Annotated in this window: 35 protein-coding genes (1 of these 35 cut by a window edge); 23 read left to right on the forward strand and 12 right to left on the reverse strand. The window is 57.0% G+C overall.

What is annotated here, in order from left to right; translation table 11 throughout:
* The 7 genes from G544_RS0115075 to tssE form a co-directional block, all read left to right on the forward strand.
* Nucleotides 1–474, forward strand: the 3' portion of a protein-coding gene (locus tag G544_RS0115075) for a hypothetical protein (protein ID WP_036024245.1). 246 nt of this gene lie to the left of the window's left edge; only the last 474 of its 720 coding nucleotides appear in the window; the start codon falls outside the window, past its left edge; it ends in the stop codon at nucleotides 472–474.
* Between the two features lie 379 nt (nucleotides 475–853).
* Complete coding sequence (locus G544_RS20745) at nucleotides 854–4,243, forward strand: ImcF-related family protein (RefSeq protein ID WP_051155787.1); 3,390 nt, start codon at nucleotides 854–856, stop codon at nucleotides 4,241–4,243.
* Complete coding sequence (tssA, locus tag G544_RS0115085) at nucleotides 4,233–5,819, forward strand: type VI secretion system protein TssA (RefSeq protein WP_027275375.1); 1,587 nt, start codon at nucleotides 4,233–4,235, stop codon at nucleotides 5,817–5,819. The genes G544_RS20745 and tssA overlap by 11 nt, the downstream gene beginning before the upstream one ends.
* A 217-nt stretch (nucleotides 5,820–6,036) precedes the next feature.
* Complete coding sequence (gene tssF, locus G544_RS0115090; protein ID WP_027275376.1) at nucleotides 6,037–7,803, forward strand: type VI secretion system baseplate subunit TssF; 1,767 nt, start codon at nucleotides 6,037–6,039, stop codon at nucleotides 7,801–7,803.
* Nucleotides 7,767–8,804, forward strand: a complete 1,038-nt coding sequence (gene tssG, locus G544_RS20750) for a type VI secretion system baseplate subunit TssG (RefSeq protein WP_051155788.1) — start codon at nucleotides 7,767–7,769, stop codon at nucleotides 8,802–8,804. Before tssF ends, tssG begins: the two co-directional genes overlap by 37 nt.
* 21 nt (nucleotides 8,805–8,825) lie before the next feature.
* A complete protein-coding gene (tssJ, locus tag G544_RS0115100; protein ID WP_081650812.1) occupies nucleotides 8,826–9,389 on the forward strand; it encodes a type VI secretion system lipoprotein TssJ in 564 nt (187 codons plus the stop codon).
* A gap of 10 nt (nucleotides 9,390–9,399) precedes the next feature.
* Nucleotides 9,400–9,813 (forward strand): type VI secretion system baseplate subunit TssE, encoded by a 414-nt coding sequence (gene tssE, locus G544_RS0115105; RefSeq protein ID WP_027275378.1) that lies wholly within the window; start codon nucleotides 9,400–9,402, stop codon nucleotides 9,811–9,813.
* Between the two features lie 113 nt (nucleotides 9,814–9,926).
* Here tssE and tatA read toward each other — a convergent pair whose 3' ends face one another.
* Entirely contained in the window at nucleotides 9,927–10,145 is a 219-nt protein-coding gene (gene tatA / locus G544_RS20755; protein WP_036024248.1) for a twin-arginine translocase TatA/TatE family subunit, read from the reverse strand.
* A 489-nt stretch (nucleotides 10,146–10,634) separates the two neighbouring features.
* Here tatA and G544_RS0115115 point away from each other — a divergent pair, with 489 nt between their 5' ends.
* Together G544_RS0115115 and G544_RS0115120 are read left to right on the forward strand one after the other, a co-directional pair.
* Complete coding sequence (locus G544_RS0115115; protein WP_027275379.1) at nucleotides 10,635–11,573, forward strand: fatty acid desaturase family protein; 939 nt, start codon at nucleotides 10,635–10,637, stop codon at nucleotides 11,571–11,573.
* Complete coding sequence (locus G544_RS0115120) at nucleotides 11,570–12,883, forward strand: B12-binding domain-containing radical SAM protein (RefSeq protein WP_027275380.1); 1,314 nt, start codon at nucleotides 11,570–11,572, stop codon at nucleotides 12,881–12,883. Before G544_RS0115115 ends, G544_RS0115120 begins: the two co-directional genes overlap by 4 nt.
* Here G544_RS0115120 and G544_RS0115125 read toward each other — a convergent pair.
* Complete coding sequence (locus G544_RS0115125) at nucleotides 12,873–13,463, reverse strand: YybH family protein (protein WP_027275381.1); 591 nt, start codon at nucleotides 13,461–13,463, stop codon at nucleotides 12,873–12,875. The genes G544_RS0115120 and G544_RS0115125 overlap by 11 nt on opposite strands.
* Nucleotides 13,420–14,061 carry a phosphatase PAP2 family protein gene (locus tag G544_RS0115130; RefSeq protein ID WP_027275382.1) on the reverse strand — a complete coding sequence of 214 codons (642 nt, stop codon included), beginning with the start codon at nucleotides 14,059–14,061 and terminating at the stop codon, nucleotides 13,420–13,422. Before G544_RS0115130 ends, G544_RS0115125 begins: the two co-directional genes overlap by 44 nt.
* Nucleotides 14,062–14,247: 186 nt before the next feature.
* Here G544_RS0115130 and G544_RS0115135 point away from each other — a divergent pair, with 186 nt between their 5' ends.
* Nucleotides 14,248–15,276, forward strand: coding sequence for a Fic family protein (locus tag G544_RS0115135; RefSeq protein WP_027275383.1), 1,029 nt, complete (start codon nucleotides 14,248–14,250; stop codon nucleotides 15,274–15,276).
* A gap of 25 nt (nucleotides 15,277–15,301) precedes the next feature.
* On the opposite strand, the gene G544_RS0115140 is transcribed toward G544_RS0115135, so the two are convergent.
* The 7 genes from G544_RS0115140 to G544_RS0115170 all read right to left on the reverse strand — a co-directional run bounded on the left by G544_RS0115140 (nucleotide 15,302) and on the right by G544_RS0115170 (nucleotide 24,679).
* The gene (locus G544_RS0115140) at nucleotides 15,302–16,645 is read right to left on the reverse strand and encodes a B12-binding domain-containing radical SAM protein (RefSeq protein ID WP_027275384.1); all 1,344 of its coding nucleotides are present in this window, start codon (nucleotides 16,643–16,645) and stop codon (nucleotides 15,302–15,304) included.
* A complete protein-coding gene (locus G544_RS0115145) occupies nucleotides 16,642–17,952 on the reverse strand; it encodes a B12-binding domain-containing radical SAM protein (RefSeq protein ID WP_027275385.1) in 1,311 nt (436 codons plus the stop codon). Before G544_RS0115145 ends, G544_RS0115140 begins: the two co-directional genes overlap by 4 nt.
* A 720-nt stretch (nucleotides 17,953–18,672) precedes the next feature.
* On the reverse strand, nucleotides 18,673–19,698 hold the full coding sequence (locus tag G544_RS0115150) for an N-acetyltransferase (RefSeq protein WP_027275386.1): 1,026 nt from the start codon (nucleotides 19,696–19,698) through the stop codon (nucleotides 18,673–18,675).
* Entirely contained in the window at nucleotides 19,698–21,044 is a 1,347-nt protein-coding gene (locus G544_RS0115155) for a B12-binding domain-containing radical SAM protein (protein ID WP_027275387.1), read from the reverse strand. The genes G544_RS0115150 and G544_RS0115155 overlap by 1 nt, the downstream gene beginning before the upstream one ends.
* A gap of 3 nt (nucleotides 21,045–21,047) precedes the next feature.
* Nucleotides 21,048–22,436 (reverse strand): B12-binding domain-containing radical SAM protein, encoded by a 1,389-nt coding sequence (locus tag G544_RS0115160; protein WP_027275388.1) that lies wholly within the window; start codon nucleotides 22,434–22,436, stop codon nucleotides 21,048–21,050.
* Nucleotides 22,437–22,443: 7 nt separating this feature from the next.
* Nucleotides 22,444–23,970 (reverse strand): GH3 family acyl-acid amido synthetase, encoded by a 1,527-nt coding sequence (locus G544_RS0115165; RefSeq protein ID WP_027275389.1) that lies wholly within the window; start codon nucleotides 23,968–23,970, stop codon nucleotides 22,444–22,446.
* Nucleotides 23,963–24,679, reverse strand: coding sequence for a hypothetical protein (locus G544_RS0115170; RefSeq protein WP_036024253.1), 717 nt, complete (start codon nucleotides 24,677–24,679; stop codon nucleotides 23,963–23,965). Before G544_RS0115170 ends, G544_RS0115165 begins: the two co-directional genes overlap by 8 nt.
* A gap of 380 nt (nucleotides 24,680–25,059) precedes the next feature.
* Here G544_RS0115170 and G544_RS0115175 point away from each other — a divergent pair, with 380 nt between their 5' ends.
* The 11 genes from G544_RS0115175 (at nucleotide 25,060) to G544_RS0115225 (ending at nucleotide 37,411) form a co-directional block, all read left to right on the forward strand.
* The gene (locus tag G544_RS0115175; RefSeq protein ID WP_027275391.1) at nucleotides 25,060–26,697 is read left to right on the forward strand and encodes an AMP-binding protein; all 1,638 of its coding nucleotides are present in this window, start codon (nucleotides 25,060–25,062) and stop codon (nucleotides 26,695–26,697) included.
* 64 nt (nucleotides 26,698–26,761) lie between these two features.
* Nucleotides 26,762–27,997, forward strand: coding sequence for a CaiB/BaiF CoA transferase family protein (locus tag G544_RS0115180; RefSeq protein WP_027275392.1), 1,236 nt, complete (start codon nucleotides 26,762–26,764; stop codon nucleotides 27,995–27,997).
* 35 nt (nucleotides 27,998–28,032) lie between these two features.
* Entirely contained in the window at nucleotides 28,033–28,860 is an 828-nt protein-coding gene (locus G544_RS0115185) for an acyl-CoA dehydratase activase (RefSeq protein ID WP_027275393.1), read from the forward strand.
* Nucleotides 28,857–30,098 (forward strand): 2-hydroxyacyl-CoA dehydratase subunit D, encoded by a 1,242-nt coding sequence (locus G544_RS0115190; RefSeq protein WP_027275394.1) that lies wholly within the window; start codon nucleotides 28,857–28,859, stop codon nucleotides 30,096–30,098. The genes G544_RS0115185 and G544_RS0115190 overlap by 4 nt, the downstream gene beginning before the upstream one ends.
* Nucleotides 30,098–31,231, forward strand: a complete 1,134-nt coding sequence (locus tag G544_RS0115195) for a 2-hydroxyacyl-CoA dehydratase subunit D (RefSeq protein ID WP_027275395.1) — start codon at nucleotides 30,098–30,100, stop codon at nucleotides 31,229–31,231. Before G544_RS0115190 ends, G544_RS0115195 begins: the two co-directional genes overlap by 1 nt.
* A 121-nt stretch (nucleotides 31,232–31,352) precedes the next feature.
* Nucleotides 31,353–32,678, forward strand: a complete 1,326-nt coding sequence (locus G544_RS0115200; protein ID WP_027275396.1) for a GntP family permease — start codon at nucleotides 31,353–31,355, stop codon at nucleotides 32,676–32,678.
* Nucleotides 32,679–32,765: 87 nt separating this feature from the next.
* Nucleotides 32,766–33,905, forward strand: coding sequence for an acyl-CoA dehydrogenase family protein (locus tag G544_RS0115205; protein WP_027275397.1), 1,140 nt, complete (start codon nucleotides 32,766–32,768; stop codon nucleotides 33,903–33,905).
* A gap of 55 nt (nucleotides 33,906–33,960) precedes the next feature.
* Nucleotides 33,961–34,737, forward strand: coding sequence for an electron transfer flavoprotein (locus tag G544_RS0115210; protein WP_027275398.1), 777 nt, complete (start codon nucleotides 33,961–33,963; stop codon nucleotides 34,735–34,737).
* Nucleotides 34,738–34,759: 22 nt separating this feature from the next.
* The gene (locus G544_RS0115215; protein ID WP_027275399.1) at nucleotides 34,760–35,701 is read left to right on the forward strand and encodes an FAD-binding protein; all 942 of its coding nucleotides are present in this window, start codon (nucleotides 34,760–34,762) and stop codon (nucleotides 35,699–35,701) included.
* Between the two features lie 142 nt (nucleotides 35,702–35,843).
* The gene (locus tag G544_RS0115220; RefSeq protein WP_027275400.1) at nucleotides 35,844–37,130 is read left to right on the forward strand and encodes an FAD-dependent oxidoreductase; all 1,287 of its coding nucleotides are present in this window, start codon (nucleotides 35,844–35,846) and stop codon (nucleotides 37,128–37,130) included.
* Nucleotides 37,127–37,411 carry a ferredoxin family protein gene (locus G544_RS0115225; protein WP_027275401.1) on the forward strand — a complete coding sequence of 95 codons (285 nt, stop codon included), beginning with the start codon at nucleotides 37,127–37,129 and terminating at the stop codon, nucleotides 37,409–37,411. Before G544_RS0115220 ends, G544_RS0115225 begins: the two co-directional genes overlap by 4 nt.
* Nucleotides 37,412–37,482: 71 nt before the next feature.
* Here G544_RS0115225 and G544_RS0115230 read toward each other — a convergent pair whose 3' ends face one another.
* Nucleotides 37,483–38,448: a helix-turn-helix domain-containing protein gene (locus G544_RS0115230; RefSeq protein ID WP_027275402.1), complete on the reverse strand. Its 966-nt coding sequence runs from the start codon at nucleotides 38,446–38,448 to the stop codon at nucleotides 37,483–37,485.
* A 289-nt stretch (nucleotides 38,449–38,737) separates the two neighbouring features.
* Entirely contained in the window at nucleotides 38,738–39,877 is a 1,140-nt protein-coding gene (locus G544_RS0115235; protein ID WP_027275403.1) for a 4Fe-4S binding protein, read from the reverse strand.
* Between the two features lie 373 nt (nucleotides 39,878–40,250).
* Here G544_RS0115235 and gss point away from each other — a divergent pair, with 373 nt between their 5' ends.
* Together gss and G544_RS0115245 are read left to right on the forward strand one after the other, a co-directional pair.
* The gene (gene gss / locus G544_RS0115240) at nucleotides 40,251–42,125 is read left to right on the forward strand and encodes a bifunctional glutathionylspermidine amidase/synthase (protein ID WP_027275404.1); all 1,875 of its coding nucleotides are present in this window, start codon (nucleotides 40,251–40,253) and stop codon (nucleotides 42,123–42,125) included.
* Between the two features lie 812 nt (nucleotides 42,126–42,937).
* On the forward strand, nucleotides 42,938–45,117 hold a 2,180-nt coding region (locus G544_RS0115245; protein ID WP_027275405.1), incomplete at its 3' end, for an ESPR domain-containing protein.

Below are 45,117 nucleotides of genomic sequence, written 5' to 3' on the forward strand. Positions count from 1 at the left end.
TATGTTTCATTATTTAAGAAAAGTCGTTTGGCCTCACAGCTGATTTTTACCGGAGGAATATTTATTTCACTAAGCGTATTCTCAGCATTGTTTGCTCCGCCAACGGCGAATTTTGAGATGAAAGTATACCATAATGATTTAACCTATTCAGAATACGTATGGGCTTGGCCTAGAGAAGGCGGAGAGGTCACCGTTTTACCAATGAGCAATTTTAAAGGGTATCAGGAAGAGCAAAGCCTCTACGTTAGAGGTGAGACAGAGTTTTTAACATGTATAAGTCATTATTATGAGTGGTATGGTTCTATTCAAGTCAAGAAAGAACTGTGGCCTTTGTATATATATGCAATTCCGTCTAAAGCGGATGGTCTTCGGTTCTGTCATGTTTTGAGTAAAGATGAAGTCAATAAATTGAGTGAGTCAGACAAAAAAGAAGCATTGAGATATTGGGTTGAATCAGATGATATCTGGCGCTGATTATATATTTTGTTATATATTTTAGAATTATTCATTACATTAAAATAACGGCTGGCGAATTCTATATATTTAAGTCTCTTATCATTAATCTAGATAATGCATTAGCTATTAACTGCTTCATCTTAACTAAACAGATGTAATCTAAGAAAGGAATATTTAAATGGAAGCCAAAAGAAAACCATGGGGTACCATGCTTTTCATCTTTTTCTTTTCTATCCTGATAGCCATATTACTCTATTTTTATGGAGATTATTTTAATTGGGTAACCTATGGGCAAAAGATAAAAATTTGGCTTTTGTGTGTGGCTGGAGTCATTGGGCTATTTTTTATTCCTGGTTTTCTATTAAGAACACAAGAGCTCCTATCTAAACGTCGGGCAGTGAAAAGAAACCTTAAACCGCAGGCAGAAGAGCACCAAGAAAATGCCAGCCAACATCTGAATTTGCTGGTTTCCCAACTCCACCACCGCTACGGCCCCTTCTGGCGCCGAAAACTCCGCTGGATCCTGGTTGTAGGCGAGGAAGCCGACGTCGATCTCGTCGCCCCCGGCCTGCGAACCGACAAATGGCAAATCGGCAACGACGCCCTGCTCATCTGGGGTGGAACCACCAAAGCGGCGTTAGACGACGCCTGGCTCAAGCAGTTAAAACGCCTTCGTCGCGTGCGGCCCGTCGATGCGCAGGTGTGGGTGGTGAAGGCCGACGACTACGCGCCCAGCAAGGACAAAAAGGCCCAGCAGGACAAAGCGCTGTGGCAGATGCACGCCCGTAACCAGCAGCTTGGTTACGCCGCGCCGCTTTATCTGCTCGATCTGCGGACTACCGCGTGGGACCAGTCCGACAGGGAAGAGCAGGCGGTCGGCACGCTCTTCCCCGCCAGAACCACGCCGGACGAGCTGGCCAAGCGCCTGGCGTCAGTCTCCCAAAGCGCCACCGATGAAGGCATGGCGCAGGTGATGGTAAACAACCGTCACGCCTTTCTTCTTCAGCTGGCGCAGGACTTGGAGCAGCGCGACGTTCCGCGCCTGAAGGGCTGGCTGCCCCAGCTTTTGACCGCGCAGGGCGCTAACCCGCTGCGCGGATTGATGTTTACCTGCGCCGTAGCGCGCCCGGATACCGTTGCCGATCGCGCTTTCGTCCCTACGCCCGCCTGGCAGGCGATTGTCGACGACAGCCGTATAGCGAAGGGCAGGGGCGTCGGCGTGCCGTGGATGCGCGGGCTCAACGTCGCGGTGCTGACGGCGATTGCCCTGTTCGGCGCGGGCAGCGTCGTGTCCTACATCGGCAACGTAGGGCTGATTTCTTCCGCAAAGGACTTAGCCGCCGACGCGAACGACTTCAGCGCCGATATGACCACCCGCCTGACTCGCCAGCAGGCGCTCAAGCAGCAGATGACCCAGCTTCAGCACCGCATGCAGCACGGCAGCCCGTGGTACCTGCGCTTCGGTTTAAACGCCAACGACGCGCTACTGGCGGCGCTGTGGCCTTCCTACCGCACCGCCAACGAGCAGAACGTGCAGTCCGTCGTGGTTGCCAGCCTGAGCGGCAGCCTGGAGCGGCTGGTGCAGATGCCCCCCAACAGCCCCGAACGCGCCCAACTGGCCAAAGACGGCTACGACCGGCTGAAGGCCTATCTGATGCTGTCGCGGCCCGACCGGGTCGACGCGCCGCTGCTGGGCAAGACGCTTATCGCCAACGCGGGCCCGGCCCCTGCGGCGGTGACCGAAGGCGTCTGGCAGAGCGTGGGCGCAGAGCTGATGCAGTTCTACGCCGATAACCTCTCTCGCCACCCCGACTGGGCGATTAAGCCCGACCGCCGCCTGATTAACGACGTTCGCCAGGTGCTGATTAACCAAATCGGCATGCAGAACGCCGAAACCGCCATCTATCAGGGCATTCTCAAACGAGTGGCGCAGAACTACGGCAACCTGACCCTCAACCAGGTGCTAAACGGCCTCGACGGCCGCGCGCTGTTCCACACAGAAGAAGAGGTGCCCGGCATGTTCACCCGCGAAGCGTGGGAAGGCATGGTGGAGAAAGAGATAGAAAAGGCGGTGAAAAACCGCCGTGAAGAGATCGACTGGGTGCTGACCGACAGCGGCAAGAGCCTCGGCGGAGAAATCGCGCCGGAGGCGCTGAAGGCCAGGCTGACCGACCGCTACTTTACCGACTACGGCGCCGCCTGGCTCAACTTCCTCAACGGCATCAGCTGGGAGCGGGCGGAGTCCATCTCCGACGTTATCGACCAGCTTACCCTGATGGCGGACGCCCGCCAGTCGCCGCTGATTGCGCTAATGAACACCGTCAAGTACCAGGGGCAGACGGCGCAGAAGGGGCGCGGCCTGTCCGAAACGCTGGTGCAGTCCGCGCAGGAGGTCTTCGGCGCCAAGGCCAAAAGGCTTGACGCCATCCCGATGGACACCGACGAACCGACCGGCCCGCTGGACGGCACCTTCGGCCCGCTGCTGCGCATCGTACAGAGCGGCGCTAAGGGCGAAGGCGACAACCTCAGCCTGCAAACCTACCTGACCCGCGTTACCCGCGTTCGACTTAAGCTACAGCAGATCACCACCGCGCCGGACCCGCAGGCCATGACCCAGGCGCTGGCGAAGACGGTGTTTGAAGGCAAAGCGATTGACCTGACGGACACCCGCGACTACGGCAGCCTGATTGCCGCCAGCCTCGGCGAAGAGTGGGCCGGGTTCGGCAACAGCCTGTTCGTACAGCCGCTGGAACAGGCGTGGCAGGGCGTGTTAGAGCCGGCAGCGATGAGCTTTAACAGCGCTTGGCGCGAAAGCATCGCCGACCCGTGGTACCGCACCTTTAACGGCCGCTATCCGTTCAAGGCCACCGGCAACGACGCCTCCCTGCCGGAGCTGGGCCGCTTCCTGCGCCCCGACAGCGGCATGATCGAGCGCTTCGTCACCACGCAGCTTGGCGGCATCCTGCACAAGCAGGGAGACCTTTGGGTGGCTGACGCGCTGAACTCGCAGGGATTGACCTTTAATCCGCAGTTTATCGCTGCGCTCAACCAGCTTAGCCGGGTCTCCGGCATCCTGTACGCCAGCGGCGACGCGAAGATGTCCTTTGAGCTGATGGCCCGGCCAAGCAAGGACGTGGTGAAAACTGAACTGCTGCTGGACGGCGAAAGCCTGGTCTACTTCAACCAGATGGAAGCGTGGAAAACCATGACCTGGCCGGGAGACACCTACTCTCCGGGCGCACAGCTCAGCTGGAGCACCGCCGATGCCGGCCAGCGCCTGCTGGACAGCCCGAAAGGCAGCTGGGGCTGGATCCGCCTGCTGGAGCAGGCCAAGGTGACGCAGATAGACAGCAGCCGCTATCGGGTAACGTGGCGAGCGGAAGATGGAAAGAATCTGACCTATATCCTGCGCGCCCAGAGCTACAGCGGGCCGCTGGAGCTGCTTAAGCTTCGAAACTTCCGCCTGCCTGCCAGCGTGTTCGTCACCGCCAGCAGCCCGGCCTCGCCGCCGCCGGCTGAACCCTATGCCGCTGATGATTCGACGGCAGGCGTCGGTTCGAAAAAGCCGGAAAAGCAGGGCGAACCGAAGATTATCGGCAATCCGGTTTCGACGGCGGACGCCTCTACCGTAAGGCCGCCGCAAAAGGCAAAGCCGGCCGCTGAAACCGAGTCGGCGCAGGCCCAAGAGGGCGAAGCGACGCAGGAGGCCGCTCAGGAAACGGCGGTAGCGGCAGGCACATCGACTCCCATTTCAGGAATGATAAGAATAGAAAACGATGCTCACTAAACTACTTCAAACGCTGTTTGGCGCTAATAATCCGCAGGAAGCCACCGGTCGCCGCATCAAGCAGCACTGGCAGGCATGGCTGGAGCCCATCGACGGCGACAGCCCGGTCGGCGTCGATCCAGGCTATGACGACGACTTTCAGTTCATCAAAGAGGAAATCGCCAAGCTGTCCGGCATCGACGCCGCACAGATTGTGGCGCTGAGCGAAGGGCTTTTGTACGCGCGCACCAAGGATCTGCGCGTCGCAACCTACTACGCCTGGGCGCGCCTGCGGCTGGACGGCGTCAAGGGCCTGGCCGACGGCCTTGAGCTGCTGGCCGGGCTTATTGCCCGCTATGACACCATGCTGTTCCCCGCCCGCGGAGAAAGCAAAAAAGCGGCGGTCGAGTGGCTGGCAAGCCACAAGTTTATCGACCTGCTGGAAAATCAGCCGGGTCTGGATCAGGACGACCTCGAACGCGCCATTGCCGCCCTGTCGCTGATGATGAAGTACACCCAGCTGTGGGAAGAGCCGCTGCGGCCCGATCTCGGTGCGCTTATCCGCTTTTTTGAAAACCGGCTGGAGGGCCCAGAGCCCGCGCCGCTGCCGTCGCCCGCGACGCCTTCCACATCGCCTTCGTCGACGCCGCCAGCGGCAAGCGGCGCGGTGCGTCAGGAGGGCGTAGGGTCGCTTCGCGACGTGCTGGATCAGGCCCGGCGCATGTCCGCCTTCCTGCGGGAGAAGCCCGACGGCTATCTGGCGGCGGTGCGGCTTATTCGCAGCGTCCGCTGGGACACGGTGACTTCGCTCCCTCCCCACGACGACCGCTACGCCACCCGGCTGATTGCGCCTCGCGTAGAGCTAAAGCAGCACCTTAATCGCCTGTGGCTTCAGCAAAACTGGCTGGAGCTGCTGGAACAGGTCGAACGGGCGTTCTCAGAGGCGGCCAACCACTTCTGGTTTGACCTGCAGCGCTACGCCTGCGACGCCATGCTGAACGCCGGTGCACCCTACAGCGCCTGGCAGGAAATCTGCCTGACCGACGTCGCCCTGATGCTCGACCGCCTAAGGGGCATCGAACGCCTGACCTACAGCGACGGCACGCCGTTCGCCGACGGCGAAACGCTGGCGTGGATCGCCACCTCCGCCACCCTACGCCATCTGGACGAAGGCGAAGCGCTGGCGCCGGTCGCATTGGACGGCGGCGACAACTGGGCGGAAATCGAATATCAGGCAACCGAAATCGCCCACCGCGACGGGCTGGAGGCCGCCTTCGGCTTCTTAAACAGCCTGCCGGACATCGTCACCGACCGACAGGACTACCTTAAACGCATGCTGCTGGCCCGCCTGGCCGAACAGAGCGGCAAACCGGACGTCGCCCTGCGCCTGCTCAAAGCGCTGGACGAACGCTGCGACCGCTACCGCCTGATGAACTGGGAACCCGACCTGGTGTTCGAGCTCAAGGCCAGGCTGCTAAAGCTCATCCAGTACAAAAGCATGCTAAAAGACGCCGACCGCGCCACCCTAGGCCAGGAAGCCGAACGCCTGCTCGCCGAACTGACGGTGCTAAATCCTGCCAGAGCGCTGACATATTGATCTCTTAGTTGTTAGCGGAGTCAAACGGCGGGAGAGCGTTCCGTTGGGGTCGACTTGGCGCAAGCCAACGAAGCGCCCCTAGGAAGGCTAGGCCCGACGCACTCCCAAGGTTAATAAAGGCGCCCTACCGACCGAGCACAATGATTATATAGGCACATCGTATTTACGGTCGGAATATCCACAGAAGATTATTAGAACAAAACATAAGAAACCAAAAATGGACGATTTAATCAAACGCTACTACGAAGCCGAAATGCGCTACCTGCGCGAAGCGGGGAAAGAGTTCGCACAGGTCCACCCCGACAGAGCGGGCATGCTCAACCTCGACCGCGTGGGGGACCGCGACCCCTACGTCGAGCGCCTGTTTGAAGGCTTCGCCTTCCTGATGGGGCGACTGCGCCAAAAGCTGGACGACGATCTGCCGGAGCTGACCGAAGGGATAGTCAGCCTGCTTTGGCCGCACTACCTGCGCATTATCCCGTCGCTCTCCATCGTCGAGCTAATGCCGGACTACGGCGTGCTGGCGCGCAAAGAGGTGGTTGAAGCGGGCTTCGGCGTACAGACCGCGCCGGTCGGCCCGGCCCGCACCCGCTGCAAATATCGCACTACGCAGGCGGTTGAGCTACAGCCTTTGAGCGTGACGAAAGCGGGCGTGCGCAGCCATCACGACGGGCGTTCGGTGATTTATATCCGCTTTGAGTTCGGCCCGATGGCCGACCTGACGCAGATGGACCTTTCCAGCCTGCGCCTGTACCTGAATGCCGACACGCCGGTAGCCTCCGCGCTTTACCGGGCGCTGGTCGGGCAGGTAGCGGCCATGCAGGTGCGCTACTTCGGCTACCGTGACGGCGCGCCTTTGCCCATCAACGGGCGCATCACCCCCGCCGGCTTCTCGCCGGACGAGCGGCTGTGGCTCAAGCCGGACAACGCCTTTAGCGGCTATCAGCTGCTGCTGGAATACTTCACCTTCCGCGAGAAGTTTATGTTCGTCGATCTGGCCGGGCTGGACGTAGGGCGCATGCCGGAAGGCGTTAGCTCGTTTGAGGTCGAGCTGGTGCTTAACGAAACCTGGCCCGACGACCTGCCGTTTAACGGCCAGAACATTCGCCTGCACTGTTCGCCGGTCATCAACCTGTTTCCGATGGAAGCGGATCCGGTGCGCATTAACCAGCTGGAAAGCGAGTACCTGCTGCGCCCGCTGCTGATGCAGGACGGCCACGTTGAGATCTACTCCGTTGACGCCGTGCAGTCGATCAGCCGGCGCGGGAGAGCGGTTTACGTGCCGTTCACCAGCTTCCGCCATCGCGGCGGCATGCTGCGGCACGACGCGCCGGAGCGCTACTATCACACCCGCGTGCGCCTGGGGGCGTCCGGCCTGCACGATACCTGGCTTATTCTCGGCGGGCAGGTGTGGGAGCGCGAGGAGGAAGTGTATGACGAAACCCTTTCCCTGCGCGTCACCGGCACCAACGGCATGCTGCCGCGCAAGGCGCTGCGCAACGCTTCCATCAACCAGATAACCCACGCCCAGACCGGCGTGATGGGCGTGCGCAACCTGTGCGCGCCGACGCTGCCCTGCTACCCGCCGATGAACGACCGCTTCCACTGGCGCGTGCTGTCCCATCTGGCGCCCAACTACCTGTCGCTGATGAACGCCGAAGTGCTGCGGGGCACGCTGGCGCTGTACGACTGGACCGACAACGAGCTGAACCGTCGTCGGCTGGAGGGCATTACCGATGTGACTCATCGCCCGATTAACCGAATGGTGCGGGGCATGCTGCAACGCGGAGTGGAAATCGAAATCACCCTTAGCGCCCACCAGTTCCCGGGCGAAGGGGACGTTCAGCTGTTCGGCGAACTGCTGCATCAGTTTTTCGCCCTGTACGCCGACCTTAACCTGTTCACCCGCCTGACGCTGGTGCTCTTACCCACTGGGAAACGCTTAACATGGACCGACAGCAAGACAGCGCGCTCACCCCTTTGATGGAGGGGCTGTTCCGGCAGGCGCCGCGCATGAACTTTTACCGGTTCTGCCAGTATCTGGAACAGCAAAATCCGTCGTCTTCAGGGCTGGGGACCGGCGAATCTCCGGCGACCGATCCGGTGCGTTTTCGCCCTCTGCCCGAGATGGGGTTCCCCTCAAGCGAAATGAAGCGCGTCGAGTGGGACAAAGACTATCCCGAACGCCCGCCGACGGTGCGGACCACCTTCCTCGGCCTGTACGGCGTGGACGCCGTGCTGCCCTACGCCTGGCTGGACGACATCGTTCAGCGTCAGGAAGGGCACGAGGCGCTGGAGGCGTTCCTCGACATCTTCAACCACCGCGTGATGACGCAGTACTACCGCATCTGGCGCAAGTATTACTACCCGGCGGGGTTCCGCTCGGGGGGCGCAGATCCCGTATCGCAGTGCCTGCTGGGGCTGGCCGGGTTCGGCATTAAGGGCTCAAGCGAGCAGATTGCGACGCCGCCGTCCCGCTTTCTGGCCCTGATGGGGCTGATTACCCAGCGAACCCGCACCGGCGACGGCCTTGAGGGCGTTATACACCTGCTTTTGCCGGGTGCAGAGGTGAGTATCGACGAGTTTTATCCTCAGTGGGTAAGCATCGATGAGCCCGCTAGGCTGGGCTTTGGGGAACCGGTTGACCTACGGCGCTCGGCCGTTTTGGGCCGACGCTTTAAGGACAGCAACAGCACGGTGCGCGTCACCATTACGCCTGCCTCCCGCGAACAGATAGAAGGGCTACTGCCGGGAGAAACCCTCCATACCGACCTGATGGCGCTGCTGCGCGCCTATCTGGGCTACCGTTTCGATGCCTGTATGGCGATGAAAGTAAAGCGCGAGCTGCTGCCCCGGGCGCAGCTTGGCGAGTCGCGCATTCGGCTGGGCCTAACGTCGGTGCTGCCGGTGGGTACGGCGCAAAGGCGGCAGCAGGAAATCTGCGTCAACCTTGGCCGCTACGTTGGGCTAGACGGACAGGGATAAGAAAGTTTTAAAGGAAATACTATGAATCAACGTAAAACGCGCTTAACCGCAACGCTTTCAATAAACACTGTTTCAACCCTTGCCAAGGCGAGTGTTCTGCTCTTCTCCGGGCTGCTGTTTGGCTGCGGCGCGCTTCAGTCCGCCTCTGAGGGGGCGACCGACGTCGCCAGAGCCATTTTTATTAAAAACATCAATACGCTGCATCTTGACTTCGCCGCCCGCGCCCAGCTGAATCCGGGGGACGAAGATGCGCCTTCATCGCTGATGATCCGCGTTTATCAGCTCGACAAGTTGGACAACTTCGAGCAGGCGACCTACCCACAGCTGGTGGAAGACGACGTGAAAATGCTCTCTACCGACCTGCTGGCGCGTAACGAGGTGGTGCTGCATCCCGCTTCCGCCGTCTCTCTCGACGTGCCGATGAACAAAGACGCCAAGTTTGTCGGCATCGTGGCGCTGTTTCGTACCCCCAATCTGGAAGAGGGCACCTGGAAAGTGGTCATCAAGCGCGACGAGTTGGACGCCGACAAGCCGCGGCTGCTGATTGCCAACTACGGCGCTATCGGCCTGGCGCCGCTGAAATAGGAGCAGAGCGATGGGACCGTCACTGTATGAAAGCCTGATGGGCGGCTTTAGCTCCGGCATCGCGCTGGATGAAGTCAACGAGCAAACGCAAACCGTACTTAGCGTTATGGACAATATCCAGCGCATCTTAAACAGCCGGGCTGGCGCGATAAAATACCTGCCCGACTACGGCCTGCCGGACCTGAGCCTCATCTACCAGGAGCTGCCGTCGTCGGCCCACGGCCTGATGCGGGCCATCCAGCACACGCTGTTGAAATACGAACCGCGCCTGCAGGGCGTTGAAATAACGCTGGAACCGGGCAATAAAGACACCCTGTTGACCTACACCCTGACTTGCCACCTCAAGGAGGTCGGCCTGGTGCGCTTCGGCACCTACTTTATGCCGGAGGGAAGGGCGGTGTTGAGAAGATTAACGATAAGGTAAATGCCGTTTTTAGCAGCCACCATCCAACCCCTGACTGTTTCCACCACGGCGGGCTGACGCTATGGCCTGCCCGCCACGAGCACAGCAGAGAAAAACTCCCGCAGCAAACAAATCTATTTCTGCCGCTCGTCGTTTAAAACCTTTGTTTGTTCAGCGACGACGGTCGCGCTTTGAGCTCCGTCATTCTTCTCATCAACGTCGTTCATCGCTTTCTTAAAGCCCTTTAGCGCGGCGCCCAGATCGGTGCCCAGCGAGCCCAGCTTTTTGGTGCCGAACAGCAGCACAATGAGAAGAACGACGATTAATAGCTTCCAGATACTGATTTCGCCCATGTGGATAACCTCCAAAAAGTGAATAAATCTAATGGTGTATTTCAGTCATCCGTGACGGACAGAGAGGCCGTTCTTGAACTGAGGCCTGTATGAGTTAAATTGCGAGTCATCGACTTATCATCCTCGGATGATATCGATATCTTCTTTAGCCAGCCGGGTAAAAGAAATGTCTAATATGGCCCAATTGATTCAATATATTTCATAACGTTAAGAGCGTAACGATTGTTATGTTTCTAATAATGAAATTCTTGGTAAATGTACTAGATGTGTTGTTTTAATGGTAAATATGGCGACTTTTTTTGTAAAAACAGAAGTAAAAGAGGTGCGCTATTAAATAGCGGCAATGTAAATCTAAACTTAAGTAATAGATTGAAGAAAAGCTTAAGGTACTTCTTTCAAGCCGGCCAACGTCTCTTCCTGCAAATTCTTCCCCATCCCCCGTTTACCGTATACTATTTCCCCAAACGGACTCACCTCTCAGGACGACCTATGCGACTAACCCTTAACGCAGCGCTGTTGCTTTTTTCTCTTTCCCTTTCCGCCTTTTGCCTGTGGGCTGCCAGCCACTCGGCGTGGTATTGGGCGCTGGCGGCGGTTTGGTTCTTCGCGCTTATCAACAACATGCCGTTTGCCATTATGCATGAGGCGGTGCACGGCGTGGCTTCCCGCTCTGCGTGGGGCAATCGGATCATCGGCGTGGTGGCGGGGTGGGCGTTTCCCACCTCGTTTTTATTACAGCGCCGCGCGCACCTGAACCACCACGATAACAACCGCACCGATGGGGAACTGTATGACTACTATCTTCCCCATCAGCCGAAGTGGCTGCGCAACGTCTGGCTTTATGGCGGCAACCTGCTGGGGCTTTACTATTTTTGCGTGGTGCTGGGCAACGCCATCTGGCTGGTGGCCTGGAGGTTTTACCGTTCGGATTTCTTCGTCAAGAAGCTCGGGCCGGCGCTCGGCTTCGGTTCGCAGATCCCCGAGCTGATTAAGCTGCCGCCGCTGGCGGTGTGGTGCGAGCTGGCGCTGGCGTTTGGCTATCAGGCGCTGCTGTTCTGGCTGCTGGATTTAAACGTGTGGGGCTACGTTGCCTGCCTGTGGGCCTTTGGCCTGCACTGGTCGGCGCTTCAGTACGTCAACCACGCCTGGACCCGGCGCGACGTGAGGAACGGCGCGTGGAACCTGCGGGTGCTGCCGGTTTCCCGCTGGCTGGCGCTGAACTACTACTGCCATCTGGCGCACCACCAGCATCCGGCTGCGCCGTGGTACGAGCTGCCGAGCCTGGTTGACGACCAGCCGCGTCCGACCTTCTGGCGCATCTACTTTAGCCTCTGGCGCCACGGCGTGCGGCCCGCACCGCCGATGGGTGCCCCGGCAGACGTGGCGTTTGTGTTTCCACTAGCATCGACGACACCGACCGGACGATGAGGATCCTGCTGGTTCTGCCCTTCGATCGCACCTATCGCCGCAAGGGCGCCTTTTCGGCGTCTATCGGTTATGCGCCCCTGACGTTGACAACGCTGGCGGCGTTGGTGCCTGCGGAGCTGAACGCGCAGGTGGACATCGTCGATGAGGGCGTCAGCCCGCCAAAACTTGACGGCGACTACGATATCGTCGGCATCACTGCCACCGCGTCTTCTTCTGCCAGAGCCTATTTCCTGTGCGCCCACTGGCGCGCGCGGGGCGCTCACGTAGCGATGGGCGGCGCGCATGCGACCTTGGTTCCCGACGAGGCTGCCCGGCATGCAGATACCGTCTTCGTCGGGCTGGCGGAGCAAACCTGGCCGCGGTTTCTTCACGATTTCTCAGCGGGCAGGGCGCAGGCCCTTTATCGGCACGAGCCGCAGGCGGGCTGCCTGCCGATGCCGCAGCCCCGACGGGAACTGCTGGCCCGCGGCTACATGAACATCCCCACCATTGTTGCCAACCGCGGATGTCGCCTTGGCTGCGATTTTTGCTCTATTCAACAGCAGTGGGGGAAGCGCGGGCTGGCGCGCCCGGTTGACGAGGTGGTGGAGGAGATCCGCGCCCACGGAGCTAAGCGCTGGATTTTTCTCGATCCGAATATCTATTCCGACAGAGCCTATTCGCTGGCGCTGTTTGAAGCGCTGACGCCGCTTAAGATCCGCTGGTCCGGCCTTTCTACGCTGAACGTGGTGGACGATGAGGAAACGTTTGAGGCCATGAGGCGAAGCGGCTGCGAGGGGCTGCTGCTGGGGTTGGAGAACCTCAGTCAGGACACCATGCGCAGTATCGGCAAACCCAGCAACCGGGTGAGCGAGTACCGACGGCAAATCGACAGGCTGCGCGAATGCGGCATCGCCAGCCTCGGCTGCTTCGTGCTGGGGTTTGATGAAGACACCGAGCAGAGCATTCGCCAAACGGTAGCGACTATTCCAACCCTCGGTCTGGATCTGGTGCGTTTTTCAGTGCTAACGCCGCTGCCGGGAACGTCGCTGCACCGACGGATGGAGAGCGAAGGGCGCATCCTGACGCGCGATTTAAGCCTGTACGACAACGAACACGTGGTGTTTGAACCTAAAAACATGTCGCCCGAACGCCTGCAGGCGCTGCTGCACGAAGCCTGGCGCGACAGCTATCGCGTAAAGGAGATTTTGCGCCGGGCGCTCGTTCGGCCCGGCGGACGCTGGCTGAGGCTGGCGACGAACGTCGGCTTTTGCATTTACGCCGCCAGGCTGCGTCGCGAGCGGGTAGGGGATTTCAATCCTAGTTCTTAGCCTTTCTTCTGAATAAGAAGAAGCCGAGAATCAGGCCAATCAGCAATCCACCGCCGCCGGCGCCGTACAGCGCTTTATTGATGGCGCCTTTGGCTTCGTTAATCAGCGGGTTATCGATAAAGTCGGTGCCGATGTGGATGGTTCTTATCTTCCAGTGCCCGTCTTCCAGCACTACCGTCGCCGTCCAGCGGGTGGGGAAGTCGTAGCTGCGCCCGTCGCTGAGAATATATTTTTCCAACCCCTTCCCGTAGGCCACGCCCCAGGTTCTGTCGGCGGACAGCTCGGTTTCCGTATCCGCCGTAAAGGAGATGGTGAGGCGCTTGAGAAACTTGTCGTCGCCGAACCAGTTCTTGAAGTAGGGAACGACGCCCTCTTTGCCGTGAACAAACTCCTGAGTGATCGGCGTGGCCCTCAGATCGTTGCTCAACACCGGCAGCATCTTTTCATAGTCGCCTGAGTTAATGGATGACTCCACCAGCGCGATGGCCTGGCGGAGCTCGTTATGAATGTCTTCGTCAGAGGCGTTGGCCGCGGCGCTAAGGCCGACAAGAGCCAACAGAATCAGGATTATTTTTTTCATAGACTTTCCCTGTGTAGAAATGAACGGTGAACGACAGCAGGCCGCCGGTAACGACGTCCAGCAGGTGGTGCTGATGTACAAACAGTGTAGACAGTGCGATGGCGATAAGCCAGACGTACAGCGCCCACGAAACCCATCCCCTCGGCCTTCGGGTCACGGCCAGCACCGCAGTGCATGACCAGGCGACGTGCAGCGACGGCACCAGGTTGTGCGGCCTGTCCAGAGACCACAGCGCTTCAAACAGCGAACGATAAAACGGGTCGATTGGGAGAAGGCGCTCAAAGCCCAGCCTGGCCGGGAACAGTAAAAAGACGACTGCGGCGACGGCAGTAAGCACCATAAGCTCTGTCGCGAACCGCTTTTGCTCCTTCAGGTTAAGAAAAAACACCGGCATCAGGATTATCAGGTACATGGAAAAATAGAGCCAGATAAACGCCGGAATAAACGGAATTTCCAGTTCAGCGGGCAGCCACAGCGCCAGCGTGTCGCTGCGCGTGGCGGTAAAGAAGTTTACCGTCGGGTAAAGGCCAAAAAATACGATCGACACCGGCAGCATCCAGAGCAGGTAGCTTTTCAGCCGGGTAGGGAACGGCTCCATGTTGGGCGCTTTTTCTAAGAGAGGGGTTGTTTAATGGTGCAATAAATTCCCCTGCGGTTCAATTAACTTGCGAGGGTTCTTCCAGCAATAGCGTCGAGGTTTTTGTGCTTCTGGCGTAAAGCCTTCGCCTGCGGTAACGTATGAACGCTTCTGAAAAACGCAGCCTCTGAAAATAAAGGAAACGCTATGTCAGCCTATCAGCCACCGTATAGCATTACGTCCGCGATACTCAATCGCGTGGTGGAAGTGGGCGAATTGCTTGGCCGTTGGGTAGCATCGGCCGAACACGCGTCGCCTCAACTGAGGAAGGAAAACCGCATTCGCACCATACAGGCATCGTTGGCCATTGAGCATAACGGCCTGTCTGCTTCTCAGGTGACGGCGCTAATGGAAGGAAAGCGGGTGCTTGCGCCGGAAAAAGAGATTCAAGAAGTGCGAAACGCCATCAACGCCTATGAAAAGCTCTCGGAATGGAACAGCCATAACCTGTCGGATTTATTGGCCGCACATCGCCTGCTGATGGCAGGGCTGGTTGATGCCCCCGGCCACCTTCGCGACGGCGACGTAGGCATTTATCGGGAGAAACGTCTGCTTCATATGGCGCCGCAGGCCAGCAGGGTTTCTTCGCTGATAAACGACCTTCTGGACTGGCTGCGTCATACCGACGCGCATCCTCTAATTGCCAGCGCAGTTTTTCACTATGAGTTTGAGTTTATTCATCCGTTTACCGACGGCAATGGCCGAATGGGGCGCCTATGGCAAACGCTGATTTTGAGCGAATGGCGAGCGGAACTGGCGTGGCTGCCGGTAGAAACGCGGGTCCACCATCAGCAGCGGGAATACTATCGAATTCTGGGAGAGTGCGATAAGTCAGGCGACTGTACCGCGTTTATCGCCTTTATGCTGGACAAGCTGGCGAAAGCGCTGCGGGAAAGCGTTGACGACGCCGAAAAGCGCGTTCGCGAAATGTCGGTGCGAATGTCGGTACAAATGTCGGTTAAAATGTCGGAAGAAAATGCGCGTTCGCTGGCGTCGACGGCGAAGCGCGTTCTGGCCATCGTTGCTGAAAATCCTAATGTGACCATTGCGCAGCTGGCCGAGGCTCTGTCCGTCAGCGCGCGTACGATAGAGCGTAGCCTGAAGGCATTACAGGAAAGAGGATGCCTACGCCGGGTCGGCGCGACAAAAAACGGCTACTGGCGTGTACTCGCCTAGGCCGTCAGCCATCCGTCGCCGGTTTTCACTTCAGCCCAAACCGCATTCGGTGCTTTTTATGCACCTCTTTGCGAAACAGCAGGGTATAGCGCCAGAAGGCGCTCATTCTGGACAGCGACTGGAACGTCATGCGCAGGTCGGAAAAGCGCCGCACGATGGAGGGCAGGCTGTTGAAGCGGCTGCGCGCTTGATGGCAGAGGTCGGTGAGTTCGTCCGGCGACATGCCCTGCGGCATAAACGCTGCCTGATTGAAGCGGTATTCGGGGTGCAGCCACCACCTGTCGTCAAACAGCAGCCTTCCCTGCTGCTGCAACTGCCGGTAAAGCGGCGTATTCGGGTACGGCATCAGAATGTTGTAGGCGGCGAAGGCGAAGCGGTTTTCCAAGGCGAAGTCTACGGTGCGCGCGATGCTGTCCGGCGTGTCGTGATCGTAGCCGAGGGTGAAGGCCGCCCAGGTTTGCAGGCCGAAGTCGCGCAGGGCGGCGATTTCGTTGCGATAGTGGCTGAATTCCTTGACGTTCGGCGACTTGCGCGCGTCGCGCAGGCTCTGCGGCGTGATGGACTCAAAGCCCATCACGTTGCCCCAGCAGCCGCTTTTTTTCATCAGCGTCATCAGCGGACGGTTTTGCGTCACGTCGAGGCTGGCCTGGCTTATCCAGTTTACCTTCATGGGGATAAGGGCGTGGCACAGCTCCGCCAGCGCGTTGTGGTCCGACGCTATGTTGTCATCGACGAAAAAGATGAACCGGCTTTTTTGCTCTTCAATTTCCCTCACCACCTCATCAACCCGCCTTAAGTAGTGTCGACGGCCAAAGTACTGGCTGACGGCGCAAAAGCTGCAGGCGAAGCGGCAGCCGCGGGAAAACTGCATCAGCGAAATCGGCAGATAGCCTTTACCGGCAAACAGCTCCCGACGCGGCAGCAGTGCCCGGCTACAGCCGTCCACCTGGCCTACGCCGACCGGCGCGTCGTAGCGGGGCTTCAGGCGACTTAGGCGCGCGTCTTCCACCATTTCCGCCCAGCGGCTTTCCGCATCGCCGGTAAACACGCTGTCGGCGTGCTGTGCGACCTCCTCCGGCAGCAGCGTGGCGTGGATGCCGCCCATCACGACCTTTACGCCGCGCAGGCGGTATTCGTCTGCGATTTCATAAGCGCGGCGGGCGGTAAAGGTTTCCACCGTGATAGCGACCAGATCGGTCGGTTCGTCATAGGGGATGTCTTCCATGCGGTCGTCAAACAGCGCGACGTCGACGTCCGGCGGGGTCAGGGCGGCCAGAATGCCAAGCATTAAAGGCTCCATGCGGCCCTCGTCAACGTACAGGCTGTGTTCCCTGCGCCCGATGTTGGGCTTGATTAACGTCAGTTTCATCCCTTCTCCCCTAGTCGTTTTCCCTGCTTGCGCGCGATCTCCCGGTGCGATACCAGGTTTGCCAGCAGCGCGATGAAGGCGTTTTTCCAGCGCCTTCTGCCGTTAAAGCGCAGCAGCCTGCGGGCAATCGACGGATAGCTGTAAAACTGCGTTTTAGCCCAAAAGCACAGCTCGGTGAGCGCCTGCGGCGTCATGCCCCTAGGGGTAAAAATCGGATCGCCGTAGCGGTAGTTCGGGTCAGTCCACCAGGCGGGAGACAGCAGCCTTCCTTCGGCTTCGAGCCGCGCATACAGCGCGCTGCCCGGCGTGGGAATGAGCAGATTGAAGTTGGCGATTTCCAGACGGTTTTCCTGAGCGAACGCCAGGCACTGGCGAACGGTATCGGGCGTATCTTCGTCGTAGCCGAAGATAAAGGTGCCGTAGACGCAGATCCCGCGCGCGTGCAGGGCGCGGATCACCTCGCGGTAGTCCCCCGCCGCGTGGTTCCACTGCTTGCCCATCTGCCGCAGGTTGGCGGGATTAAGGCTTTCAAAGCCCATCAGGGCAAAGCCGCAGCCCGCCTGCGCCAGGCTATCCAAGAGCGCGTCGTCGCGGGCGACGTCAATGCTGATTTGGCATCCCCAGCGGCGCTTCAGCGGCGTGAGCGTCGCAAGCAGGCTCTCCAGCTTTTTCCTGCTGGCGAACAGGTTGTCATCAACGAAGGCCAGAAAGCGCCCCGTAGGCAGGGCTTCTATTTCGGCCTGTATTTGTTCAACCGGCCGGGTGCGCACGCCGTCTGGGTAAAACGCGTGGATAGAGCAAAAGTCGCAGGCGAAGCGGCAGCCGCGTGAGTATTGAATCAGCTCCAGCGGCGCGTAGCGCTTGCCGACGAAGATAGACCTGTCCAGCCGATAGTCGTCCAGCGGGCGCTGCCGAGAGCCATCGTATCGGGACTGCGGCTGGCCTCGCTCGATGTCCTCCAGCAGCGTTTCCCACGCGCCCTCGGCATCGCCGGTGATGACGTAGTCCGCGTGCTGCATCGCTTCGTCCGGCATAAAGGTCACATGATAGCCGCCCATCACGACCTTTTTTCCCTGACTGCGGTAACGGTCGGCAAGCAGATAGCCGCGGCGGGCGGTAAAGGTTTCGATGGAAATAGCGACAAGATCGGCGTCGGGGAGGCTTTGGGGCAGCGCCTCAAGCCGTTCGTCATAAAACGCGACGTCATGGCCCGGCGACAGCGCCGCAAGGATCCCCATGGACAGCGGCGTCATGGCGTCTTTCGTGCGGTAGTCCCCCATGTTGGGGTAAATCAGCGCTATCTTCACAAGGGCCTCCGGCCTGGCTTGACGCATTTCCTTTTGAGCTGCGCGAAGCCGCTATTTTACTGGCAGAAGGATAGGTTTTAAATATCGATTATTTCTAAGGCGGTATTTCAGGCGCGTATTTCAGAGCGTTTTGACGGGAAGATCGCCGGTAGCAAAAAACAAAAGACCCCGCTGGTGACGGAGTCTTTTGTTTTATTGTCTTCAGTGAATGAACCATAAAAATGGAGCACGACACTTCAACCTGACTTCGCAAGTGTACTCAGCTTTATTCCTTATTGCAAACAGGCGGATGACGTACTGTTCTACGATATTTATTTCTTTGGAGACGGCTCGTAAAAAGTGACGTTCTCCGTTGGCTGTATGGGAAAGCGCTTTATAATCCATCGCGTCAGGTGTGTTGCATTCCGGATTTTACTGGTTTACAAGTCCTGGCTGCCGGACGGGTGGTGCCGCAGGCAGTGCCCCGGTCTGGGGCTCGGCATTCCATCTGACGATTGGACACCGTAAGGGTAAGGCGTCGGCGTTGCGCTCCGCAAGCACGGAGAAGCGGGTGAAATGGACGTACTGTCTGTCATCATCGTTGTAATAGAGCTGCTGTTGGCGCTGTTACGGCTGATTAATCTGTTGAGCTAATTCACGGATTAGTTCACTGATTGAAACGCACCTAAGGGGGAAGGAAACTGCTTCCCCCTTTAATACTATCGGCTTAGCGGAAAAACCTCACAGCAGCGCCACTTCCGGCCAAACGGTGCGATTGTCCCACTCGGGGCTGGAGGACAGGTCTACGCCGTAGAGTCGAGTCCGGTACACCGCTGCGCGGGTGCGGGCCGTCAGCTTCTTTACGCTCGATTCGGCAGCGGGGAGCCCCAGCGTCATGATGCGGGTAGGGCACAGGGCCAGTGCGTCCATAATCAGGTCCGTTGTCATATCGCCATCGTCGGCGGCAAAAAAGGCCAAAAAGCTTTGATCGAGCGCTTGGCCCGCCTTTGGCAACGGAACGCGGCCTGTTGCCATCGCGTAGCCGTTATAGAAAGGGCGCAGCAGGCGCGCGCGTAGGGAATAACGGGAGGCGAGGATCTGTTTAAACGCCTGCTGGTTCCACAGCGCGGCGCAGGCGCTAAGCGTTTGGCCGTCGTAATAGCCTAAAACCGTTGCCCCGCTGGAGTGCAGCCAGCCTGCGTCCAGAACGGGGGCAAGCTGGCGGAGGCGGGCGTTTCGTCGGTAGCATTCGACCACGTCGGCGTAGCTTTCCTGTGGCATCACCCGCCACAGCCCGCGACGTTTCCCCCGTTTCCTGCTTATCGCCAGCGTACACATCTCTCCCAGCGGGCGATAGGCGGGAAGCCCCGGAATACCTCGTTCGAGCAGGCGAAGCGCGGTGCGATTATCGGTCGCAATGCTGGTGTAGCAGTAATCGGGCGGAGAAAGCTGGCGCAGGTAGTCAAACCCCGCCTGCAGTACGCGAACGCGGTGGCGGTAGTCGGGGGAAATGCGCAGCCCGCCGAGATAGCCGAGCGCCTGCGCTTTGCCGTTGGCAAAGCCTGCGTGTTCAGTCAGTCGGCACATGCCGACGGCGCGTTCGCCTTCCAGCGCCAGCGCGGAGCGCTCAATGCCGAAATCGTGCTCCGGGGTGAAGTAGCGCGGGCGGCGGGTCATTACCAGGCTCACGTCGCCGCTCATGGCGTTTTCTTCCAGCAGGCGCAGCAGATCGGCGTCCCGCTCCGGCGTCGCGGCAACGACCCGCACTATTTGACCTCCAGCAGCTTGCCCTGCCAGCCTTCATCACCCAGCGGATAGCCGTTGCGGGCTTCGATTTCACGCTGGTGCAACATGTTTATGGGAAAGAAATTACGCCACATAAAGAAGTCACCGCGATTGCGCCAGCTGCGCTGCATAATCGAGCTCCAGGTGTAAAAGTCTTTTCGTGCCTTCAGGCAGCCTTCTTCCACTTGGCGCGGCGTAAGGTGCGTTGGCTGATAGGTCAGCCTGTTGTAACGGTAGTTCTCATCCAGCCACCAACGGTCAAAGATCATCCGCTTCTCCTGTACCAACCGATGATAGAACGGCGTGCCGGGCCACGGCATCATATGGTTGAAGGCAGCGACATACATGCTTTCCTCGCGGGCGAAATTCACCGCTTCGCTGAAGGAGCTCGGCGTGTCGTGGTCGTAGCCAAATACAAAGGTGCCAAAAACGCCGATACCGTATTTGCGCAGGTTCGCCAGCGCGTGGCTGAAGCTGCCGCCCATCGTGTTGACACGCTTGTTCATTTGCTTCAGGTTATCTTCGTTCAGCGACTCAAAGCCTATCAGCACGCCGCGGCAGCCCGCGCGCGCCATCTCTTGCACAAAGCTTTCGTCGTGAGCGGCATCGATGCTCATCTGCGTTATCCAGCGAACCTTGGCCTGTGCCAGCGTCGGCAGGATTTCGCTACCGCCTTTCAGGCTTCCGGCGAAATTGTCGTCAACGAAGAAGAACAGCTTTTTCCCCTGTTTAATCTGTTCCAGTTCGTTGAACACCTGGTCAATATCGCGACGGCGGTAGCGGCGCTGATAAAAAGTTTGCACAGCACAAAATTCACATGGAAAACGGCAGCCGCGCCCGGTCTCAATCAGCCCAATGGGTAGATAGCGCTTGCCTTGAAAGACGCTGCGATCCACCCGTACCTGACTTAAGTCGGTTTGTTGGCCCTGATAGCGCTTTTTTAGCGTTCCGTGACGCAGGTCGTCGATCACCTCCGCCCAGATGGATTCTGCTTCTCCGATGACGATAGCGTCTGCGTATAGCTCGGCTTCTTCAGGCAGCAGAGTGACGTGAAAACCGCCTAAGATCACCGGTACGCCGCGCTTGCGGTATTCGCTGGCGATTTGGTACACGCGTCGGGCGGTGTAGGTTTCTACCGTTAGCGCCACTGCATGGGTCGGCTCATCAAAGGGAATCGTTTCCATCCTATCGTCGTAAAAACGCACGTCGACATCGGCGGGCGTCAGCCCCTTTAGTGCGGCGATGGGGAGTGGCTCCATTTGCCATGAACGCAGGTAGGATTCTCCGGTACGGTGGCCGATGGCCGGATAGACAAACGTTAGTCTCATAGCTTAGTTACTCCGTACCGGCGCGTGCTCGATCGGCCAATCGCAGGTATAAAACTGGTGCAGGTGGTGAGCGTAGAAGCGATAGCCGAGATTAGCGGTCAGCGCCAGCGGCTTGAAGTTTTTGGCGTTCCACAGCCTTCTGGCGATGCTGCCGTAGCGATAGACCTTTTTCCAGGCGCGCTCGTGGCCCAGTTCCAGTTCTCGGACGCTCATCAACTTAGGCTGAAAAACCACGTGCTGGGCGTCGTACAGCGACCAGTCTTTGGTCAGGATGCGGTTTTCCTCTTCAAGGCGGCGGTACAGCGGCGTGCCGGGGAACGGCGTCAGTACCGAGAAGCGGGGCAGGTCGATGCCCGCGTCGATGGCAAGCTCCACGGTGCGGTCAAACACGTCCGTGGTGTCGTGATCGAGGCCGAAAACAAAGCAGCCCTGAATGGAAATCCCCAGCCGGTGCAGGTCGCCAATCAGCGCTTTGTAGTCCACCGAGCCGTTGAACTTCTTGCCAGCGTCTTTCAGGCTGCCGTCGCTGACGGTTTCCAGCCCCAGCAGCAGCCCCTTGCAACCGCTTTTCGCCATCAGCTCCATCAGTTCATGGTTGTGGGCAATCAGCACCGTAGACAGGCCGAACCACTGGATCTTCAGCGGGATCAGGGCAGTAAACAGCGCCTTGGCGTAGCCAATGTCCGACACCAGATTGAGGTCGACGAAGATGATCTTACGCTTGCCGGTACGGGCGACGAACTGGCGAATGTCGTTGACTACCCACTCGACGGGATGCTGAAACTGCTTTCGCCCCCAAGCGCTGGGCGCGACGCAAAACTCGCAGTTGTGGGCGCAGGCGCGGGTGGCTTCGAATACGGCCTGAGTGAGGAAGTGCTTACCGTCAAAGCGATCGCGCTCCGGGAAGGGCAGCTCGGCGGCGTCCAGATGAAAGCCTTCCTCCTGCCGATACTCGGCCCGCATTTCGCCGTTGAGAAAGTCATTAATCAGCCGAGGCCAGCTTTGCTCCGCATAGCCGACGCAGACGCAGTCAGCGTGCAGGGCGGCCTCCTGCGGCAGCAGGGTAACGTGCGGCCCGCCGAGCACGACGGAGATGCCCTTGGCGCGAAAGCCCGCCGCCAGCTCGTAGGCTCTCGGCGCCGTACCGGTGATCACCGTCATGCCGACCAGATCGGCCTCGAGATTTTCAGGAATGTCGCAGATGCTTTCGTCGATTAGGCTTATCTCGACCGGCAGGGACTTTGGCACCAGCGCTGCCAGCGTGGTCAGCGTCAGCGGCTGATAGCGTAGAGAGCGCTTAAAAATGCCGCCGCGGCTGCGATACAGCGGCCCTTTGGGAGAAATCAGCACCAGCTTCATTTTCCTCTGTGGGCCGTATGATGGATAATCCATATCTTTCCTATTCCCTTATCTGAAAGGCATCGCGCCAGTCGTCAGACGTAAACAGCGCGGGTATTTTAATCTCCCCCAGCCGCCTGCCCTGTTGATGCCGCCAACGCAAATAGTGTTCGACCGGGTTCTCAATAAAGGCGTATCGCAGCGGAGCGAGTTGACCCAGGCGTCTGGCGTAGTCGTACTGTGGATTATTACACAGCCGCCTCTCGATATCGCTAAGGCTTTGACTATTTTGCCAGCGAAGCGCCTTGTCCAGCAGCAGCACGTAACCGGGAGCCGCGGCGTCCTGCGCCAGAGCGGCAAAGCCCTCAAGCTCGTCCAAACAGCGAATGACGAACGGTTCCGTCAGCTTTTCTCCCACCAGATCGCTGTTTACGCCGCTGCGGCCGGTAAAGCGCAGCAGCGGCGCGCCCTTGCGGTCGCCGACGCACAGCACCCGATCGTGAGTCAGGTAGCGATACAGGCCGCTGTTGGTCGTAACTATCACGCCGTACTCTTCGCCGGTAGTGAGGTCGTCCGCCAGATGAATGCGTCCGCTTTCATCGATAAATTCATAGAAGTTGCTGTCGACGCACAGCCGGGGGTGCCCGCGGGAATCCGGCACGCTGATAATGGCTTCGGTGGAGAGCAGCCCCTTGGGCTGTAGATGAACGCCGGGGAAGTGGCGCATCAGCTCAACGGCCAGCGGCCTGGAGGCAGCGTCGGTCCAGCAGCTTATCAGCGCCAGCTCCGGCCAAAGCAGACGGGTTTCCTGCCGAGTCAGGTATTCGCGATAGCGGCGAAGCGCGTCGGCGTCGGCGGTCAGGGAATGCCCGGCAACGAGGCCGCCGTGGGCCAACAGCGGGATAAGCTCCTGCTGGCGCTCGCGCAGCGCCGTCAGCAGCGACGTCAGAAACGCCGGGCTCCAGACGGAAATAAGCTTCAGGTCGTCGCAGCGGGTGAGGAAGTAAAGCGTCAGCAGCTGCCAGTCCGCCATCTCTTCCACCGCGCCCAGGCTCAATGGCACGGCGGAAAGCCCGGCGAACGCCGCCAGGTTCTCATCGCCCAGATAAAGCTCATCGCCCGCGCCGATAGGGATGCCGCCGCGGGTGCTTTCGATACGCGTCGCCGCCGGGCTAAGCGCCCAGTAGGCCCGCCCCTCCGTCAGGCGGTATTCGGTTATCGTATCGTTAAGCCAATTCGTCAGCGCTCGGCGGAAGTCGTCCAGGCCGCGCGCCGTGTAGGGAATGAGCTTGCCGCCGCTGTGGCTGCCGCCGGTTTTTTCAAACGCCAGCGCGTCGGCGCAAAACAGTACGTTAGCCAGGCCGTTGGCGATGCTGTCGATAAGCGGAGCCAGCGTCTCATACTCGACGACGGGCACGCGCTGCTGAAATTCTTCAATTGATGAGATAGCGGCAAAGCCGTACTTCTCACCGTAGGCCGACGTCCGATTGGTTGCCAGGCAGTCCATCAGCCATTGCGTTTGCCTTTCCCGAACGGTACCGCTCGGAGAAGGGAGCGTTTGTTGAAAGTGGCTCCAGAGATTATTCATCGTAAAACTCAACGTCAGGATTAATAAACAGCTTTTGATAGCGTGCGGCCAGGTTGTCCGGCGCGATTTCGCACAGGCACACCAGCTCGTGTCCGAGCGAGTAGTGCGGGTTCTTTTGTAAAAAGAAGTCGACCTCCGGCCTGCCGTGGAGCGTCGGCGCGATGTCTGCCAGCGCTTCTTTCAGATAGCCGTAATGTGGGGGGCATTCCACTACGCCGCTTTGTGGGTTATATAGCGCGCCAAACTTTTTTGACGCCAGCGCGTCGGCCAGCCGCTGAAGCTCGGGTTCGTCGCGCTGCCAGTGCGGGTAAAACGTTTTGGCGAATGCCTTCAGGTATTTGTAGGTTCTTAAGCCCTTGACCAGTAAAAACCAGTAGAGTCTTTTCTGTGGATGCTGCTTGTAAAGCAGAGCCATGCGGGAAATCCAGACGCGATGAAGCGTCTGCTGCATCCAGTGTTCCGGCATGACGATGGTATCGCCGGAGTAAACAATGAGCGCCCGTTCATGCTCATAAAACTGGACGCTGCTAAAGCCGACGAGCCGCCCTCTGTATTCGAGCAGTAGCGCTTCATCTTTATCTGCCAGATCGGACATGAAGCGCGATGCGTCGCTCCCGGCATAGGATTGGAAGTAAATATCGGCCATCTGCTCGCGCCTGGCGGCAGAAAGCGTGGAAACCCGTTGAAAGTGTGCTCGATAATCCGTCATGAGCAGCGTCCCTGTTGTACGGCGCGCAAGCGCGCGGCTCTTGCCTACCTAAAGGAGAGCATACCTCAACGGTGAAGTAAACGTCATACCTCTATTATTTGGAAAGTGAATTTTGACGCAGCCAGCGCTTCAACGGTTAAAAATCACGAACAAATTACGACAGATGTTCAAATCTACTTCATTTCATGTAAACGCGTTGTAATAAATCCTACCAATAAATAGGTAAAAAATAGAATCGAATCACAGTTTTCACCCGTTTGGTGAAAATGACGAAAAACAGTTCGTTATTTACCAAGAATGACGACGTTGACCTACAGACAATGCGGATATTGCAAGCAGATGCGGCGTAACGCGGCAAGTATTCCGTTGAGTAGGTATTTATGAACCTGTTGTCGATAACGGTCGAAGAATGTCTGAATAACGCGGTGGCGAAAAATCCGTCCGGTACGGCGCTGATTGAAAGCCAGAGCGGAAGAACGATGACCTGGCAGGCGCTAAGCGAGGAAGCGGACGCCGTTGCGCGCGGCTTTTTGGCCGCGGGGCTTAGGAAAGGCGATCGTCTGGGCATCTGGTCAGCCAACAGCATCGAGTGGGTTATCTGCTTTTTAGCCGCCGCTAAAATTGGCCTGCCGGTCGTTTGTATTAATTTCCATTTTAAGAAAAGAGAGCTGTTGGATTTATTTCGCCTGACGAACCTTAAGGCGTTATGTTTTTCCGACGGTTTTAGAGAAAACGACTTTGTTGAAACCGTTCAGTCTCTTGCGATGTCAGCGAGGCCTGATGGCGTTTCCGTTCCCCGCGTGCTGATCGGCATAGGGAAGAAAAGCGTATCGCCGGCTTTTTCCTTAACCGAGCTTAAAGAGAGAGGAAAAAACGTATCTTCCTCTTCCTATTTTACTGAGGCGTCAAAGGTCAGCGCCGACGACATGCTGACCGTTCAGCTCACCTCCGGCAGTACGGCCGCGCCCAAGGGCGTCATGCTCAGCCACTACAGCGTGATTAATAACGCCATTTTGTCCGCTGGGCGGTTGGGCGTAACGCAGCGGGATACCCTCTGCTTGGCAGTTCCTCTGTTTCACTGCTTTGGCCTCTCTTCCGGCCTTTTTTTCTCGCTAACGACCGGGTGTAGGCTAGTTCTGCTTGACAACTACAGTCCGGAAGACGTGCTGAAGGCGGTTCAAACCTATCGATGCACCGTCATGCACGGCGTGCCGACTATATTCAGCCGCCTGATGCGCCACGCGCGCTTTGCCGACTACGACGTCAGCAGCCTGGCGAAGGGGATAGTGGCCGGCGCTGCGGTTCCCATTGGCCTGATTGAAGAAATTTCTACGCGTCTTGGTATGAAAGAAGTCGCCGTTTCTTACGGGCAAACCGAGGCCTCCCCCTGCTGCACCCAGACGCTGCCGGGCGATCCCGTTGAGATAAAGGGCCGCACCGTCGGCAAGCCGCTGCCCTTCGTTGAAATGAGGATCGCCTCTCTTAAAAACGGAAAAACCTGCCCGCCGGGCGCGCGCGGGGAAATCTGTACGCGCGGTTTCCACGTCATGATGGGCTACGACGGCGAGCCGGAAAAAACGCAAGAGGCGATAGACGAACAGGGTTGGCTGCACACCGGCGACGTCGGCTACGTCGACGCCGACGGCTATTACCACTATGCCTACCGAATTAAAGAAATCGTCGTTCGCGGCGGAGAGAACGTCAGCCTGCGGGAAATCGAAGAGGCGGTGATGGAGTATTCCGGCGTTGAGGCCGCCAAGGCGTTCGGCATTCCCTCTGAAGACCTGGGCGAAGAGGTGGCTGCCGCCGTTTGCGTTCATGAGGGGCATTCCATCACTGAAACCGAGCTGCGTGAGTTTTTACGCCAGCGGCTGGCCCGCTACAAAATGCCAAAAGACATCTGCTTTTTTAGCCAGTTCCCCCATACGCCCTGCGGAAAGATAGACGTTCAGGTCCTGAAGTCCCAGATGGGCTATGGGGCGAGAGTCGGGAAGGAAAAGGTAAACGCTGATAACTGACCGAAAACCGTTTTTTCACGTTCTGACGATAGCCGCATTAAGTCTAAAAAATTGAGGAGAAAAGATGAGTAACCGTAAAGCACTGGAAGGAGTCACCGTTGTCGAACTGGCGACCTTTATCGCCGTTCCCGCCGCCGGGCGCATTCTGGCGGATATGGGCGCCAACGTTATCAAAATAGAGTCGCCGGACGGCGATAACCTGCGCTACACCGCGCCAACCGAGGGGCGGCCGCTGGATCAGTACGAGAATACGACCTTCGATCTGGAAAACGCCAACAAGCTCGGCATTGGGCTGAATACCAAAACCGAAGCGGGAAAGAAGGTTCTGTTCGAACTTCTGGAAAAAGCAGACATCTTTTTGACTAACTGGCGTCCGGGCGCCCGTGCGAGAGCGGGGCTTGACTACGAAACGTTGAAAAAGCGTTTCCCGAAGCTGGTGTACGCGAGCCTGACGGGCTACGGCGAAACGGGGCCGGATAAAGATCTGCCGGGCTTCGACTATACCGCGTTCTTCGCCCGCGCCGGCATTCTGGGTACGCTTTATCAAAAAGACACGGTGCCGATGAACGTCATTCCCGGCCTGGGCGATCACCAGTGCGCGCTGGGGCTGGTCGCTGGCGTGCTGGCGGCCTATATCCGCGCCAAGAGCCTCGGCGAAGGCGAGTATGTTTCCACTAACCTGCTGCACACCTCCATCTATACGCAGGCCATCATGATTCAGGCCGCGCAGTACCCGGACTACGGCCAAACCTATCCTATCGACCGCCGCACCACCACCAGCCCGTTTATTCTGGCCTACAAAACCAAAGACGACCGCTTTATTCAGGTCTGTATGCCGGTTTACGACGCCTACTACGCCAAGTTTATCTCCTGCATCGGCAGGCCGGATCTGGCGCAAGACGAGCGCTATACCAAGCTGCAAGAGGTCGCAAAGCACGGGCGTTCCCCTGAGATGTACGACATTGTCTGGGCGCAAATAGAGCAGAAGACCGCCAGCGAGTGGAAGGCCATTTTTACCGAAAACGATATCCCCTTCAGCGTTGCGCAAACCTGGGAAGAGGTGCTGGAAGACGAACAGGCATGGGCCATCGATGCCTTTTACCGCATGAAGTATGCCAACGGCAGTGAGAAAGCGCTGGTGCGTCCTCCAATCGACTTCCTGGAAAGCGGGCTGCCTGAATATCGCCGCGGTCCTCTACTGGGCGAGGATACGGGCGCGGTGCTGAAAGCGCTCGGCTATAGCGATGAGCGCATCGCCGAGCTTGAGGCCAACGGCGACGTTATCGTCAGGAAAGCCTAGTTCGTTATTCCCTTACTCTTTTGGAGAGCGTCAGTATGCAGCAGGACATATTCACTATGGGCGTAGACATCGGCTCATCCGCGTCGAAGTGCATCATCATGCGAAACGGCGTAGAGATTGTCGCGAAGTCTCTGGCGTCGGTGGGTGCAGGAACGTCAGGGCCGGAAAAGGCGATCGCTGAGGTGATGCAGCAGTTTGGCGGAAAACCGGCCGATATTCGTTGGGTATGCGCCACCGGCTACGGGCGTAACTCTCTTAAAGAGGCCAACAAAGAGGTGAGCGAACTCAGCTGTCACGCCAAGGGCGCCCACTATCTGTTCCCCGGCGTCAAGACGGTGATTGATATCGGCGGTCAGGACGTCAAGGCGCTGCATATGGACGGCGCCGGCCGGCTGATTAACTTCGTGATGAACGACAAGTGCGCGGCAGGAACCGGGCGCTTTCTGGACGTCATGTCCCGCGTGCTGGAAACGCGGATCTCCGATCTCGCGACGGAGGGCGCCAAGTCGAAAAAGCGGGTTACCATCAGCTCTACCTGCACGGTGTTCTCCGAATCTGAAGTGATTTCCCATTTAGCCAACAGCGAAACGATCCCCGACGTGATTAACGGTATCCACAGGTCTGTCGCCAGCCGTATTGCCGGCTTGGCGAAGCGGGTTGGTGTGGAAGAGCCGATCGTTATGACCGGGGGCGTAGCCAGCAACTTTGAGGTTGTTCGCTACGTTAGCGAAGAGTTGGGGGCGCCTATCATGACCTCGCCGCTATCACAATATAACGGGGCGATAGGCGCAGCCATTTATGCCTTTGATGCGTGCAGCCAGCAGTTGCGGGACGGCGCGCCACTTTCAGGAATGCACATATGAGCAATATAGATATGAACGCGCCGGACTACGTACCGGCGAAAAAGCGGCTACAGCAGCTTGCGGGCGACGCCTATCAGCGGGCCTGGGACGCCAAGGCCAGAGGCGAAAAGGTAGGCTGGTGCGCGTCTAACTTCCCGCAGGAAATTGCGGAAACGCTGGGCGTATGCGTGGTGTATCCGGAGAACCAGGCGGCCGCCATCGCGGCCAAGGGCGGCGGTTTAAGAATGTGTGAACACGCCGAAAGCATGGGCTACTCCAACGATATTTGCGCCTACGCCAGAATCAGCCTGTCGTTTATGGACGTGAAGCACTGCGACGAGATGGACATGCCGCAGCCGGACTTCCTGCTGTGCTGCAACAACATCTGCAACTGCATGATCAAGTGGTATGAAAACATCGCCTACGAGCTGAATATTCCGATGATCCTCATCGATATTCCCTACAAAAACGACTACGACACCGACGATGCGACGGTGCGTTACGTTCAGGCCCAGTTTGACGACGCCATCAGGCAGTTGGAAAAAATCACCGGCAAAACGTTCTCTGAAGAGCGGTTCAAGCAGGTTTGCGAGGTGTCTCAGCGTACCAGTCGGGCGTGGCTGAAAGCGGCGGAATACTGTAAATACCGCCCTTCACCGATGAACGGCTTCGACTTGTTCAACCATATGGCCGTCGCCGTCTGCGCGCGCGGAAAGTTAGAGGCGGCGGAAGCCTTTGAGCTTTTGTGCGAAGAGATGGAGCAGAACATCAAGGAGAACAAGTCCACCTATCGCGGAGAAGAAAAGTATCGGGTGTTGTTTGAAGGCATCGCCTGTTGGCCCTATCTGCGCGCCACCTCCACGCCGCTCAAGGATCAGGGCATTAACGTCACGGCCACCGTTTACGCTACCGCATTCGGCGTTATTTATCAAAACAGCGAAGAGATGATGCGCGCTTATTCCTACGTGCCCAACTGCGTTTCCGTTGAGCGAGCGGCGGATATGCGCATCGACGTCAGCCGCCAGAATCAGGTCGACGGCGCCATTATTCACGTTAACCGCAGCTGCAAACTTTGGAGCGGCATCATGCCGGAGATTGAAAGAAAGATCCGGCGCGAGCTGCATATTCCAACGGTGACGTTCGACGGCGATCAGGCCGATCCGCGCGTCTTCTCTGAGGCGCAGTACGTGACCCGCGTTGAGGCGCTGACGGAAATCATGGCCGCCAACAAGGCAGCAACGAACAAAGGGGGCATCTGATGAACGCGTTGACTGACATATTTGAACGGCTGCAGGCGGTAGTGGATAACCCGGTAAAGCAGCTTGACGGCTTTATCCGCAGCGGTAAAAAAGTGGTCGGCTGCTTTCCTGAATACACGCCGAACGAAATCGTCTATGCCGCCGGCATGGTGCCGTTTGGCGTATGGGGCGCGGAAGGGCGGGAAATTTCAGAAGCCAAAAAGTACTTCCCGCCTTTTTACTGCGCGCTGGCGCTCTCATCGCTGGAAATGGGACTGGATACCGCGCTGAACAAGCTTTCAGCGGCGCTTATCCCCACGCTGTGCGACACCCTCAAGTGCCTGGGGCAAAACTGGAAGTCCGGCGTTCCTCAAGTGCCCTTCATTCAACTGGTGCATCCGCAAAACCGCAATACGCCGGCCGGCGTCGCTTTTCTGGTTGAGCAGTACAAAAAGGTGGCGAAGCAGTTGGAAACGCTGTCGGGCCAGGCGGTCACGGAAGAATCGCTTAAAAACGCTATCAGCCTGTTCAACCTGCGCCGCGCCGCGCTGCGCGAATTTTCAAGCGTTGCTGCCCAATACCCGCAAACCATTACGCCCCAGATGCGCAATACCGTTATCAAGAGCGGCTACTTCATGGACGTGTTGGAGCATATCGAAGCGGTGCGGGAGATTATCGCACGCTGCAGGGCGCTGCCGCAGGAAGAGTGGAGCGGCCATCGGGTGGTGGTGACGGGCATTATCGCCGACAGCCCGTCAATTCTGCAGATCCTGGCGGACAACAACATGGCTATCGTCGCGGACGAAGTCGCGCACGAGTCCCGCCAGTTCCGTCAGGACGTTCCGGAGGACTGCGAACCCTATGAGGCGATGGCCAGGCAGATTGCTGAACTGGAGGGGTGCTCTCTGCTGTTCGACCCGGAGAAAAAGCGCGGCGGGATGCTGGTCGATATGGTTAAGAAAAACAACGCCGACGGCGTGGTGTATCTACTGACCAAGTTCTGCGATCCGGAAGAGTTTGACGCGCCAATCGTCAAAAAGCACCTCGATAAAGCGGGGATCCCTTCCATCATCATTGAAATCGACCAACAAACGAAGACGTACGAGCAGGCGCGCACGGCGCTGCAAACCTTTGCAGACGTGCTGTCGGCTTAGCAACGTTCGGCCACAGGCCGACCATGGCCCGCGCCAGGTTGATAACCGGGCGGGCCGATAACTCCCTGGTGGCTATCGGCAAGCGATCCGATGGCTATCAGACCAATATGAGTAAGGCACTATGGGCATTCTTTGTTTAGTCATAGGACTTATTATCCTGATGGTGATGTGTATGAAGGGAATACACATCTTTATTTCCGTGTTTACCGCCAGCCTCTTTCTGGCCGTGACGGCATGGATGACGTCGCCCGACACGCTCAACCCGATAGACGCGATACTCAGAGTCTATACGGGCGGGCTCGGCGGCTATTTTGGCAGCTTCTTTTTTATCTTCGTGCTGGGGGCCATCTTCGGCAAGCTGACGGCGATTAGCGGCGCGGCCGACAGCGTGGCGTCGTTTATTATCGGCAAGTTTGGCGAAAGGGCGGTGATCCCCTCCTTAGTCGCTGCCTGCGCTATTTTGGCCTACGGCGGCGTATCGGTGTTCGTCGCGCTGTTTACCGTGTATTCCATGATGGTCAGCATGTTCAAAAAGGCCAACCTGCCGCGCAGGCTGATCCCCGCCGTTTACTTCGCCGGCGCGGGCACCTTCGTCATGATCATGCCGGGCTCGCCGCAGATCCAAAACCTGATCCCCATGAAGTTTCTCGGCACGTCCGCTACCGCCGGGCTGGTGCCGGGCATGTTGACGGCGCTGTTTCAGGTCACGCTGGTGATCCTGTATCTGTCCTGGCTGTTTAAGAAGGTGAAGGCCAGCGGCGAAGGGTGGGTCGATGACGAAAAAACGGCGCAAAAAGGCAGCGAGGCCAAGAGCCGCCCCATGCCGCACGTTGTCATTGCGCTGCTGCCTATGATTATCCTGCTACTGGTGCTGAACGTGCTTAAGCTGGACCCGGCCATCGCGCTGTTCTCCGCCATCATTGCCGCGCTGATTATCTACGTCAACTTCCTCAATTGGAAAGAGATTGTCGGCAATCTGGCCGCCGGAACGATGGAGGGCGTGACGTCGCTGTTTAATACCGCCGTTATCGTGGGCTTTGGCGCGCTGGTCATGGCGCTGCCCGCCTTTAAGGAGTCGTTCCAAGCGATCGCCCAGTCGGGCATGAGCCCGCTTTTGGTTACGGCTATCGCCGTCGGCGCGCTGGTGTTTATTAGCGGTTCGGGCTCGGGAGCGCTGAGCATCGCCATGCCGCTTATCGCCAGCATGTTCCCCGCCGCCGTTGTGGATCAAGGCGCACTGCACCGGGTGGCGACCATGGCCTGTATGAGCACCACGCCGCCGTTTAACGGGCTGATTATCACCGTATTGAGCGTGTGCGGCGTCAACCATAAGCAGGCCTATGGGCCGGTCGGCATTCTGACGCTGGCGATCCCGCTTATCGCGATGGTCTTCATGCTGCTTCTGTACACGTTCCTTCCCGCGTCCATCACGTCGCTGGGCGGGTAGCTTCACCAAACCAAAAACGCGGTCGCCTTTGGCGCCGACGAAATAGCGAATAACTATCAGATAAATATCATCAGAGGGAGAAAAAGCATGAATTTTGAACTGACGGAAGAACAGACCCTTATTCGGGACATGGTCAGAGAATTCGTTGAGAACGACGTTAAGCCGATCGCAGGCGAGATAGACAAAGAACACCGCTTCCCCAGCGAAAGCATTGCGCCGATGGGCGAGCTGGGGCTGTTTGGCTTCAATATCGATGAGGCTTACGGCGGCAGCGAAGCCGACGTGCTCAGCTACGCGCTGGCGACGGAAGAAATGGCCAAGGTGAGCGCCGCTCACGCGATGATTATGGGCTCACAGTGCTCCTTAACCGGCCCCATCATTCAGAAATACGCCAATGAAGAAACCAAAGCGCGCCTGCTGCCGGGCGTGGTGTCAGGCGAGAAGATCGGCTGCTTCTGCCTGTCGGAACCCGGCGCAGGGTGCGATGCCGCCGGCCAGCAAACGACCGCCGTGCGTCAGGGCGATTCATACGTGATTAACGGCTCCAAGCTTTGGATCACCGCCGCGCCGCAGGGCGCCTTCTATATCGTTTTCGCCATGACCGACAAGAGCAAGGGTGTGAAGGGCATTAGCGCCTTCCTGGTAGAACGCGACAACCCCGGCATCAGCATTGGCCTGCCGGAAGAGAAGATGGGCATGAACGGCTCCGATACCTGTTCGGTCAGCTTCAGTGACTGCGTGGTAGCCGAAAGCGCCCGCCTGGGCGCGGAAGGGCAAGGATTCAGTATCGCGATGGAAACCCTCGACGGCGGCCGCTTGAGCTGCTCCGCCATTGCCTTGGGTATTGCGCAGAGCGCGCTGGATGCGACCATCACCTACACCAAAGAGCGCATTCAGTTCGGCAAGCCTATCGCCGCCAACCAGGGCGTGCAGTGGATGCTGGTGGAGATGGCAAACCAGGTGGATTGCGCCCGCATGCTGGTTTATCGCGCGGCGGCGGCCAAGATGGCGGGCGGTGATTATACCCGCGAAGCCGCACAGGCCAAGCTCTACGCCTCAGAGGCGGCTACCTACGTCACTCAAAAGGCGGTTCAGCTGCACGGCGGTATGGGCTACACCAAATCGTATCCCGTGGAGCGCCTGATGCGGGAGGCCAAGCTTACCGAAATTTTTGAAGGCACCAGCGAAGTCCAGCGCATGGTCATCGCCAAGCACATTCTGGCCTGAGTCAGAGCGTTTTTTCTATTAACCGTTTCATTCACCAGAATGGAGAGTACGAACTATGAAACTTATTGCCTGTTGTAAGGTTGTTCACGATGAACAGGACATCACAACCCGCCCGGATCGCTCGTTGGCGACGGAAAATGCCGGTTTAAAAATCAGCCTATACGATCTTAACGCCATAGAGGCGGCGGTAGAGCTGGCGGCAGCGGCCGGCGGCGGCAGCGTGACGGCGCTGAGCGCGGGCGCAAAGGCCATGCAGGAAAACTCCAAGGTCCGTAAGGACATTCTGTCGCGCGGCCCGGACGACCTGACGTCGATAGCCGACGACGCCTGCACTTCTCTATACCCGGCGGAAGCGGCGAAAGTGCTGGCCGCCGCGGCGCAAAAAATCGGCTTCGATCTGCTTATTTGCGGCGAAGGCTCAGGCGACCTGTACGCACAGCAAACCGGGCTTTTGGTGGGGGAAATGCTGGGGCTGCCGTGCGTCAACGCCGTCAGCAAAATCACGGTGAGCGACGGCAAGGTTGTGGTTGAACGAGATCTTGAAGACGTGGTGGAAGAGCTGGAGCTCACGCTGCCCGCCGTCGTCTCGGTATCGTCCGATATTAATACTCCAAAGCTGCCTTCCATGAAGGCCATTCTGGCGGCGAACAAAAAGCCGGTGACCCAGTGGGGCCTTGCGGATCTCGGCGTCGATATCTCTGCGCCGACCACTTCGCTGATAAGCGCCCGCGCGCCGGAGCAGGCGGACCGTCTGAGAGTGATCTTCGAGGGCGATTCGGACGACAACATTGCCGCTTTCGCCGACCACCTCCGGCAGGCGCTTAATCAATAATTTATAGGGGAGAAGATCCAACATGGCTAATTTATTACCCACCGTTTTTGTTTATGCAGATAAAGCGGAAAGGCTTGCCGAGCTGATTGCCCTTGCCCGACAGTGGGGCGAAAAGGTTAACGTCCTGTTTGTCGGCGGCGATGCGGACGTCAGCGCCTGCGTGAATCTGGGGGCAGATCGGGTGTATCACCTGCCGCAGCGGGAGGAAACGGTGGTTGAAGACTACGTTCCTTCGTTTGCTCAAATTATTAAAGAGTCCGGCTCGCGCGCTCTGGTGCTGCTGGCTTCGTCAAAGCGGGGCAAAGCGATAGCGGCCCGGCTGGGGGCGAAGCTTGAAGCGGGCGTTGCCAGCGACGTGCTTAGCCTGAGCGTAGAGGGTGATTCCGTGTGCGTAACCCACCAGCTTTACGGCGGCCTGGCCCACGCGCAGGCGCAGATCGGCTCGCCTTATTCGGTGGTGACGGTCGGCAGCGGCCATGACGTAGCGCCCGTAACCGACGCGGCGGCGGCCGAAGTCACTGTGGGTGAGTTCATAGCACCCGCGCACCCGCTTCGCCTGGTGGGGCGCCGTCCTAAGCAGGGCAGCTCGGTAGACCTCGGCAAAGCCAAGTGCGTCGTGGGCGTAGGGCGCGGGTTCGGCAAGCAGGAGGACATCGCGCTGGCCGCCGCATTGGCGAAGGCGGTTCACGGCGAAGTGGGATGCTCAAGGCCTATCGCCGAAGGCGAGGGCTGGATGGAGCACGAGCGCTATATCGGCGTTTCCGGCGTGGCGCTGGGTGCGGACGTCTATATTGCCACGGGCGTATCGGGGCAAATCCAGCACATGGTCGGCGTTAGCCGCGTGAAGACGATTGTCGCTATCAATAAAGACAAAAATGCGCCGATTTTCAACTTCGTCGACTATGGGATCGTAGGCGATCTCTACAAGATCCTGCCCGCGCTGACGGCCAGACTCGGTGGCTGACGCAGGTTCCTCCCAGACTACATGCGGCGCTCTTCCGACCGAGCACGATGGTGATATCAGCACAGCGTTTTTTCGGTCGGAATATTCACGGGAGCTGATTTTATAGGTTTGTCATCAATAGAGAATAGAAGGATAAAAACATATGGCAGACGATCTCTTTGACGCCATTATCGTAGGCGGCGGCCTTGCAGGCGGCACGGCCGCCTACGTGCTGGCAAAGGCCGGGTGCGACGTGCTGGTGGTAGAGCGCGGCAACTTTGCCGGAAGTAAGAATATGACCGGCGGTCGGCTGTATTCCCACAGCCTGGAAGCTATCATCCCTGGGTTTGCGGATGAGGCACCGGTAGAACGGCGCGTAACGCGAGAGAAAATTTCCATGCTGACCGACGACGGCAGCGTGACGCTGGACTATCAAAGTTCCCAGCTGGAGGATGCGGGGGCGCGTTCGTATACCGTGCTGCGCTCGTCGTTTGACCAGTGGCTGATGGGCAAAGCAGAAGAGGCCGGCGCACAGGTAATTACCGGCGTTCGCGTCGACGAGCTGATTGTGAAAGACGGCAAGGTCTGCGGCGTCAAGGCCGGAGACGATGAAATCGAGGCGCGGGCCGTGATCCTGGCGGACGGCGTTAACTCCCTGTTGGCCAAGAAGCTCGGAATGACCCAGCGCGTTAACCCGCATACGGTGGCCGTAGGGGTAAAAGAGCTGCTGGAGTTTACGCCCGAGCAGATGGAAGCGCGGTTTGGCTGCTCGGGCGATGAAGGGCTGGCCTGGCTGTTTGCCGGTACGCCGTCAGGCGGGCATATGGGCGGAGGCTTCCTTTATACCAACAAAAACACGGTATCGCTGGGGCTGGTTTTAGGGCTGCACAACGTAGACAAATTTAGCCGCAGCGTTCCCCAAATGCTGGAAGACTTTAAGCATCATCCCGCCGTGGCGCCGCTCATTAAGGACGGAAAGCTGCTGGAATATTCGGCCCATATGGTGCCGGAAGGCGGTATGAATATGGTGTCGGAGTTGGTGGGCAATGGCGTCGTCGTCGCCGGGGACGCGGCGGGCTTCTGCCTTAACGTCGGCTATACCGTGCGCGGCATGGATCTGGCGATTGCCTCAGGCGAGGCGGCCGCGAAGGCGGTGCTTTTGGCGAAAGACAGGAATGATTTTAGCCGCAAGGGGCTCGAAGCCTACCGGACGCTGCTGGACGACAGCTTTGTGATGAAAGACATGCGCTTGTATAAAGATCTGCCCGCTTTTCTGGATAACTCACGTTTTTTCGTGGACTATCCGGCGATGGCCGCCGGCGCGATGCGGGACATGTTCGTCATTAGCGGCCCGGAGCGCCCGTTGCGCAAGAAGCTGATATCTCGCGTTAAGAAAGTCGGCGTAATGAATCTGATCAAAGACGGATTTAAAGGAGTGCGAGCGATATGACTAAGGTCAACGTAGACGTTAAGCTGGGGGTCAATAAGTTCAACGTCGATGAGGGCAACCCCCATATTGTTCTGGCGGACGACATCAATCCGGCTGAGTTTAAAAAGCTGATGACCGCGTGCCCTGCGGGGCTGTATAAGCAGGACGAAAAAGGGCAGTACCTGTTTGACTACGCGGGATGCCTGGAATGTGGAACCTGCCGCGTGCTGTGCGGCGATACTATTCTTGCAAAGTGGGAATACCCCTGCGGCACTTTAGGCATTGAGTTTCGGTACGGTTAGTTGATACACCCTCGATTTCCCCTCGGCCCGGGCCGAGGGGGATCGTTTAGCGGGATACGGCCTGAAAGCTATTACCGAAAAGAGTGCACCTTGCGGTATTCCGACGGCGTCATTAAATATTCGGATTTAAATTTACGGCTCAGATTTGAAATATCGCTAAATCCACAGTCGTAGGCGAGTTGGGTAATATTTCGGTCCGCCATAAGAGGATTCATCAACGCGGCCTTATAGTTCTCAAGGCGTTTTTGATGTATCCAGCGATTAACGGAAGTGCCCTGTTCGTGAAAGAGTTTTTGTAAATACCTGACGGATATTCCGCAGGCATTGGCGCAGTCGCTAATATTCAGGTCAGGGTTTGACAACCTATCTTCGAGATACTGCTGGGCAAGATAAAAAATGGTTGAGCGCCCCGCGCTTTGGGGCGGCATCGCCATGCTCAGCTCGCTGAGCGCCGAGGTTATCAGATTAAGCAGAATGTCCGCCAGCTGCTGGGAATGCTGCTGAGGGATTGAGTCCAGAAAAGGAACATATTTCATAATAAAGCCATAGACCAGCGCGCCGGTGACGCTGTTGCCGCGGATGGCCCTGGCCGTCAGGTTCTGGGTATTGCCCAAGCGGTTAGCAAACTTTTCTCTCGGAATAAGAATTTTGAACAGTGAATAGTCGTCGTCAAAAGACCAGGACGCGGGACGAGCCATGTCAAAAAAGCAGAAATCGCCCTGTCGTAAAAATGCGGTTCTTCCGTCCTGAGACAGGTAACCGGTGCCGGAACGCTGCAGCTCAATTTGAAAATGTTCTTCCTGACTTTGCTTTTGCGCCGCCGGCCTGCTTTTGGCGCTGTGCCCGTTGGATTCCAGCTGAAGAAAACGAAGATCCATCACCCGCTGCTCGACGATATTGGCATAAAAACGCGAGTGGGAGGGTAGCTCTACCTGATTGCACTCGTAAGAAGATAAAAAGCGCCCCTTTACGGTGTCTCTGAATACGCCGAACTTTTCTGCGTCAGGAATATCTTGAGTGGTAAAAATGCTTCTCATAGTGCGCTCACTTTTATTGAAGTATTACTTACTGTCATCCATAAAGAGCAAAATTAAGATATAACATCGAATCAATGTTCCATTACGAATCGGTTTGGAAATAAAAAAACAAAAATGTTATTTAATTATATTTTTCAGCAATGTTAATAAAATGAAAATTTATTTATCTAGCGCTCAAATATTAATTCTTTTTTGAGCTCGCTATTTTATCACTGGGTAGGGTTCTATATTAATTTAATTGCCGATAATTCGAGGGCGATCGCGCTTTTTATGCGACCGCCCGTCAATTTTATGGATGGCCCATCATCTGTGCGCCGGGGATCAGCCTGAAGTACATCTGTTCGGGGACTGGACTGTTCCAGCCGTCGATGTACATTGCGTAACCGATAATGCCGAAAAGGATGCCTAGTACCAGAACAGTCATTGCAGCGCCGGACAGCGCGGCCTGTCGCCACAGGGGTTTAGCCCGCTCGCCGGCCTCTGGCCGCGAGCCCACAGGCTTAACGAGAGAGAAGTGAAGCGTTGAGGCTACCGGGCAGGATTCAACGCAGGTCATGCAGGCGGTACATTCAACGGTTCTCACCTGAATCAGCCTGTCCACCGGGATGTTGGACGGGCAGGCCTTGGCGCACTTGCCGCAGTCAATGCAGCTTGCGGCGTTGCGGCGGATTTTAAACGGCGAAAACAGCGAGAAAATCCCCAATAGCGCCCCGTAAGGGCAGAGGTAGCGGCACCAGAAGTTGCGGATAAGCAGGCTGGCGAAGGTGAAGGCGAATACGCAGGCCAGCGTGATGGCCCCTACGTTGCGAAAGAAGTCGAGCATTTTGACGTCGGCGATCAGGCCGTAGGGCGACATCAGGAACATATAGATGCCCTGCGCCGGCATGGGAAGGGCAATGTAGAGGAAGAAACCGAGCAGCAGGTATTTCAGCCCGCGCAGGGGAATGTCCAGCCATTTTGGCAGCGTGAAATTACGCCCAAACAGCCTTTTGCCCAGCGCCCCCACCAGTTCGGAAAGGGTGCCTATCGGGCAGAGCCAGGAACAGAACGACTTTTTCAGCAGCAGGCTTATCAGGATAAACGCGACCAGCAGCAGCATGGCGGCGGCGTGAACCGGAGGAAGCTGATGGGTTTCCCAGGCAAACTTCAGGTTCATCAGGCCTGCGATCGGCAGCCAGCCCTCGATGCCGCCCGGTCTCGGCACGTAAATACTGGCTCCGCCGGTCTCAAAATAGCGCACCCAAAAGTAGAAGGCGACGCCGATATAGATATTGAACGCCAGCAGCAGAAACTGCGTCGCCCGACGCCAGGTTGAGGCGTTTCGCCAGTCGTTCCAGGGGAGCTTACCGCCCGTGGTGCCCGGCCTGCGCTGCCAGCGCTGCCTTGCTTTTTCACTTACGGATTTTTCACTTACGTTTTTTTCACTCATTGCTCTTCAATTGCCCCGCGTGATTATCTTTTTTCAACGCCGCCTGTCGGCGCGCCGGAGGGGATAGTTGGGCCACGTTACCACGCATGCGGCGGTTAAAAATTGATTTGTGCCTTGTAAATGCATGTTTTATTGTTTTTTAGCTCATTGATTTTTATAAGAAGAACATATTTTACCGAGGACTGGGTATAAAAAACGGCCTCTAAACGTTAGAAGCCGCCGGTAGGTTCGCAGCATATCGAAAGGGAAGGCACAAACGCTATCCAATGTATTAGCCATCCTTCGCTTGAGTGCTATCATTAGCTCACTTCTGTAGTTCTGTGTCAAAAGGCAGGCGTCCTAGTGCCATCCTGCCGTCTTTGGAGTCAGTCTCATGAGCAAACGCTCTAAAAATCAGGATGCGCCTTTCGGGACGCTGTTAGGCTATGCGCCGGGCGGCGTAGCAATTTATTCATCAAACTACGGCTCGTTAAATTTTCGCGACTATCCGGACGAAGCCTCCTTTCGTAGCTACATCGGCAATGAATACATGGGGCACAAGTGGCAGTGCGTTGAGTTTGCCCGCCGCTTCCTGTATCTGAACTATGGCGTCGTATTTACCGACGTCGGCATGGCCTATGAAATATTTTCCCTGCGCTTTTTGCGCGAAGTGGTTAACGATAACCTCCTCCCCCTGCAGGCTTTTGCCAACGGCTCTTCCAGAGCGCCGGTTGCTGGGGCGCTGCTTATTTGGCAGAAGGGCGGCGAGTTTAAGGATACCGGCCACGTGGCGGTTATTACTCAGCTCCTTAATGACAGAGTGAGGATCGCCGAGCAGAACGTCATCGATTCGCCGCTGCCTCCGGGGCAGCAGTGGACGCGGGAGCTTCCTTTAACCGTTCAGGACGGTAAGTACACGATCCGTGATTCGTTTGACGACACGGTCATTTTGGGCTGGATGATCCAGACAGAGAAGGCGCAGGATAGCCTGCCCCAGCCGTCGGTTCCGCCCGAGGCGTTGGTCATTCGCGGCAAACGCATTAATAATGAGGGGCAGTTCGACGGCAAGTGGCTCAACGAGCGGGATCCGCTGCAGCTTGCGTACGTTGAGGCTAACGGGAACTTCATCAATAAAGATCCGTATCAGTATTTCACTATATCCAAAAGCGCAGAACAGGAGCTTATCAAAGCAACCAACGAGCTGCATCTGATGTACCTGCACGCCACCGATAAAGTGCTGAAAGACGATAGCCTGCTGGCGCTGTTTGATATACCGAAGATTCTCTGGCCGCGCCTGCGGCTCTCCTGGCAGCGTCGTCGCCATGACATGATAACCGGCCGAATGGACTTCTGCATGGATGAGCGCGGGCTGAAGGTGTATGAGTACAACGCTGACTCCGCCTCCTGCCATACCGAGGCGGGGATCGTTTTGGAGCAGTGGAAGCGCCACGGCTATCGCGGCCCCGGCCACAATCCGGGCGAAGATCTGTTTGATGAGCTGGTTGGCGCTTGGAAACACAGCCGCGCCCGCCCGTTTGTACACATCATGCAGGATGCCGACGACGCCGAGGAAAATTACCACGCCCGCTTTATGCAAAGCGCCCTGACTAAGGCCGGCTTTGAAAGCAAAGTGCTGTTTGGCCTGAGCGAACTGCGCTGGGACGCCACCGGCCAGCTGATTGACGGCGACGGCCGCCTCGTTAACTGCGTGTGGAAAACCTGGGCATGGGAGACGGCTATCGAGCAGGTGCGTGAAGTCAGCGAAACGGAATATGCCGCCGTGCCCATCCGCACCGGCCATCCGGAAAACGAGGTGCGGCTGATTGACGTACTGCTGCGCCCGGAGGTGATGGTGTTTGAGCCGTTCTGGACCGTCATCCCCGGCAATAAGGCGATACTGCCGGTGCTATGGTCGCTGTTCCCTCATCATCGCTATCTGCTGGATACGGATTTTGAGATTAACGACGAGCTGATCGAAACCGGCTATGCAATAAAACCGATCGCCGGGCGCTGCGGTAACAACATCGACCTTATCAGCCGCCATGAAGAGCTGCTGGATCAAACAAGCGGCAGCTTTTCCGAGCAAAAGAACGTCTACCAGCAGCTTTGGTGTTTGCCAAACGTCGACGGCAAGTACATCCAGGTGTGCACCTTTACCGTCGGCGGTAACTACGGCGGGACGTGCCTGCGCGGGGACGAGTCGTTGGTTATCAAAAAAGAGAGCGACATTGAGCCGATTATCGTCCTTAAAGATAAGGACTTTTTATAAATAAATAGAGAATGCCGCGGTTCGACGTTTCGGAGCGCGGCATTGTCTTTTATAAAACCTCAGCGACAAAAATTGGCTTCGCCCGCTACCGATCCTGGCGTTCGTTAGCTTCTATTTTATCTACCCCTATTTGGGTATGTAAATTGCCGTATTTAACAACTCTTTTTTTATTATCATTGGATTTTCATTTTTACTACATTTCTTATATCTGTTTTTGAATTCATTGATTTGAGTGTTTTTTATACACTGATTATCGATTTTAGCCCTATTAATTTGTCCAAAAGTGGTCTGTCTTTAGCAATTTTATAGGTCTAGGCATCGAACGTTGGTGTTTTTTTGCTATAAAGGCGATGCCTGTCTAATGTTGCATATAAAAAATATAATTTAATCAGTTAGTTGAATGACCATTTAGCGTAGGGCTCTATGCCGTTATAGCCTTCATAACGCTCACATAAAGAGTGGGCAATGAGATCGTGGATAGGAATTATTCAATAGTTAAAAATGAAATAAAGCATTTGTGCAAATTAAAAAACTATATTTACGATAACTTAAGTTTAAGCTTCCGATCCTATATTAAATTATTTAGTATTTATTTGTCATAAAAAGAGTTGTTTCTTTGGTTCTGAAAGGTCATCAAAAAATCTTCATCTCGATGGCGACCTCAATTTTATCAGCGAGGCTCATCGTTCATTATTTTATGCCGTGAAAATAATATTTAGACGCCAAATAGAATAAAAACAACTTTTCAATAAAAAATTAACTTTTGTTTTTATAAAGAAAACAAGGGTTATTAAAGTAATGGACTATATGCTATGAACAAAATATACCGTGTGATCTGGAACTGTACGTTAGGGCTGTGGGTGGTAACTTCCGAGCTGGGCCGTGGGCGGATCAAGCGGGCGACCAACCGAGCGCTGGCGGGCCTGACGCTGGCGGTACTGTCGCCTGTGAGTTTGGCGACCGACTGCGACAACGTCGCCCTTGAGTGCCAGCTCGATAGCGTATGGTCGACGTCAACCAACAACAACCGCGCGGGCACGGCGGTTATTTCTGACGGTCAGGCCTATCGTATAGACATGCTTTCTTCCATTACGGCAGCAAAGGGAACCTCGACGTCTTATGGTTCGATAAATGCTTTGATAAACGCCGGCTATGCGACGGGGCCGCTGGTTCCAGACACCGATAGCTATTTACAGCTGAGCGCAAAAAACAAGAACATCACCGTATTCGATCCGATAACCAACAGTAATCTGGTTGTTACCGTTTATGACGAGAATAACTTTAGAGAGTATAAGTCTACGGCTAATCCCGGCGGTTCTTTTAGGGTTTTTCCATCAGGCCCGGTTGACGTTTATTATAATACGCGATTTGTCGCGGTGACTAACGGCCAGGCCGACGTTTATAACAACAATAATACTATTAGCGCCAGCTTTCGCGACAGTCAGCTGTTTTATGCCGACGGCTCGTCTAGTACTGCGACGATTAACTGGCACGGCACCAGCTCCATAGGATTTGGCTGGGAAACCAGTTCAACCTCTTCCACGACCTACACCGCGCAAAAAACCACCTACGTCGGCGAATTTTCCGGTTTTGACGGTTCTACTCAAAACGTAACCAATCTAAGCGAGCTGAAGGCGTATAACGCCTGGTTGGTCTCTCAGGTTCAGGCCGGTAACTTAAGCACCGGCGCTTACGCGAGCGAACTTACTAAAGCCTACCAAAACACGGGAACGACCTATGTCATTAATCCGCTTCCGGCCGATGCCGATCCTATCTTGTTAAGCCCCCCCGGAACGGTCGTACTTTTACACGGTACCGGCAGCGGAGCCAATATTAATCTGGCTTCCGACAGTCACTTAACGTCAAGCAGTCTGAGGGGATTGGATAGTGGGGCGACTACCACTAGTCTTATTCGCTTAACGAGCGGGGCTAATGCTGTTAACGATGGTTATATTAGTACGGGATTTCGCATTGGAGTTTTGTACAGCGGGTCGCGGCTGACGAATAATGGAACCATGATCACGGGCACCAGCGGAGGCATCGAAGGTTATGGTATCAATGTCTATGACGCAGGAACGGAATTCATCAATAACGGCACTTTTAACGTTATTCCTCGCTTTTGGTCGGGCCTAGCGTCGCAAAATCAGGCCAATAACTTGATGGTTACCATCTCTAACGGCGCGAAAGCGGTCAATAACGGCGTGGTAAATCTCGGCATTACTGAAGGAACCAGAACGACTGAATATTTGGGGCAGGTTGTTGGCGCAATGTTAAGCGCAACGGCCGGCTCTTTTATCAATGGCGTTGACGGCGAGATGTACGTCGGCCGTTCGCAGGACGGTAAGGACATGTTTGCCGCCGCGGGCTCTGCGGCTATCAAGGTAAACACGTTGAGCAGCGGTACGGTAGACAACCAGGGGCTGATCGCCTTAAGTACAAGAAGCAGCGGCGCTTACGGCATTACTGCCAGCTGGACCAAGGCGCCCGCTCAGGTTATCAACAGCGGCACCATCACCCTCAAAGGCGACGGCGGCGGCGGCGCCTTCCTGCCGGGGCAGAATATCGGGATTTATGCCTATAACAGCGCTAGAGGCGTATCCAATACGGGTACGGTTAACGTCGGCGGAGTGAACAACGTCGGCGTTAAGACCCTGAGCGGCGGCCAGATCGGTTCTTCCGGCCAGATCAACGTGACCGGCAGCGCCGATCCGTCCACCGACCTGCGTAACTACGGCGCGTGGGCGGAAGGGGCTAACTCGCTGGTAGATATCTCCGGCACCGTCAACCTTGAGGGCGACGGCGCGATAGGGTTGCACGCCCGCGATAAGGGAACCATTAGCCTTTCAGGCAACGGCCAGGTCACCTTCGCCGACGGCGAAAACCAGATTGGCTACTATGTCTACGGCGCGGGCTCCAAAATCACCAACACCAGCACCGGCAGTCAGGACGTCACCACCAACAACTCCACCCTGATGCGCCTGGACGGCGGCGC

The organism is Leminorella grimontii ATCC 33999 = DSM 5078, assembly GCF_000439085.1.
Classification (GTDB): Bacteria; Pseudomonadota; Gammaproteobacteria; order Enterobacterales; family Enterobacteriaceae; genus Leminorella; species Leminorella grimontii.

Bases quoted from the DNA above. Each gene is read 5' to 3' on its own strand.
- gss (WP_027275404.1), top strand. From the start codon at position 40,251: ATGAGCAAACGCTCTAAAAATCAGGATGCGCCTTTCGGGACGCTGTTA.
- G544_RS0115205 (WP_027275397.1), top strand. From the start codon at position 32,766: ATGAATTTTGAACTGACGGAAGAACAGACCCTTATTCGGGACATGGTC.
- G544_RS0115190 (WP_027275394.1), top strand. From the start codon at position 28,857: ATGAGCAATATAGATATGAACGCGCCGGACTACGTACCGGCGAAAAAG.
- G544_RS0115135 (WP_027275383.1), top strand. From the start codon at position 14,248: ATGTCAGCCTATCAGCCACCGTATAGCATTACGTCCGCGATACTCAAT.
- G544_RS0115200 (WP_027275396.1), top strand. From the start codon at position 31,353: ATGGGCATTCTTTGTTTAGTCATAGGACTTATTATCCTGATGGTGATG.
- G544_RS0115230 (WP_027275402.1), bottom strand. From the start codon at position 38,448: ATGAGAAGCATTTTTACCACTCAAGATATTCCTGACGCAGAAAAGTTC.
- G544_RS0115220 (WP_027275400.1), top strand. From the start codon at position 35,844: ATGGCAGACGATCTCTTTGACGCCATTATCGTAGGCGGCGGCCTTGCA.
- G544_RS0115225 (WP_027275401.1), top strand. From the start codon at position 37,127: ATGACTAAGGTCAACGTAGACGTTAAGCTGGGGGTCAATAAGTTCAAC.
- G544_RS0115125 (WP_027275381.1), bottom strand. From the start codon at position 13,463: ATGAAAAAAATAATCCTGATTCTGTTGGCTCTTGTCGGCCTTAGCGCC.
- tatA (WP_036024248.1), bottom strand. From the start codon at position 10,145: ATGGGCGAAATCAGTATCTGGAAGCTATTAATCGTCGTTCTTCTCATT.
- G544_RS0115130 (WP_027275382.1), bottom strand. From the start codon at position 14,061: ATGGAGCCGTTCCCTACCCGGCTGAAAAGCTACCTGCTCTGGATGCTG.
- tssF (WP_027275376.1), top strand. From the start codon at position 6,037: ATGGACGATTTAATCAAACGCTACTACGAAGCCGAAATGCGCTACCTG.
- tssG (WP_051155788.1), top strand. From the start codon at position 7,767: ATGGACCGACAGCAAGACAGCGCGCTCACCCCTTTGATGGAGGGGCTG.
- tssJ (WP_081650812.1), top strand. From the start codon at position 8,826: ATGAATCAACGTAAAACGCGCTTAACCGCAACGCTTTCAATAAACACT.
- G544_RS0115155 (WP_027275387.1), bottom strand. From the start codon at position 21,044: ATGAGACTAACGTTTGTCTATCCGGCCATCGGCCACCGTACCGGAGAA.
- G544_RS0115175 (WP_027275391.1), top strand. From the start codon at position 25,060: ATGAACCTGTTGTCGATAACGGTCGAAGAATGTCTGAATAACGCGGTG.
- G544_RS0115180 (WP_027275392.1), top strand. From the start codon at position 26,762: ATGAGTAACCGTAAAGCACTGGAAGGAGTCACCGTTGTCGAACTGGCG.
- tssA (WP_027275375.1), top strand. From the start codon at position 4,233: ATGCTCACTAAACTACTTCAAACGCTGTTTGGCGCTAATAATCCGCAG.
- G544_RS0115140 (WP_027275384.1), bottom strand. From the start codon at position 16,645: ATGAAACTGACGTTAATCAAGCCCAACATCGGGCGCAGGGAACACAGC.
- G544_RS0115160 (WP_027275388.1), bottom strand. From the start codon at position 22,436: ATGGATTATCCATCATACGGCCCACAGAGGAAAATGAAGCTGGTGCTG.
- G544_RS0115235 (WP_027275403.1), bottom strand. From the start codon at position 39,877: ATGAGTGAAAAAAACGTAAGTGAAAAATCCGTAAGTGAAAAAGCAAGG.
- G544_RS0115115 (WP_027275379.1), top strand. From the start codon at position 10,635: ATGCGACTAACCCTTAACGCAGCGCTGTTGCTTTTTTCTCTTTCCCTT.
- tssE (WP_027275378.1), top strand. From the start codon at position 9,400: ATGGGACCGTCACTGTATGAAAGCCTGATGGGCGGCTTTAGCTCCGGC.
- G544_RS0115210 (WP_027275398.1), top strand. From the start codon at position 33,961: ATGAAACTTATTGCCTGTTGTAAGGTTGTTCACGATGAACAGGACATC.
- G544_RS0115165 (WP_027275389.1), bottom strand. From the start codon at position 23,970: ATGAATAATCTCTGGAGCCACTTTCAACAAACGCTCCCTTCTCCGAGC.
- G544_RS0115120 (WP_027275380.1), top strand. From the start codon at position 11,570: ATGAGGATCCTGCTGGTTCTGCCCTTCGATCGCACCTATCGCCGCAAG.
- G544_RS0115185 (WP_027275393.1), top strand. From the start codon at position 28,033: ATGCAGCAGGACATATTCACTATGGGCGTAGACATCGGCTCATCCGCG.
- G544_RS0115195 (WP_027275395.1), top strand. From the start codon at position 30,098: ATGAACGCGTTGACTGACATATTTGAACGGCTGCAGGCGGTAGTGGAT.
- G544_RS0115215 (WP_027275399.1), top strand. From the start codon at position 34,760: ATGGCTAATTTATTACCCACCGTTTTTGTTTATGCAGATAAAGCGGAA.
- G544_RS0115170 (WP_036024253.1), bottom strand. From the start codon at position 24,679: ATGACGGATTATCGAGCACACTTTCAACGGGTTTCCACGCTTTCTGCC.